The sequence below is a fragment of the Microbulbifer mangrovi genome (genome assembly GCF_002009015.1).
Classification (GTDB): domain Bacteria; phylum Pseudomonadota; class Gammaproteobacteria; order Pseudomonadales; family Cellvibrionaceae; genus Microbulbifer; species Microbulbifer mangrovi.
Window position 1 is genome coordinate 1 of sequence record NZ_LZDE01000341.1, and the last position, 57,671, is coordinate 57,671.

48 protein-coding genes and 2 tRNA genes (1 of these 50 running past the window's edge) are annotated in these 57,671 nt (G+C 56.3%); 19 read left to right on the forward strand and 31 right to left on the reverse strand.

All coding sequences use genetic code 11. The features are described from left to right. The 4 genes from B4U49_RS19290 to B4U49_RS15810 form a co-directional block, all read left to right on the forward strand. Positions 1-304 (forward strand): hypothetical protein (locus B4U49_RS19290; RefSeq protein WP_204903061.1); only part of this gene is annotated, 304 nt, incomplete at its 5' end. Between the two features lie 132 nt (positions 305-436). Further along, a tRNA-Cys gene (locus tag B4U49_RS15800) sits at positions 437-510 on the forward strand. A gap of 72 nt (positions 511-582) precedes the next feature. Beyond that, positions 583-668, forward strand: a tRNA-Leu gene (locus B4U49_RS15805). 99 nt (positions 669-767) lie between these two features. Then, positions 768-2,135: a serine hydrolase domain-containing protein gene (locus B4U49_RS15810; RefSeq protein WP_078085576.1), complete on the forward strand. Its 1,368-nt coding sequence runs from the start codon at positions 768-770 to the stop codon at positions 2,133-2,135. 33 nt (positions 2,136-2,168) lie between these two features. On the opposite strand, the gene B4U49_RS15815 is transcribed toward B4U49_RS15810, so the two are convergent. The 13 genes from B4U49_RS15815 to B4U49_RS15875 form a co-directional block, all read right to left on the reverse strand. After that, positions 2,169-2,753 carry an HNH endonuclease family protein gene (locus tag B4U49_RS15815; RefSeq protein ID WP_239692665.1) on the reverse strand — a complete coding sequence of 195 codons (585 nt, stop codon included), beginning with the start codon at positions 2,751-2,753 and terminating at the stop codon, positions 2,169-2,171. A gap of 143 nt (positions 2,754-2,896) precedes the next feature. Further along, on the reverse strand, positions 2,897-3,463 hold the full coding sequence (gene pgsA / locus B4U49_RS15820; protein WP_078085578.1) for a CDP-diacylglycerol--glycerol-3-phosphate 3-phosphatidyltransferase: 567 nt from the start codon (positions 3,461-3,463) through the stop codon (positions 2,897-2,899). Positions 3,464-3,565: 102 nt separating this feature from the next. Then, on the reverse strand, positions 3,566-5,380 hold the full coding sequence (gene uvrC / locus B4U49_RS15825) for an excinuclease ABC subunit UvrC (RefSeq protein WP_078085579.1): 1,815 nt from the start codon (positions 5,378-5,380) through the stop codon (positions 3,566-3,568). A gap of 103 nt (positions 5,381-5,483) precedes the next feature. Next, the gene (locus B4U49_RS15830; RefSeq protein WP_078085580.1) at positions 5,484-6,128 is read right to left on the reverse strand and encodes a response regulator; all 645 of its coding nucleotides are present in this window, start codon (positions 6,126-6,128) and stop codon (positions 5,484-5,486) included. A 468-nt stretch (positions 6,129-6,596) separates the two neighbouring features. Then, complete coding sequence (murB, locus tag B4U49_RS15835) at positions 6,597-7,613, reverse strand: UDP-N-acetylmuramate dehydrogenase (RefSeq protein ID WP_078085581.1); 1,017 nt, start codon at positions 7,611-7,613, stop codon at positions 6,597-6,599. Positions 7,614-7,682: 69 nt separating this feature from the next. Next, on the reverse strand, positions 7,683-8,456 hold the full coding sequence (gene kdsB, locus B4U49_RS15840) for a 3-deoxy-manno-octulosonate cytidylyltransferase (protein ID WP_078085582.1): 774 nt from the start codon (positions 8,454-8,456) through the stop codon (positions 7,683-7,685). Further along, the gene (lpxK, locus tag B4U49_RS15845; RefSeq protein ID WP_078085583.1) at positions 8,453-9,484 is read right to left on the reverse strand and encodes a tetraacyldisaccharide 4'-kinase; all 1,032 of its coding nucleotides are present in this window, start codon (positions 9,482-9,484) and stop codon (positions 8,453-8,455) included. The genes kdsB and lpxK overlap by 4 nt, the downstream gene beginning before the upstream one ends. A 38-nt stretch (positions 9,485-9,522) precedes the next feature. Continuing rightward, positions 9,523-11,361, reverse strand: a complete 1,839-nt coding sequence (gene msbA, locus B4U49_RS15850) for a lipid A export permease/ATP-binding protein MsbA (protein WP_078085584.1) — start codon at positions 11,359-11,361, stop codon at positions 9,523-9,525. 111 nt (positions 11,362-11,472) lie between these two features. Next, positions 11,473-11,892 (reverse strand): ExbD/TolR family protein, encoded by a 420-nt coding sequence (locus B4U49_RS15855; RefSeq protein WP_078085585.1) that lies wholly within the window; start codon positions 11,890-11,892, stop codon positions 11,473-11,475. A 29-nt stretch (positions 11,893-11,921) separates the two neighbouring features. Continuing rightward, on the reverse strand, positions 11,922-12,545 hold the full coding sequence (locus B4U49_RS15860; protein ID WP_078085586.1) for a MotA/TolQ/ExbB proton channel family protein: 624 nt from the start codon (positions 12,543-12,545) through the stop codon (positions 11,922-11,924). A gap of 297 nt (positions 12,546-12,842) precedes the next feature. Beyond that, positions 12,843-13,619, reverse strand: a complete 777-nt coding sequence (locus tag B4U49_RS15865; protein WP_078085587.1) for a sigma-70 family RNA polymerase sigma factor — start codon at positions 13,617-13,619, stop codon at positions 12,843-12,845. Positions 13,620-13,694: 75 nt separating this feature from the next. Further along, positions 13,695-14,528 (reverse strand): hypothetical protein, encoded by an 834-nt coding sequence (locus tag B4U49_RS15870; RefSeq protein WP_078085588.1) that lies wholly within the window; start codon positions 14,526-14,528, stop codon positions 13,695-13,697. A gap of 168 nt (positions 14,529-14,696) precedes the next feature. Beyond that, positions 14,697-17,306, reverse strand: a complete 2,610-nt coding sequence (locus B4U49_RS15875; RefSeq protein WP_078085589.1) for a DNA internalization-related competence protein ComEC/Rec2 — start codon at positions 17,304-17,306, stop codon at positions 14,697-14,699. 283 nt (positions 17,307-17,589) lie between these two features. Here B4U49_RS15875 and B4U49_RS15880 point away from each other — a divergent pair, with 283 nt between their 5' ends. Together B4U49_RS15880 and pepN are read left to right on the forward strand one after the other, a co-directional pair. Beyond that, positions 17,590-18,522: a porin gene (locus B4U49_RS15880; protein ID WP_078085590.1), complete on the forward strand. Its 933-nt coding sequence runs from the start codon at positions 17,590-17,592 to the stop codon at positions 18,520-18,522. Between the two features lie 392 nt (positions 18,523-18,914). Next, positions 18,915-21,599, forward strand: coding sequence for an aminopeptidase N (gene pepN / locus B4U49_RS15885; RefSeq protein WP_078085591.1), 2,685 nt, complete (start codon positions 18,915-18,917; stop codon positions 21,597-21,599). A 102-nt stretch (positions 21,600-21,701) separates the two neighbouring features. Here the strand turns inward: pepN and B4U49_RS15890 are convergent, their stop codons facing one another. Beyond that, positions 21,702-22,052: a hypothetical protein gene (locus tag B4U49_RS15890; RefSeq protein WP_078085592.1), complete on the reverse strand. Its 351-nt coding sequence runs from the start codon at positions 22,050-22,052 to the stop codon at positions 21,702-21,704. Positions 22,053-22,350: 298 nt separating this feature from the next. Between B4U49_RS15890 and B4U49_RS15895 the strand changes: the two genes are divergently transcribed. Both B4U49_RS15895 and B4U49_RS15900 read left to right on the forward strand, forming a co-directional pair. After that, on the forward strand, positions 22,351-25,296 hold the full coding sequence (locus B4U49_RS15895) for a M16 family metallopeptidase (RefSeq protein ID WP_078085593.1): 2,946 nt from the start codon (positions 22,351-22,353) through the stop codon (positions 25,294-25,296). A gap of 271 nt (positions 25,297-25,567) precedes the next feature. After that, positions 25,568-27,037: a hypothetical protein gene (locus tag B4U49_RS15900; protein WP_078085594.1), complete on the forward strand. Its 1,470-nt coding sequence runs from the start codon at positions 25,568-25,570 to the stop codon at positions 27,035-27,037. Positions 27,038-27,061: 24 nt separating this feature from the next. Here B4U49_RS15900 and B4U49_RS15905 read toward each other — a convergent pair whose 3' ends face one another. After that, positions 27,062-29,263, reverse strand: coding sequence for an OsmC domain/YcaO domain-containing protein (locus B4U49_RS15905; RefSeq protein WP_078085595.1), 2,202 nt, complete (start codon positions 29,261-29,263; stop codon positions 27,062-27,064). A gap of 246 nt (positions 29,264-29,509) precedes the next feature. Between B4U49_RS15905 and B4U49_RS15910 the strand changes: the two genes are divergently transcribed. Further along, complete coding sequence (locus B4U49_RS15910; RefSeq protein ID WP_078085596.1) at positions 29,510-29,938, forward strand: hypothetical protein; 429 nt, start codon at positions 29,510-29,512, stop codon at positions 29,936-29,938. 101 nt (positions 29,939-30,039) lie between these two features. Here B4U49_RS15910 and B4U49_RS15915 read toward each other — a convergent pair whose 3' ends face one another. The 4 genes from B4U49_RS15915 to B4U49_RS15930 form a co-directional block, all read right to left on the reverse strand. Next, entirely contained in the window at positions 30,040-31,227 is a 1,188-nt protein-coding gene (locus B4U49_RS15915; RefSeq protein ID WP_078085597.1) for an acyltransferase family protein, read from the reverse strand. A gap of 209 nt (positions 31,228-31,436) precedes the next feature. Beyond that, the gene (locus tag B4U49_RS15920; protein ID WP_078085598.1) at positions 31,437-32,519 is read right to left on the reverse strand and encodes a lipocalin-like domain-containing protein; all 1,083 of its coding nucleotides are present in this window, start codon (positions 32,517-32,519) and stop codon (positions 31,437-31,439) included. Between the two features lie 6 nt (positions 32,520-32,525). Beyond that, the gene (locus B4U49_RS15925; RefSeq protein WP_078085599.1) at positions 32,526-34,976 is read right to left on the reverse strand and encodes an FtsX-like permease family protein; all 2,451 of its coding nucleotides are present in this window, start codon (positions 34,974-34,976) and stop codon (positions 32,526-32,528) included. Beyond that, complete coding sequence (locus B4U49_RS15930; protein WP_078085600.1) at positions 34,952-35,638, reverse strand: ABC transporter ATP-binding protein; 687 nt, start codon at positions 35,636-35,638, stop codon at positions 34,952-34,954. Before B4U49_RS15930 ends, B4U49_RS15925 begins: the two co-directional genes overlap by 25 nt. Before the next feature lie 180 nt (positions 35,639-35,818). Here B4U49_RS15930 and B4U49_RS15935 point away from each other — a divergent pair, with 180 nt between their 5' ends. Both B4U49_RS15935 and B4U49_RS19570 read left to right on the forward strand, forming a co-directional pair. Further along, the gene (locus B4U49_RS15935; protein ID WP_143735704.1) at positions 35,819-36,637 is read left to right on the forward strand and encodes a hypothetical protein; all 819 of its coding nucleotides are present in this window, start codon (positions 35,819-35,821) and stop codon (positions 36,635-36,637) included. Positions 36,638-36,660: 23 nt separating this feature from the next. Beyond that, entirely contained in the window at positions 36,661-36,846 is a 186-nt protein-coding gene (locus tag B4U49_RS19570) for a lipase family protein (RefSeq protein WP_158078642.1), read from the forward strand. Between the two features lie 294 nt (positions 36,847-37,140). Here the strand turns inward: B4U49_RS19570 and dbpA are convergent, their stop codons facing one another. The 3 genes from dbpA to B4U49_RS15950 all read right to left on the reverse strand — a co-directional run bounded on the left by dbpA (position 37,141) and on the right by B4U49_RS15950 (position 40,981). Next, positions 37,141-38,544: an ATP-dependent RNA helicase DbpA gene (dbpA, locus tag B4U49_RS15940; protein ID WP_078085602.1), complete on the reverse strand. Its 1,404-nt coding sequence runs from the start codon at positions 38,542-38,544 to the stop codon at positions 37,141-37,143. Between the two features lie 194 nt (positions 38,545-38,738). After that, entirely contained in the window at positions 38,739-40,211 is a 1,473-nt protein-coding gene (locus B4U49_RS15945; protein ID WP_204903062.1) for a dipeptidase, read from the reverse strand. 185 nt (positions 40,212-40,396) lie between these two features. Continuing rightward, entirely contained in the window at positions 40,397-40,981 is a 585-nt protein-coding gene (locus B4U49_RS15950) for a tRNA-uridine aminocarboxypropyltransferase (RefSeq protein ID WP_078085603.1), read from the reverse strand. A gap of 5 nt (positions 40,982-40,986) precedes the next feature. Between B4U49_RS15950 and B4U49_RS15955 the strand changes: the two genes are divergently transcribed. After that, positions 40,987-41,445, forward strand: coding sequence for a GNAT family N-acetyltransferase (locus tag B4U49_RS15955; RefSeq protein WP_078085604.1), 459 nt, complete (start codon positions 40,987-40,989; stop codon positions 41,443-41,445). Here the strand turns inward: B4U49_RS15955 and B4U49_RS15960 are convergent. Beyond that, positions 41,421-42,926 (reverse strand): bifunctional 2-methylcitrate dehydratase/aconitate hydratase, encoded by a 1,506-nt coding sequence (locus B4U49_RS15960; protein WP_078085605.1) that lies wholly within the window; start codon positions 42,924-42,926, stop codon positions 41,421-41,423. The genes B4U49_RS15955 and B4U49_RS15960 overlap by 25 nt on opposite strands. A 155-nt stretch (positions 42,927-43,081) precedes the next feature. On the opposite strand from B4U49_RS15960, the gene B4U49_RS15965 reads away from it, so the two are divergent. From B4U49_RS15965 to B4U49_RS15980, 4 genes are all read left to right on the forward strand, one after another. Next, a complete protein-coding gene (locus B4U49_RS15965) occupies positions 43,082-43,516 on the forward strand; it encodes an OsmC family protein (RefSeq protein WP_078085606.1) in 435 nt (144 codons plus the stop codon). A 122-nt stretch (positions 43,517-43,638) separates the two neighbouring features. Then, entirely contained in the window at positions 43,639-44,130 is a 492-nt protein-coding gene (locus B4U49_RS15970) for a DUF4234 domain-containing protein (protein ID WP_078085607.1), read from the forward strand. A gap of 200 nt (positions 44,131-44,330) precedes the next feature. Continuing rightward, a complete protein-coding gene (locus B4U49_RS15975; protein ID WP_078085608.1) occupies positions 44,331-45,284 on the forward strand; it encodes an MlaD family protein in 954 nt (317 codons plus the stop codon). After that, on the forward strand, positions 45,281-45,931 hold the full coding sequence (locus B4U49_RS15980; protein WP_078085609.1) for an ABC-type transport auxiliary lipoprotein family protein: 651 nt from the start codon (positions 45,281-45,283) through the stop codon (positions 45,929-45,931). Before B4U49_RS15975 ends, B4U49_RS15980 begins: the two co-directional genes overlap by 4 nt. Here the strand turns inward: B4U49_RS15980 and B4U49_RS15985 are convergent. Continuing rightward, complete coding sequence (locus B4U49_RS15985) at positions 45,928-46,512, reverse strand: cytochrome b (RefSeq protein ID WP_239692666.1); 585 nt, start codon at positions 46,510-46,512, stop codon at positions 45,928-45,930. The genes B4U49_RS15980 and B4U49_RS15985 overlap by 4 nt on opposite strands. A 30-nt stretch (positions 46,513-46,542) precedes the next feature. After that, positions 46,543-47,373, reverse strand: coding sequence for a DUF2306 domain-containing protein (locus B4U49_RS15990; RefSeq protein ID WP_078085611.1), 831 nt, complete (start codon positions 47,371-47,373; stop codon positions 46,543-46,545). A 175-nt stretch (positions 47,374-47,548) separates the two neighbouring features. Between B4U49_RS15990 and B4U49_RS15995 the strand changes: the two genes are divergently transcribed. Genes B4U49_RS15995 through B4U49_RS16005 form a run of 3 tightly spaced genes read left to right on the forward strand, consistent with a single transcriptional unit; the run spans position 47,549 to position 49,912 of the window. Then, positions 47,549-48,808 (forward strand): sensor histidine kinase, encoded by a 1,260-nt coding sequence (locus B4U49_RS15995; protein ID WP_239692667.1) that lies wholly within the window; start codon positions 47,549-47,551, stop codon positions 48,806-48,808. Next, positions 48,805-49,497, forward strand: coding sequence for a response regulator (locus B4U49_RS16000; RefSeq protein WP_078085612.1), 693 nt, complete (start codon positions 48,805-48,807; stop codon positions 49,495-49,497). The genes B4U49_RS15995 and B4U49_RS16000 overlap by 4 nt, the downstream gene beginning before the upstream one ends. Then, complete coding sequence (locus tag B4U49_RS16005; protein ID WP_078085613.1) at positions 49,484-49,912, forward strand: hypothetical protein; 429 nt, start codon at positions 49,484-49,486, stop codon at positions 49,910-49,912. Before B4U49_RS16000 ends, B4U49_RS16005 begins: the two co-directional genes overlap by 14 nt. Positions 49,913-50,019: 107 nt before the next feature. Here the strand turns inward: B4U49_RS16005 and B4U49_RS16010 are convergent, their stop codons facing one another. The 6 genes from B4U49_RS16010 to B4U49_RS16035 all read right to left on the reverse strand — a co-directional run. Further along, positions 50,020-51,045, reverse strand: coding sequence for a DUF1214 domain-containing protein (locus B4U49_RS16010; protein WP_204903063.1), 1,026 nt, complete (start codon positions 51,043-51,045; stop codon positions 50,020-50,022). A 149-nt stretch (positions 51,046-51,194) separates the two neighbouring features. Then, positions 51,195-52,130 carry a M14 family metallopeptidase gene (locus B4U49_RS16015; protein ID WP_078085614.1) on the reverse strand — a complete coding sequence of 312 codons (936 nt, stop codon included), beginning with the start codon at positions 52,128-52,130 and terminating at the stop codon, positions 51,195-51,197. 138 nt (positions 52,131-52,268) lie between these two features. Next, complete coding sequence (locus B4U49_RS16020; RefSeq protein ID WP_204903064.1) at positions 52,269-52,850, reverse strand: hypothetical protein; 582 nt, start codon at positions 52,848-52,850, stop codon at positions 52,269-52,271. Between the two features lie 61 nt (positions 52,851-52,911). Beyond that, positions 52,912-54,306 (reverse strand): selenium-binding family protein, encoded by a 1,395-nt coding sequence (locus B4U49_RS16025; protein ID WP_078085615.1) that lies wholly within the window; start codon positions 54,304-54,306, stop codon positions 52,912-52,914. 185 nt (positions 54,307-54,491) lie between these two features. Next, positions 54,492-56,882, reverse strand: coding sequence for a DNA polymerase II (locus B4U49_RS16030; protein WP_078085616.1), 2,391 nt, complete (start codon positions 56,880-56,882; stop codon positions 54,492-54,494). Between the two features lie 142 nt (positions 56,883-57,024). Next, positions 57,025-57,671 carry the 3' portion of a sensor histidine kinase gene (locus tag B4U49_RS16035; protein ID WP_078085617.1) on the reverse strand. It continues 607 nt past the right edge of the window, so the window shows 647 of its 1,254 coding nt (coding positions 608-1,254); its start codon lies beyond the right edge, outside the window — the gene reads right to left on this strand; it ends in the stop codon at positions 57,025-57,027.

Sequence of the window (57,671 nt, forward strand, 5' to 3'; positions counted from 1 at the left end):
AGCGTCAGGGCCAAGACCATTAGGAGTGAAACTTGGAGGATTTCATCCTTACAACACACTGGATGCCCGTATGGAGGAAGGCATCCGGCCGGCACTACTAAACACGACGTGGGGGGAGATGTGTGCAAGCCAGCTACATTCAGTATTGGCTAGACCCCGGGTTTTGCCAGCTGGATTCCCGAAAACTTTAGAACATTTGGCAATAGAAAATTTTGAGAAATTGCCTTCAGTTATTAAGCCGGGTAATCGGCTGATTTGTGGTCAAATTCCCACCTTCTCGCAACTCATCTACACTTCCGCTTGACTAATCCCCGACAACCCATAGAATAGCGCCCTCTTACACGCCCAGCGGCACGTAAGTATCAGAAAATGCTAGGATTTTTGGATTGTATCCGCTAGAATCCGCGGCGTTTTCATCGCTCAAATGCGATATTCAGGCTAGGTGGCAGAGTGGTCATGCAGCGGACTGCAACTCCGTGTACGCCGGTTCGATTCCGACCCTAGCCTCCATATTCTCCTGGCGAGCTCAGCAGAGCTGGCCAATCTCACTGGCACCACAGGGTGCCAGGTGAACACCTCCTGGCCCGGGTGGTGGAATTGGTAGACACAAGGGATTTAAAATCCCTCGGCTTCTGGCCGTGCGGGTTCAAGTCCCGCCCCGGGCACCACCTCCCTTTCTTTCCTAAACTTCCCCAAGATTAACAGATCATCTTTGTCGCACCTGCTTTCCGCCATTTGCGCGAGCACCCCATTGGGATGGATACCGGATGGATAGCGCCACCCTTATTGCAATCGCTTTATCCAGCCTTGTCGCACTACTGCTGGTCTACCGCTACTTGCGCACCAAGCCTTTGCCCTCACCGCGAGAGTCGCTGCACCTGCTTGCCAGCATGAGTGCGAAGCTCGCCTGCTCGGCACACCATATTTCCAGATTCAGCGATGAGAAAATCCACAGGGACCTGCGCAACTACTCCCCCCTGTTTTCACTGGTTCGCGTGAGCCACACAGGTACAATAACGAAAGCGCAGTGTGGAAAGTTTGCATACGCGCAGGCACAGTTCGATCCAATTCTGGGGGCGCAGCTGGTTCCCCCTACCCATCAACGCGACCAGGCAATGCGTTGCACCCTGCGCTCTCCAGCACCAAACCCGAATTACCGCACAAAACTCCGAGATCAGATCAGCACGCACCCTCCCCTTCAGAAGCTGGTTGAACGACAACTGCAAGAGGACGTGCGTAGGGGCCTGGACACCCGCGCACTTGTGGTAGTGCAAGGGGATAGTGTGATCGCGGAAGCCTACGAAGACGGCATCACAGCAAATACAAAACTTCTCGGCTGGTCGATGACGAAGAGTGTTACCGCAATGCTAATTGGCAGGATGGAAACACTGGGACTGGCAGATGCTCGGGAGCACAACCTTTTCCCGGGGTGGAGTCGCGATGCGCGCCGCCACATCGGCCTGGAAAATTTACTGCAAATGTGTGACGGGCTGGCATTTGATGAGCGGTACCACCCCGCAACCGACGTCTCCCGCATGCTGTTTGGCGATCAACCTGCATCGCGCTATGCGCTGCAGCGCCCGCTTGAATGCACTCCGGGCGCACGCTTTTCTTACTCTTCAGGATCGACCAACCTGCTCGCCCGCTGGATGCACAAACGGCTGGGAGGCACAGAAAAGTTGCAGGCGTTCCTACTGAGTGAATTTATCCGCCCTATGGGGTTGCGCAGCCTCCTGCTGGAGACTGACGGCGATGGGGTCTTTGTCGGCAGCTCCTATGGCTACGCGGATGGCAGGGACTGGGCACGACTCGGAACCCTGCTGCTAAACAATGGGATCCTTCGGGGAAAGCGTGTACTGGATCGCGGATGGATACACCGCGCGACCGCGCCCAACACCAGCCTCAATGACAGCCGCTACGGTTACCAGCTATGGCTGAATCGCGGCAGAGAGGAAGAAGCACCACTACTGCATCCAACGCTTCCGGTGGATAGCTACTTTATGCTGGGAAATCGGGAGCAAAAGCTGATGGTATGCCCGAGCCAACACGCTGTCATTGTGCGCCTTGGCTGGTCAGCATCGCCCTACCCGGTGGAATCGCGCTTCGGTGAACTCCTGGACGCCCTCCCCGATTGATCTGCGCAGGAACTCCACCTTATCCCATGATCATCAACCATGACGACTTTCAAGCAGCGCAAGAAAAATCCGCCCCTCTTCCTCACTGGACTCAAGACCGTACTTTTCCACTACCGCCAGAAAGCGCTGGATATAGTGGCGGCGCACCGGGCCATAGGGCGGCATCCACTCGTCCGGCCCGCGGTGCCCCTTGCTCTGGTTGCGACCATCATCCACCAGCCATAGGTTCTCCGGGTCCTCTGCAAACTGACGTTTTTTCTCGCGACTCCAGCTCGCAGCGCCGTGGTCATGGGCCCACTTCAGCGGCACGATATGCTCAACGTCCAGATCAGATGCCTTTTCAAAAAAGCCGCCGGTATATGGATCCATCCAGAGACCAAACGCGACCCGGCAATTGTCTCGCGCGGTAAATATCACCGGGGAGAGTGAGTATCGGATCAACAGTTCGTGGCGGGTATCCTGGCAGTCCCGGTCGCTGTCCGACCACCTGGGCAGCCATTCGCGCCGATCGTAATCCTGCGCATAGCTCAGAGATGAAAGTGCGCCCAGCGAAATCGCGACGAACAGTGAATAAGAAAATTTACCGGGCTGGAAAAATCTGGTTAGCCGTAAACGCACCGCGAAACGCTCCATTGTCGTGTTATTACTCGAATGGAACGATCGTACAGAATATTTTTCGGCGCGAAAATCACCGGATGCCAGGATTGCGGAACCGGTTCTAAATCAGGGAAGGAAGGCGGCAACATTGCCGCCAGGAAGCGTCAGCTCTTACCGGTTTCATCGCCGGTCAATGCCGGCCATGCAGCGCGCAGGTACACCACCATGGTCCAGAGCGTCAGCGCTGCAGCTACGTAGAGCAGGATGTAGCCAATGGTCTCCATCACCGGAAACTCACGCACATCAAACGCCAGCAATACGATGATGGCCGCCATCTGGGCAGTGGTTTTGATTTTACCGATATAGTTGACGGCCACGCTGCTGCGCAGCCCCAGCTCAGCCATCCACTCCCGCAGCGCCGATACGGCGATCTCGCGGCCGATAATGATCGCTGCTGCAATCGTAAAAAAGAGGTAATCGTGGAGGTCAACCAACAGCACCAGTGCGGTTGCCACCATCAACTTGTCCGCTACGGGATCGAGGAAGGCGCCGAAAGGCGTACTCTGATTGAGCTTGCGGGCAATGTAGCCATCCAGCCAGTCGGTGGCGGCAGCGATAGAGAAAATAAGGGCTGAGGCGATATAGCTCCACTTGTAAGGAAGGTAAAATACCAGCACAAACACGGGGATCAGCGCAACGCGCAACAGGGTCAATTGGTTAGCGAGAGTCATGCTGGTCCTTCTTCAGTCGCTGAACACACATCGTCGGCAGTGCGTAACTTAGCAATCTGGAATACAAAAATAAACGCCATCAGGCGAATCCTTCGCCGCCGACTATTCATTGTGCAGGGTCGAGTATATATCCTGGGCGAGTTTGCGGCTTACTCCCTCCACACTGGCGAGCTCGTTGACGGATGCACGCAGGATCTCCTGTAACCCACCAAAATGATGCAACAGCGCCCGTCGCCTGGCTGGGCCAACTCCCGGGATGCCCTCCAGCGGGGATTCACGACGCTTCTTATCGCGCCGCTGCCGGTGACCGGTAATGGCGAAGCGATGGGCCTCATCCCGCACCTGCTGAATCAGGTGCAGCGCCGGCGAATCGGATTCCAATACCAGCTCTCGCCCCTCCGCCACAATGTGTAGAGTCTCGAACCCCGCTTTGCGCGTGGTGCCTTTGGCAACGCCAATGATCTGTACACCGGTGATACTCAGCTCATTAAGGGTATCTACCGCCTGAGCCACCTGCCCTTCGCCGCCGTCAATCAGGAGAATGTTAGGGAAACGCCCCTCACCGCTGGACAAACGGGTGTAACGGCGCTTGAGAGCCTGTCCCATTGCCGCGTAATCATCGCCCGCGGTAATTCCTTCGATATTGAAGCGGCGATAATCCGATTTGACCGGGCCTCCGGTATCAAAAACCACACAGGAGGCGACAGTGGCCTCACCACTGGAATGACTGATATCAAAACACTCCAGTCTCTCCGGTAGCTCTCCCAGCCGGAGTACCTCCTGAAGGTTTTCGAAGCGATCCTGCAACTTCTGCTGGGAAGCAGTACGACTCTGCAGATTCTGGCGTGCCGCCTGCTGGGCCATCTCCACCCAGGTAGCACGGTTCCCACGCAGACGGTTGACCACCTGGATATCCTTGCCAGCCTGCTCGGTGAGCGCCTGCTGTAGCGCCTCAATGTCCTCAAGAGGCTCGGACACAAGTATCTGGCGCGGCAGCTCACGGTTGTTACCCAGGTAGAACTGGGGGATAAAGGCGGAAAGCAGCGCGGCATCGTCCAACCCCAGCTTTTCACTGGGATAGTAACTGCGACTACCGAGAATGCGCCCCTGCCGGATAAACAGGACGTGTACACAGCAGAGGCCGCCAGACGTCGCCACACCGAGGACATCCACATCAGCGCCACCGCTTTCCGCCACCTGATCTGATTGCAGGCGGCGCAAGGCGACAATCTGGTCACGCAAACGTGCCGCCTTTTCAAACTCCAGCGCCACAGAAGCGCGCTCCATTTCCTCTGCCAGTTCGCGGACAATGCTGTCGCTTTTACCCGCCAGGAACATCTGCGCGTGGCGTACATCCGCCTGGTAGTCTTCCGCACTGATAAAGTCTACGCAAGGCGCGGTGCACCGCTCAATCTGGTATTGCAAACACGGCCGCGATCGATTGGCGAAAACACTGTCTTCGCAGGAACGAATTCGAAATGTTTTCTGCAGGAAGTTGAGACTGTCTCGCACTGATGAGGCATTGGGGAATGGGCCGAAATAATCGCCTTTCTTTCGCTTGGCCCCTCGATGGAATGCAATACGGGGGAAAGTATCCTTGCTGGACAAAAAAATATATGGATAGCCCTTGTCATCCTTCAACATGACATTGTAGGGCGGCCGCTGGGATTTGATCAGGCTTTGCTCTAACACCAGAGCTTCGGTTTCACTGCGAGTGACCGTAACCTCGATATCCGCGATCTTTTCCACTAACGCCATGGTTTTAGCGGTGAGACCACTGGCCCGAAAATAACTGCCCAAACGATTGCGCAGATTCTTCGCTTTACCGACGTACAGCACCTTACCCTGGGCGTCAAACATCTGGTACACCCCGGGCTTGCGGGTCACCGTTGTGAGAAAACGCTTGCTGTCGAACATAGCCGCTTCTTGAGCCAACAACAAAACAGGGGCCAAATGGCCCCTGCTTCTTAACTTATGTATAGAGGAAAACGGATTTTACACGGATAAAGGCTTGCGCGCCCTAAACCGCTTCTTCCGGATCCAGCACATTATGCTTCACGGCGAGCAGCGTCAGCTCTACATCGGAGTGCAGGCCCAGCTTCTCGAAAATCCGATAGCGATAGGTGTTCACGGTTTTCGGACTAACGGACAGTGTCTCGGCAATTTCCGACACTTTGTTGCCGTTGACAATCATCACCGCGGTCTGGAGCTCCCTCTCGGACAGATCCTCGAACGGAGAAGAACCACCGCTCACACTACGCAACGCCAGTTTGGTTGCCATGGAACTGCTGATGTAAGTTTCACCAGCGACCACAGAGTGAATTGCGCGCACCATTTCCTCGAGATCGGCCCCCTTGGTGACATAACCCATAGCACCGGCCTGAATCAGGCGGCTGGGAAAAAGATCATCGTCCAGCGCGCTGACGGCGATGACTTTGGCGTGAGGAAATCGGGAAATGAGCTTACGGGTGGCTTCCAGGCCACCCATGCCGGGCATTCTCACGTCCATGAGAATGACATCGACCTCAGCTTCCCGTACAAAAGCGATAGCTTCTTCGCCACTCTTGGCTTGACCTACCACCTGGACATCATCGACGTCACCCAGCATGCGCGATATTCCCATGCGCACCAAATCGTGATCGTCTACCACTAAGACTTTTATCAATTTAGCCCCAACCACGGATTTTCAGCTGACCTTGTGCAAGAATTTCCTATTAAACCTCCCCTGCACAAAATCACGTTTTTTGTTATTGCTCAGCGGGTTATACCCGCAAAGATCCATCCACAGAGCCCTGAGTCAACATACCAGACAAATGTCACGGTGCAAAGTGAGAGAGCACCCAGCATCCACAGATAAAAGGCGACGACTTTCCGGTTATTTCAGGTCAATATAACGGAAAGATTGCGGTCAATGGTGATTCATACCGCATGCTTTTAAGGCGAATTTCCGGCAACTGAAATAACTGTGGACACTGCCACTATTGGGTTAATGATCGCTACAAAATTCGCCGGAAAAATAATGGCACTCATTATCATTTATGCCGCATTAGGGGAAAAAATGTTCTAACCAGCTTGAGCTGCGAGAGGCGCAAAGGTGCCCTCTCAAGACCATGAATGACCCTCTCTGACTAACTTACGGGTAGAAGCGCGGCTCTGGTTCCAGAGTCACCCCAAATTTCTTTTGGATATCACTGGCGATTTCGCGGGCCAGGTTCACCACCTCACTGCCACATCGATGTCCCGGATTCACCAGCACCAACGCTTGTCGGTCGTGGACCCCTACCCCGTCTTTAACGTAACCACGCCAGCCGGCCTGATCAATAAGCCAGCCGGCCGCCAACTTCCAGTGACTGCCGGATTCAAATGCCACCAGCCCAGGATGTGCAGCTTTGAGGGCGGTATACAGCGACTCATCCACTACCGGGTTTTTAAAAAAGCTACCCGCATTGGGTATTTCGACAGGGTTCGGGAGCTTGCTATTACGGATATCAATAACTGCATTGGCTACGACGGCAGGGGTCAGCTCATCCAGAGGGTGTCCGTGGTCGGCAAAGTACTGCTGTAATGCCGGGTAAGAGACGTGCGGCTGCCAGATTCGGGGCAGTTTCAGTACCACTTCACAGATAAGGTAACGGTCCTTTGCGGCCCCCTTGAAGATACTGTCCCGGTAACCGAACTGACAGTCCTCAGCGGAAAAGCTGACGAGATTTCCGCTAGCAATTTCCATCGCCGTCAATTGCTCGAACGTATCTTTGAGCTCGACACCGTAAGCACCGATATTCTGGATTGGTGTCGCACCGATATTTCCCGGAATCAGTGCCAGATTTTCTAGCCCACCATACCCCAGTTCGACACTGCGCATGACCAGCTGATGCCAGTTCTCACCCGCAGCGGCATGAATACGAACCCCATCGTCGAGCGGATCGAATTCCAACCCGCGCATCCCCAGATGAACAGCGAGACCAGGAAAGTCACCAGTCAGAACGATATTACTGCCACCGCCAAGGGGAAGGATGGGAAGTTGTTTTGTGCGGGCAAACTCGAGCGCTTCGCGCAGCTCATCCAGCGTCGTTGCGGCGCAGAAATACCGTGCCCGCGCGGCAATGGTCATAGTGTTGAAAGGCTGTAGATCTACGTCTGACTGAATCATCTGATACCGCTCTATGTCCCGGCACTTTGAATTCGTGCACCGGGCCGCCCTACGCGGGCACATCACAAATTAGGCAAAAAGAGCGCGCATCCGCTCGAGGTCATGTTCGGTATCCACACCGCCAGGAACCTCTTCACAAGCATCATCCACATGGATTGCGTGGCCGTGATACAGGAAACGCAATTGCTCCAGCGCCTCAAACTTCTCGATCGGCGCCATGGGCCAACTGACAAAATGGTTCAACAGCCCTGCCCGGTAAGCATAGATGCCAATATGGCGCCGCGGCTGCAGGCCTTCCGGCAACGACTGCTGCTCGCGGGCAAATGCATCTCGCGGCCAGGGGATAGGAGCGCGGGAAAAATAACGTGCCAGCCCCGACTCTTCGGCAACCACCTTCACGATATTCGGATTGAGGAAGTCTTCTACCGATGAGATCGGCTCTGCCAGGGTCGCGACACCTGCGGCACTGTTGCGCGCCAGATTCGCGGCAACCTGATTGATCACCGCCGGTGGAATCAGGGGCTCATCCCCCTGCACGTTCACCAGAATCCGGTCTTCAGCCAGCTCCAGATTCGCCGCGACTTCCTGCAGGCGATCGGTTCCGGAAGCGTGGCTGGCACTGGTCATGCAAACCTTGCCGCCAAATCCCTGCACCACTTCTGCGACCCGCATGTCGTCAGTAGCCACAAACACCTGCTGCGCGGCGCTCTCACTGGCGCGTTCGTATACCCGTTGCACCATAGGTTTACCGGCGATATCCGCCAGCGGCTTGCCGGGCAGGCGGCTCGAGGCAAATCGCGCGGGGATAATGATATCGAACTCGAAGGGGATGGTATCGGTCATGCGGGCTCAAAACTCTGCAGGTGTTGATGAATTCGTTGATAAAAAAGATCCGGCAGCTGGGCCCGCGCCTCCATGGCCCACCAGTGACCCTGCCAGAAATCCCGGCATTTGACCGCATCTTTCATGGTCATGATCACGGGCGTCACTCCGTCTAACTGCAATTCCTGCTGGCAGAACTGGTGATGGTCCGGAAAGGCCATCTCCATCACGGTAAAACCGATATCCCGCAACGCGTTAAAAAACCGCTGGGGATTACCAATCGCCGCCACCCCGTGACACGGCCCTACTTCCGGGCCCGACTCAATTTTCAGGGTAGATGTCTGATCGAGATTGAACTGATGCCAGAGCGACGGCTGCAACTCCATGGTGAAGTCGCGTTCCTCACCCACCTGGGATTCCACCAGGGCATTGGGCTGACCGTTAACCACGACCATGTCCACACTGCGCAGTCGATCTGCGGATTCCCGAAGCGGGCCGCGGGGCAACAAATGCTCGTTGCCGAGACCGCGCTGACCATCCACGACACAGATTTCCATACTACGCCACAGACCATAGTGCTGGAGACCATCGTCAGAAAGGATTACGTCGCAGCCATGATCAGCAATCAGGGCAGTCGCTGCTTCCGCACGCTTGGGAGACACCATAACCGGCAGACCGGTCATCAGGTGCAGCATGAGCGGTTCGTCACCGGATTCCAGAGGGTGGGATTCGGCGGTGACATTGTAGGGATAGTGCTTGGCGCGACCGCCGTAACCGCGACTGATAATGCCGGGATTACGTCCCCGCTCTTTCAACCAACGGCCGAGCTCGGCGACCAGAGGCGTTTTGCCAGCGCCGCCAACGGTAATATTTCCTACCACGATTACCGGCACTGGTAACGGCTCTGGTTGATTACGTTGCTTGCGCCAGCGACTGCCGTGGCGGAACGCAAGCTCCAGCGGCGCCAGCAAAGGCAGCTGAGTACCGTTTTCTTCACCGCCCTCGGTGGCCGGATACCAGCGTTTGTTCAACCAGTCTTCAAGCGACATTGCGCGATGCGCTCCTATCCCCGTTTCGAATTTTTATCTCAGCCAATGGCTCCGCCGGACTGCTGCTGAAGTAACAGCGCGTATCGACCGCCGCGCTCCAGCAATTCACGGTGGGTGCCACTTTCGACAATACGCCCCTGATCCATGACCAGGATACAATCTGCATTTTCAATGGTACTCAGACGATGCGCGATCACAAATGTCGTACGATTTTTCATCACCTCAGCGAGCGCAGCCTGGATGTGACGCTCGGACGCGTTATCCAGGGCAGATGTCGCTTCATCCAGCACCAGCACCGGTGAATCCTTGAGCAGCGCCCGCGCAATAGCCAGTCGCTGACGCTGACCACCGGAAAGAATCTGGGCGTTATCCCCGAGCACCGTATTGAGGCCATCCGGCAACTCTTCGATAAAGTCGCGCGCGTGGGCCAGGTCTACCACACGCTCTACATCCGCTTCGGGCTTGCCCTCGAGCTCGCCGTAAGCGATGTTGCGATACACCGTATCGTTAAACAGCACGATATTCTGCGAGACCAGACTGATCTGCTCGCGCAACTCCGCAACCGGCACATCGGTAATATCCACCCCGTCCAACAGGATTCGCCCGGACGTAGGATCGTAAAATCGGGATAACAGACTGACCAGTGTGGTTTTGCCGGACCCGGACGCCCCCACCAGGGCAACCGTCTGTCCTGCGCGCACCGAGAAATCGATATCACTCAGTACTTCCGGGCCGTCTTCGGAATAGCGGAAACCGAGATGCTCGAAAGTCACTGCCCCGGTTACAGGGCTTGGCAGTTGCAGATCGCCGCCAGTGGGCTCCTTGGGTGCGTCAAACACCTCGAAAATGCTTTCCGCCGCGGCAATCCCTTTCTGAATCTCGGCATAGACCTCGGAGAGATTTCTGATTGGCTTCGCCAGCGAGGCCGCGGCGCCAATATAGGAAGCAAACACGCCAGCGGTCATGGATTCCACCATACCGGGCGCCAGGGCAAACCACACCAGCACCGCGGTAGCCAGCCCCACCAGGGTCTGGATCACCGACACGCTGGCATTGTCGGCCACCACCAGTTTCATAAACTGCTGACGGTTGGCATTGCTTGCAGCATTAAAACGAGCGTTTTCATAGGCTCGGCCTCCGTACATACGGACGACTTCGTAGCCGTTGATTGCTTCCTGAGTCACATGGGTCACATCGCCCATGGTGTTCTGGATCCGATGGCTAAGCTTGCGGAAACGGCGACCAACAATACTCACAATGCCCGCGATAATCGGCACAAACAGGAAAAATGTCAGGGTCAGCTGCCAGTTCACCAGCAACAGATAGGTCAGCAGACCAATGGCAGTAAAGGAGGAACGGATCAGGGTCCGCAGTGCCTTGGTAATGGAGTTGGTCACCTGCTCCACGTTGTAGGCGACCTTGGAAATCAGGAAGGCACCGGTGTAGCGATCGAAATAACTGCTGGGCAACTGGCCGATATGCTCGAACAGCTCGGTGCGCAACTGATGGATCACTGCCCGTGCCACATAAGAGAGGCCATAACTACCGACAAAATTCCCCACCGCGCGCAGCATAATGATCACCAGCATCGCGGACGGTACCAGCCAGCGGGCAGTCTCCTGAGGCATGATCCCGCCTGGGAAAAACCCGGCAACATACTTCGACAAAAATCCCCGTCCCTGCTCGATGCCGACGCCTACGGCATCCAGCAGCAGTTCGGTGACGGCAATCAGCACCACTTCCATACTGGAAAACAGCAGGAATCCGAGCACCGCGACAACAAACAGCGGCCACTGTGGTACAGCGTAAGAAAGCAGGCGGCGATAGGTTCTGCCGCCGTCACGGGGCTTGAGCACCGGCTGGGGGGATTTATCCATAAATATCTTGGCAGCGTGTTCTCCGCAACAGACCACCCGCGGCTGCGTACCAGCTGCGGGGACATTGTGAATACGGCATGCGTCGTATCCAGCGGTTCAACACTTTATAGATTACTGTTCGTCCGGCTGCCGGGTGGTGATGCTGAGATGAACAAATCCCAGCTGGCCCGCGGCATCCATGGCACGAACCACCGCCTGATGTTGCGCGGTGGCGTCTGCGGTAATGATCAGCGGGCGATTGTACTCGCCACCGGACACTTCCGACAGTGCAGATTTGAGAGTGGCGAGTTTCTTGTTGATCAGTGCCCGGCCATCAACGGAATAAGAGCCGTCAGCATTGATCAGCACCTCTATGGTAGAGGGTGGACTCTCTGCCTGGGGGCCCGAGGCCTCCGGCAAGTTGAGCTCTAGATGACTCTCTTTGGTAAAGGTGGTGGAAACCATAAAAAAGATCAGCAGCAGAAACACCACATCAATCAATGGCGTGAGGTTCACCCCATCCTGCTCTGTACTCTGGCGACGGAATTGCATCAAGCGCTCCTGAATCTGTGATTGAGCGCTCAGGCCGCTGCTTCGATACGGCGGTCACTGTGCAGGGCGTCGACCAGTTTGACGGCCTCCTGCTCCATGGTCACCACGATGGAGTCCACGCGGCGCTGGAAGTAACGATGCGCCATCAACGCCGGGATCGCCACGCTCAGGCCCGCTGCGGTGGTGATCAGCGCCTGGGAGATACCCCCGGCCAGTACACCCGCATTGCCCGTGCCTTCCAACATGATGGCGGTAAATACCTGGATCATGCCCACCACGGTACCCAGCAGACCAATCAACGGCGCCACAGCGGCAATGGTGCCCAGCACATTCAGGAAACGCTCCAGCTCGTGCACCACCTGGCTGGCAGCCTCTTCAATACTGTCTTTCATGACCTCACGGCCATGTTTCGAATTGGCGAGACCCGCGGCAAAAATACGCCCCAGCTGGCTGGAATCGCGCAATGCCTTGATCTTTTCCGTGGTCAATTGGTTGTTCTTGAGCGAGCTCCAGACCTCACCCAGCAGCGCACGGGGGGCGATTTTTCGCTCGTTGAGCGTCCACAAACGCTCGATGAAAATCGCGATAACAGCTACGGAACAGAGCAGGATAGGCAGCATCAACCAGCCGCCGGACTTGATAATCTCTAACACTTTTTATACGCCCCAGACTGCGGAAGGGTTTTGTTATGGGTTCTAGCTAAGTCGGAGACTCTACCACAGCTCTCCCGGTTGGCTAAGTGCTTGAGCAATATGAATTTTATCTCTGTGAACGAAGTTCCACACCACCCTGATCCGGCACACTTCCAGACAGTCAAGCCGACCCCAGGGGGATCCGGCTAAACAGTCACTCCATGCGATACCGGTATTGCAACAAAAAAACCGCCCGAAGGCGGTTTTTTTGCGGAGCCCTCATCGTGAGAGCCCCTGTCGATTGCGGCTGACTTCCGCTTAACGTCCCGGACGATCGGGGCGCTGCGGCTTTTCAGGACGCTCGGCCTTTTCCGGACGAACCGGTCTTTCCGGACGATCCAGCTTGGCAACGCGCTCCGCCTTTTCGACCTTGGCCACCTTCTCGGCGCGCGCCAGTTCGCGCTCTGCACGAGCCTCGGAGCGCGCTGCGGCACGCTCGTCACGAGCGGCCATTTTTTCGGTCATATCCGGACGGTTGGAACGAATACCGCTCACTACTTCACCAAGATTGACACCCAGCTCGCGGGCAATCTGGCCCCAGCCCATACCGTCTACCTGGCGCATGCGCAGGATTTCGTTCAGGGATTCGTGGGCTGTCATGCCCTCCTCGCCCTCGAGCGCTTCAGCAGCAGACATACCGGCCAGCTGTTCGGCCAGCGCCATGGTGATCAGCACGTTGCCGTAACCCATGCCGTTGCCTGGCTCGCCGCCATCTTCTACTTCAGGGGCATCGACTTCCGTTCCGTCGGTTTCGGTGGTGTCCGTATCGGTATCGACAACCACTTCCTCACCTTCCGGAAGCGGCTCTACGTACTGGATGCTACCGTCGCGCAGTCCTGCCACCACACTGGAGGATTCCTCCCCGAAAAACTCACTGAAATAGCCGGCAATCCGCTCACCGGGAACCGTTTCCGCTATTTCAACGACTTCGGTGGTATCCGTCTCTGGCATGTCTTCGTCGGCCCAAACCAGTGGCACGCTGACCAGGCCAGCCAGGGCTGCAGCCATCGCAGTAGACTTGAATGGAATCTTCATCGCTGTTTTCTCCTGAGTGTTTCTGGATCCCGCCGTTTCAACAGCAAAGCGGAATCGCAGAGGGAAAAGTATTAATCAGTTAGCTGGTCGATAGTTGACCTGAATGCCAAAACCCTGGTCGGGGCTGCCGTCCGCCAGTCCGACGTAGCCGTAGAGCATGCCGCTCCACTGTGCACTGAGCTTGTGGCTGTAGTAGCCGAAAATTTCGGTCTGCGGATCGTTGCCCGCAACGGCAGCCTGCTGGTAATCGAGAGATGCGCCGATACTGGAGACCTCATCCAGCCGATAACCGCTGCCCACGGAGGCGTACCAGACATTACGCAGCTCAACTTCAGGCAGATCGCCCTTGAATTTCTTGGCCAGGGTGACGAATGGCGTGAAGTTGTCCACCACAGTGAACACTTCTGTCTGCAGGGTGAAATCGGCTTCGCCAGTGCCAAGGCCTTTCGCCTCATCGGCCAGTGGCACCTTGTACTTTGCCGACAGATCTACAAAGTAACGCTGTGCGACGGGCTCCAGGCTGTAGGTGCCGGTCAGCCAGAGGTCACCGAGGCCAGACTCACTGGTAATTACCGTATCTGTCTCGCCACCCGGGTTATTACCGTTGCCATTACCCTGCCCGTTACCATTTCCCGGGCCGACGACGAAACCACCGTCACCACCGGGCACAACCCCGCCGGGACCTTCAATCTGCGTCCACGGCAGTGAAGCCTTGAACGTCCAGCTGGTATTGGGTGAATAGCTGACGGTAAACGGGGTCGAAACAATATCGGTTTCCTGACTGTTACCGTAGTCACCGCTGCTGATATCGGTACCCAGGGAATATTTCCACTGCTCCGCCGGGAGGCCCGTGGAAGTAGCTAAGCCGGCAGCGAACACAACCGCGCCAGCAATCGGTTTAATCTTCATGCAAATAACCAGTACATCATCTTGCTGAATCTGGCCTGCACGGTAACACCACGCCCCACCTTAAAACTGCGACTGAGCTCTCATCCTGCTACCAATTGGTACGCCGATGAACACAACATGGAACCGCGCGCCTCCCGGTTGCACGGCGGTGCACATAGGCTATGTGCCTCAGCGCACGCTGGCCCCTTCGCCCGTGCACGCAGTAACCCCAGAGCGCCAGAATCTGGGCGTATTTCTCGCACAGCGTACCTGCGGCTGAGAACTTCCAGTACTCCAGGCTACTGTAATCGCCCCCGTAATGGCGGTATTGAACAGGGTGGCGCCAGCTTTGCGGTATCGCGACACCACATCGGGATGCGGATGGCCGAAGTGGTGGCGGTAACCTGCACTGAACACCACCCTGCCGGGACGTGCCCACTGAATAAGGGCATTAGAGGAGGAAGTTCGCGATCCGTGGTGGGGTGCGACCAACAGGTCAACCGGGGTAAAGTCGGGATAGGCTGCTCTTAGCTTGTACTCCACACTACTCGAGATATCGCCAGTCAGCAGGATCCGCACTCCCCGCCAGACAAGTAATGCCACACAGCTGTGGTCATTCTCTTCGCCATCCACTCTGTCCGAGTCTGGCCACAGCCACTGCACTGTCAGCTCATCAAGGCTATCTTCGCGTCCGGCATGGCAATGAAACTGGGGAACGGTTCTCAGCGGCACTTCGGGAGTACCGCGGTTGCTCCCCGCGAGCCGCTCTCCGAGCCACCCGGGAGCAACAAGGGCACCGATTTCCAATTGCCCGAGCACGCCGCTCACCCCGCCAGCATGGTCGCGATCACCGTGACTGACCGCCAGTAAATCGAGCTCCGCCCCGTATTCCGCCATCAGGTATGGCGCCACAATACTGCTTCCTGCATTCCAGCCACGACCGCTGCCTGCTCCCGTATCAAACAGCATCCGGTGATCCTCGGTGGCCGCGACCACGGAGAGCCCCTGCCCCACATCCAGTACGGTGACATTGAGAAATGCCTGTGCCTCTCTCTGCCAGCCTCCGGGCAACAGCCCCGCAAAAACGACAGGGACAAGACACCAACCCAGTCCACGGGCGGGAAATCCACGCGGTAACAGCAGTACAAAACAAGAAATGATCGCGAAAGCGAGAACTGCGGCCGAGGGGAGCTGTAGCGACTGCCACCCCGGTAGGCGACTATCTGCGTAGGCTAGAAACTCTAGCAGCCATGTCAGCTGGTTATCCGCGAGCCCCCAGAGAAAGTTACCTACCGGCCCGGGGAATACCGCTCCGAGGAATACCAGCGGAAGAATAAGGAAGCCTACCCACGGAATCGCCACCAGATTCAGCAGCAAACCACTGGCACTGACCCCGGAAAAAATGAGAATTGAGGGCAGCAACAGACCAATTAGAATGGCCCACTGGCTCCGCAATGCACCAACACAGGCAACCCCGAATCTGCGCATGCCGCGACTCGTGAAGTTACTTGTCCAGGCGGCACCTGCGAGCTCTTCCTCGCGGACCCCCTCGCCTTGCCCTCCCCGCCCGCGAAAACGCAATAACAAAGCACCCACGGCAATAAAAGACAGCCAGAAACCCGCGTCGAGCACGGCCAATGGCTGTAACAACAGGACCGATGCCAAAGCGAGCCCGAATGCCAGACCACTCCCGAACCGTCTGCGATGTACCAGCGCGGCGATCACTACAAACGTCATGATCAGCGCCCGCTGGGCGGACAGCGGTGCGCCGCTTAACAGGGTATATGCCAACGCCGCTAGCAAAGCGGCTCCGCCCGCCCAAACCAGTGGGCTCCCCCTTCCTAGCAAGCCAAAGAAGCGGCCGAGCAGCCCGCCGGCCAGCAGGAATATCCCGGATACCATACCCACATGCAGGCCAGAGATCGCGAGCAAATGCGCAGTACCGGTTCTGCGCAGTAAGTCCCGGGTAGGCGTATCCACCCCACCCTTATCTCCCAGCAACAAGGCGCGTATCAGCGCCTGGTGCCGCAGTACGGGGCTCCCTGGTGATCCCCCAGTTATCCGATCCCGGACATATTCGCGTAACACATCAATGCCATCTCCGGCAGCGATAAATTGGGGCTCCTCATCCCCGTCGCGCACGTATCCACTAGCGTAGATCCCCCGCTGTAACAGCCAGGCTTCATAGTCAAAGGTGTGGGGATTGAGACTTCCGCGGGGCTGCTTAAGGCGGACAACCAGTGCCCAGCGGCTACCTGCAGTGAGGTTTGGGGCCAATTTGGGATCAATGCGATACCAGCTCAGGCGCAAACGCTGCCCGAGCAACTCGGTATTTTCGGCGTCGATAACCCGCGCGTTAAAACGGGCATCTTTGTGGCCAGTCGAAGGGACGAAGCTAGATCCGAAGCGAGAGACCGCAGGCGAGGACTGCGGCAGGGCGTTTAACTCGATGGTGACGCGATGATCGGTTCCATGGAGGGCTTCTGGCAGACGCTTGGTCAAAGCGTGATGGTTACTGTAGAGCGCCCAGCCGACCCCAAAGGCAATAGGTAAAGCCACCGACCAGGTTACCCAGCGTGCAGTACCGCTGACCGGGCGAGCCAATACCAGCAGGAGAGCCGCCAGCCCGATGACGCCCATCATCAGTACGCCCGCGCTATCCGCATTGCCCGGCAGCTCGGGCCATAGCGCCACCTGGCCAATACCTACTGCCAGCAACCAGACACCAGATACTAGCGACGGCGTCCTCGGCAGGGTCACTTCGCCCACCCCATAACTGCCTTCCTTAGCTATTCGCATTTATTTCGCGCTGAAAATGACTATTGCCAACTGCGCAGGAATTCCTTTCCACAACGCCGATTAGATAGGACCAACTCATCAAGCTCAAGTCACACGGCTCGGCAACATAGCCCGCTCGACACATGCCTTAACTGTCATTCCCGACGTTAAAACCCCGCCCCTGAAACCGTCAGGTCATAAAACGTTAAGAAAATATTCACGTTTCACATGGTTGTAACAAAAGAGCCGCAAAATGCGCGGCATCTAAACAACTGCTCTCACTTATTACATTCAGAGATCAACCATGAAAAAGACTGCAATCACCCTCGCACTGGCGGCAGCGTTCCCCACTTTTGCAAATGCGGAAGCACTGACCTTTTACGGCAAGGCGAACACTTCATTCCAGTCCAATGACGAAGGCGAAGGCGCTACAACGGATGTAAAAAGTAACGCGTCCCGTGTCGGTGTTAAAGGCGACCTGCCGCTGGATAGTGGCATCAAGGGCATCTACAAAATGGAGTATCAGGTAAATATTGATGGCGAGGGTGACACTTTCACCCAGCGCAATATTTACGCTGGACTGGAAGGCGGATTTGGCCAGGTGATCGGCGGCAAGTTCGATACCCCGCTGAAAATCACTCAGAAGAAAGTCGACCTGTTTAATGACCTCGAGGGTGATATCAAAAGCATTATCACCAAGAGCGACAATCGCGAATCCAACAACCTGCAGTACACCACACCCTCTTTCGCAGGCTTTAAGGTTGCCGCCGCCTATATCAGCAACAAGGAAGCAGAAATCTTCGACGACGAAGGCAACCAAATCGATACTCGCGATAATGGTACCTCCGTATCACTCGCCTACGACAAGAATGGTGTATATCTGGCATACGCTTTCGACCAGAGTGTTGAGGCGAATGACTGGCAAGTGAATCGCCTGGTTGCCCAGTACAACTTTGGCAACCTGCAAGTCGGCGGCCTGTTCGAAGAACAGGAAAAGGCAGACAATACCAAGCAGGATGGCTGGATGACGTCCGTGGCCTACAAGATCAACCAGTGGACCGCAAAGGCGCAATACGGCCAGTCTGACATTGTCAAAACCGATGGTGAAACCTTCAGCCTCGGCCTGGACTACAAACTGTCCAAAGCCGCCAAGGTATTTACCTTCTACACCGATGAAACTGCAGCGAACGACTACGAGCGCAGCTACTTCGGCATCGGTACTGAATTCAAGTTCTAAGCCGAATACAAATCAAACAAGGGCGCAACCTGGGTTGTGCCCTTGTTATTTCTACTTATTCGCAGTAATCCTGTCTTTCCCCTCACCTTGCCGTTTCCAAGTCCGCCGGCTTTCGGACCGGCTCCCCCTCGAGATGCAACTATCCCATCTGCATGCCCCACGATGGCGCAGAATTAATAAGTGCTGAGAGCGCAATCCGCAGAAGCAAACCCCACCAGAAGGAAACGTCCAGCAGCTTTCACTGGCCCGCGATGAACCGTTCCTATCGCGGGACAAGCTGGCGGGCGCTGTCCTCGCGTGGCGTGCTATAAGAATGAACTTTCCGCGCTGTGCGCAGAAACCTTTCCTTAGGAATTCGAATTCCAAGTAGCTCTAAGAACAATGGGGTACCCATGACCAAAACCGGAAAATTCGCCCTGGGTGTGCTGTGCAGCAGCATTCTCGCAGCCTGCAGCCTGGAGCCAAACCAGCTGCAATCTACCAGCACCGCCCACGCGCTTGCCAAACCGGCCGTTGCCCGCAGCAATGCACCCGGCCTGTCAGAGCAGTATGCCAAGCTGCGTAAGCAACAAATTGCCCAGGTGGATTACAAGCTGTCCGTCACCATCGACAAATCCGGCGATGCGTTTTCCGGTCGTGTCATCGCTGACACCCAGTTCCGTCGTAACCTGCTGCAGCCACTCACCATCGACTTCGCCGGCGGCGAGGTGGAAAGTGTTCAGGTAGACGGCAAAACCGTGCCTTTCGCCTACAACGGTCAGTTCATCAACATCGAACCCGCCCACCTGAAAGGCCGCAAACACGCGATTGCCGTGGACTACAAGCATGCCTACTCCACCAACGGTTCCGGCCTGCACCGCTTCGTTGATCCGGTAGACGGCGAGGTGTACATGTACACCGACTTCGAACCCTATGACGCCAATCGCCTGTTCCCGCACTTCGATCAGCCCAATCTGAAAGCGCACTACACCCTGGATGTGACCGCGCCGAAAGACTGGAGCGTGATTTCCTCCGTGCGTGAAAGCAAGGTGCAACAAGCTGGTGAGATGAATCACTGGGTGTTCCCGCAATCGAAAAGATTCTCCTCCTACATTTTTTCCCTGCACGCCGGTCCCTTCACCGTATGGGAAGATGACGCGGATGGTATCCCTCTGCGCCTGTTCGCACGCAAGACCCTTGCGGAATACGTGAAGCCGGATGACTGGTTCACCTTTACCAAGCAGTCTTTCGAATTTTTCCAGAAGTACTTTGAAGTGGATTACCCCTTTGTGAAGTACGACCAGGTAATCGTGCCCGACTTCAACGCCGGCGCCATGGAAAACGTAGCGGCAGTTACCTTCAACGAGGCCTATGTTTCCCGCGGTGAAAAAACCCAAGCCCAGCGTATGCGCCTGGCCAACGTAATCGCACACGAGATGGCACATATGTGGTTCGGTGACCTGGTTACCATGAACTGGTGGGACGACCTGTGGCTGAACGAAAGCTTCGCCACCTACATGGCAAACCTGTCTCTGGCGGAGAACAGTGAGTTCGACAATACCTGGGAAAACTTCTACCAGGGTACCAAGCAGTGGGCCTACGGCTCTGATCAGCTGCCGACCACTCACGCAATCCAGCTGCCGGTCAAAAACACCGATGAAGCCTTCGCCAACTTTGACGGCATTACCTACGGCAAGGGTGGCTCCATCCTCAAGCAGCTGCCTTACTATCTGGGCAAGGAAGCGTTCCGCAAGGGTGTGTCCAATTACCTGAAGGACCTCTCCTACAAAAACTCCACGCTCGACGACTTTATGGGTCATCTGGGTAAGGCAGCGGGCAAAGATCTGGATGCCTGGCAACAACAATGGCTGTACCAGGCCGGCCTGAATACCATCCAGGCGAACTTCCAGTGTGAAGACGGCAAGATTGCCAGCCTGACCATCAGCCAGTCTGCACCGGCCGAATACCCGACCCTGCGCGAGCAGCGCACTCAGGTCGGCCTGTACAACATGGACGGCGGCAAGATGGTATTGAGCAAGGCCATCCCGGTAACCTACTCCGGTGCCAGCACTGCGGTAACTGCCGCGAATGGCGAAGCCTGCCCACAGATCGTTTACCCGAATGAAGGGGACTGGGCATTTGCCAAGGTGAATCTGGACAAGGTTTCCGTGGACAATATGTCCAAGCACATCAACGACATCGAGAGCCCGTTCACACGCCTGATGATGTGGCAAAGCCTGTTCGACTCTGTTACGGATGCGAAATTGCCACTGGATCAGTATGTAAGCTTCGCGATCAACAATGCCGGTAGCGAGCAGAATATCAACGTGATCCGCCTGGTTTCCGGCCATCTTGGCACCGCGTACGCTTATCTGAACCAGGTTGACATGGATAATGCCAAGCGCACCGAGCTGCAGCTGGCGATCGAAACCTTCGCCTGGCAGCAACTGCAGAGCGCACCCGCGGCCAGCGATGCACAGAAGACCTGGTTTGGCATCTATACCGGTATAGCGCACACCGATAAGGCGCTGGCAAATGCCCGCAACCTGCTGCGCGGTGAGCTGGTTATTGAAGGGCTGACACTGGACCCGGACATGCGCTGGAACCTAATCGCTCTACTGAACCGCCATCTCTACGGCGACTACGCTCAGGTGATCAAGTCTGAACTGGAACAAGACAGCTCCGACCGGTCCCAGCTGAACGCGATCGCGGCAGAAGCGATTCGTCCGCAACAGGAAGCGAAAACCCAGTGGCTGAACAACCTGCTGGACAACCGCGATGCGTTCAAACTGGCCCAACTGAAATACGCCGCCAGCGCGCTCTTCCCTACCGAACAGCGCGGCCTCTACGAGGCCAACGTTGAGCGCATTGTGGGGGCACTGGATGAGGTCAATGCGAGCGATGCTTCCGAGTTTGTCGGCACCTATACCCGCCTGTTCCCGCTGAACTGCAGCGAGAAAGGCGTCAAGCAGGTGAGCGACATTCTGGACAGCGGAAAACAACTGAACCCGCTGCTTGAAAAAGCGCTGAAAAACCGCCGCTACAAAAACCAGCAATGCCTGAATATGGCAGCTGCCATCGACAACTCGGCGGGGTAATCCCCTGAGCACAACCAGACTGAAACAAAAAGGGCCCATCGGGGCCCTTTTTCGCGAAGAGTGTAGTTACTGGATTAGCGCGAAGGCCGATGAGCGGCCAAGTCAGTTGTCTCCGACAACCTTCACTTTCTCCCGTAAGCCGTCGTCACCGCGCACACAGACACAAACGCTCTCCTTCTCCGAGCACACGCGCTGGTAGGTACCCTTGCAATGTGAAGGTACGTTTACCACTTGCTCCTCGACTTCGTCGCCAGCAGCGATGGCGCGTTTAACCAGCTCCTTATCCATCTCGAAGCCAGCCTTCATGAACTCGTTATTTTTTTTTGGTTTTTCCGCACCGGCTTTATATTTCTCTACGAATTCGTGTGTCTGCTTATCCAGCACAGCACCAACCAAAGTGCATCCCGAAAGCATCAGCGGTAGCAATATCAAGCAAAGTAAACGGGGCGTCATGAGAAATCTCTTTTAAGCCGTAAAGGTTGGACCGAGCTTTCAGATTGTACGGCCTTACGTAGTGTGCTCATTTTGTGACACATTCACGCTACCCTCAATATCTTTGAGACTAAATACCCGACACGCACCGCAGAACCCGACGAAATTGCTTTCACAGCGCCAGTTACTCAGACTGACTCGCGGCCAACTGGTTACATTACCTATCCCCTACACTACTGAGCACTTCATTTTCCCCTAAACACCCCGTGTGACTGTGATAGCATCGACGGGTCTCTAATAAAAAGGAACTTCAACCACCATGCAACGCACTAAAATCGCCATGATTTTTGCTGCTGCGCTGCTCGCAGCCTGTAGCAAGGGGCCGGAGGAATCGGCCAAACAACCGACACAGGATAATGTGTCCTCCGAGGCGCAAACTGCCCTCCCCGCCGGTATCACCGAAGTCGAGACCTTCGACGGCAACGGCGCCGAAATTGCCATCCCCTATACCAAATACAAACTCGCGAATGGTCTTACCGTCGTCCTCCACGAAGACGATTCCGATCCGCTAGTACACGTGGACGTGACCTATCACGTGGGTTCCAACCGTGAAGACCCAGGCCGCTCCGGTTTTGCCCACTTCTTCGAGCATATGATGTTCCAGGGCTCGGTCAACGTGGGCGATGAAGAGCACTTCCGCATCATTCAGGAAGCCGGCGGCACCCTGAATGGCACCACCAATACCGACCGCACCAACTATTACGAAACCGTCCCTGCCAACCAGCTGGAAACCGTGCTGTGGCTGGAAGCCGATCGAATGGGCGTGTTCCTGGATGCGGTGACCGAAGAAAAATTCGAAGTCCAGCGTGAGACGGTGAAAAACGAGCGCGGCCAGCGCGTGGACAACCGTCCCTACGGACGCGCCCTCGAGACCATGTACGCCACTACCTATGCCGACGGCCACCCCTATTCCTGGCCCGTTATCGGCTGGATGGAAGACCTTAACCGCGCAGACCTCACAGACCTGAAACGCTTCTTCCTGCGCTGGTACGGCCCAAACAACGCGGTACTGACCATCGGCGGCGACATCGACAAGGCCAAGACCCTCGAATGGGTAGCCAAGTATTTCGGCCCGATCCCCGCCGGCCCCGAGGTAAAGAACCTCGCCAAACAGCCGGCCACACTGGATAAGGATCGCTATGTAACCCTGGAGGACAATATCCATCTCCCGGCACTGGCGATGATGATTCCCACCGTGTACCGCGGCCACGAAGACGAGCCGGCACTGGATGCCGCCGCTGAAATCCTCGGCCACGGCCAGGACTCCATGCTCTACCAGAGACTGGTTCAGACTGGTCGCGCCGTTCAAGCCAGCGTCTCCCATTCCTGTAAGGAACTCGCCTGTGAGATGTGGTTTATCGTGATCCAGAATCCCGCGTCCGGCGAATCCCTCGCGGAAATGGAACAAGCCGTGCGCGACACCCTCGTCGAGTTCGCCGAACGCGGTGTTAGCAAAGATGACCTGGTGAAATTCAAGGCGGGCTATGAGTCCGGCCGCGTGTTCGGCCTGCAATCGGTTTCCGGCAAGGTCTCCACGCTGGCAGCGTTCGAAACCTTCACCGGCAGCCCCAAGGGTATCGATGACGAAATCAACGCCTATCTGTCGGTAGAAACCGGTGACGTCACTCGCGTATTTGATCAGTACATCGCCGCCAAGCCTGCCGTACTGTTGAGCGTAGTGCCCAACGGCAAGCCTGAACTGGCCGCCGCAGAACAGAACTACGAGTGGCAGCGCACCATCCCGGAGAGCTACGGCGACGATGACGAAGCCCTCGCCCTGCGCCCGGTGCAGGATAGCTTCGATCGTAGTGTGCAACCCACCCCGGGCGTAAACCCGCAGGTGGAGCTACCGACCATTCAGGACGGCAAGCTGAAAAATGGCGTGCGCATGCTGGCTGTACAGAATGAGGAAACCCCAACGGTTACCGTGCAAGCGGTATTCGGTGTGGGACAACGCGATGAACCGCGCGGCAAGGCCGGTCTGACCTCGCTGATGACCTCACTGATGGGCGAGGCCACTACCGAGCGCAGCGCGGCCGAATTTACGGAAGAGCTCAAGCGTCTGGGTGCCTCCATCAGTATCAATGCCGGTGATTACGACACCACCGTATCCCTCAATGTGCTGGCCAAGCATCTGGATAAAGCGATTCCGTTGATGATGGAGCGCATCCTGAAGCCCGCCTTTAGCGAAGAGGACTTCGCCCGCATCAAGCAGCAGACCATCGAAGGCCTGCAGCAGGCACGCAAGACCCCGCAAGGACTTGCTACCCGAGCAGTGGGTGCAGTGATGCGCGGTCCGGAACATCCGTTGAGCTTCCCCACGGGCGGCCTGCCTGGCACCGTGGCTGAGATCACCCTGGAAGACGTCACAAGCTATTACAAAGCCCACTTCCCTGCCCACTTCGGTGGTGTAACCGTGAGCACCAGCCTGCCACACGACACCATCGTCAAGGCGCTGGATGGCCTGGCCCAGCTCAAGGTTACCCAGCCGGTTCGCCCGGCCATTACGTTCCAGAAGCCGGAAATCAGCGGACGGACCGTGTATCTGGTCAACAAAGAAGGCGCGGCACAATCCAGCCTGCGGATGAGCCAGCACGCCCTGCCCTACGATGCACTGGGCGATTACTACCTGGCGTACCTGGGCAACTTCCCGCTGGGCGGCAATTTCAATAGCCGTATCAACCTGAATCTGCGTGAGGACAAGGGCTACACCTATGGTGCCCGCACCTACCTTCTGGGCGAGCCTGAGGAAGGCAGCTATATGTTCAGCTCGGAGGTGAAGAAAGACGCAACTGCAGACGCGTTGAGTGAAGTTCTAAAAGAGATGGACGCCTACGACAGCGAAGGCATGACCGAGACCGAGTTCAACTACCTGCGCTCCGCTATCGGTCAGCAGGAAGCACGCAGCTACGAAACACCCTCGGCCAAACTGGGCCTGCTGAATCGTATCCTGCGCTACGACCTGCCGCTGGACTACCGCTCACAACAGGGCACTATCCTGCAGGAGACAGACCGCAAAACCCTGAACAACGCCATCACCAATCTGCTCGAGCCTAAAAATATGGCCATTGTGGTGGTCGGCGATGCCGCCAGCATCCGCGAAGATGTGGAAGCGCTGGGCATGCCGATTGTCGAGCTGAATGAAGATGGCTATGTCATTAAAGCCGAGGAAGCAGAGACCGCGCCGGATGCCGCGAGCCTCTAATCCCGGGTTGATGTGATTTTAAAAGGCGGCTTCGGCCGCCTTTTTTATGCCACCAAATTGCGCTACTACCCCAAGCCTCATCCAAGTGGCACGGGAACCAACACCGGCATAGCACCAAGGGTCCTAGACTTACTTTGGCAGGATGTGATTTCGAACGGAGCTTCGCAGTATGAAAGTACCTTCGAGACGGTGTGCATTTCTTATTTGCACTCTGTTGATGTCGAGCTACGGCGTCTGTGCTGAGCTTGTCCTCAGAAACCAGCCCTGGCTCATGCCTTTCGATATCAATCACCCCGCCTACCCGGCAGATCCCGATAATTACCAGACCCCACCGGTACGTCAGCAGGACACTTACGATTTTGCCTGGCAATCGTTTATTGCACTGAACTGGCCCTGGAAACAAGGCGGCCCCGGAGGGCAACCAGATACCCACGGAAAGCTCGCCGGTCTCGCGAACAACAAAACTCCCCACCCCATCGTTGTGTGGGAGTCCTACATGAGCCCGGAGACAGCATTTACACCACCCAAATACTGGCCTGTCGAATGGGGTAATCCCGAGTTCAGCGCCCTCCAACGCCTGTCATCCCCTCCCTGCTATTCCGATAGCTACGTGTACGGACGCCCGTTTGCGCCGGGAATCAATCAGCCGTACACAAATTCGAATGTACCCACCGGTCCGCTGGTGGATCAAAACAAAGAGTTTGTGCGCGTAGAGGTGACCCTCAGCCAGCCGTACTTTCGCTACATCAAACAATTCAAATACTACGATGCCGATAACCAGGTGATTGCAGTCAACAACTTTATCGACCACGCCAACGAGTATGGAGAAGCTCCGCCGCCTGCCATGGGCTTGAGTGACAACAGCGACAACTTCCAGCCGCTACCCACGGGCCTGGAGTACTACATACGGGACCTGCCCCTGTATGCCCGCCAGGGTATTACTGAAGTAAAAGCTGCATGGAAAGTATTGAAAACAGAAGGGCCAGACGCGGATATCCCCGGGCGTTACTTCCGGCGTATGCTGCAGTTCCCGCAGCCGGATGGCAGCCTGAGTGAACCCACATTAATGGGACTGGTGGGCTTTCATATTCACAGGGTGACGCCCTTTGGGCATTTGCCGTCAACCTTTGAACACGTAGACAATGTACGCGTAGAGAAACGTTTCAACGATCCGCTGCCCAGCCCGATACACCCCGCATTCAATCCCGGTATGTCCGGCAGCTATCCACTCAAAAACGTGCCGGAGTATCCCAATGGATATGAGGTGGGAGGCAAGTCGGGTGAAGCGGGTTTGATACCGGCAACCTTCAAGCTCGGCGATCCGCTGCCGCTCAAGTCGGCTATCAAACAGGTAAATGTTTCTCGCGTAACGCCAATTCCACGGGATGTGCAGATTACCAACAAAAAGTACCAGTGGCTGCTACGCGATTCGGTGTGGTCTTATTACCAGTTAATCGGTACCCAGAACAAAAACCTGGAAGTACCGAACCGGCACCTCGGCCCCGGGATTCCCGGTGCCCAACATTCCAGCGTGCAGAACCTGGTCAATACCACGCTGGAAACCTACACACAAAAAGGATTCAGCTGCGCGCGCTGCCACCTCAACGCCTTCCCACACGGAGTCACGTCCTACCCACCGTATGAGAAGCGTTTTGAGGCGCTACACGTGATGAGTTTCCTGCTCCTCAATGCAAAATCCGGCCAGCAGGAAAACCCGCAGATGGGGTGCTCAATGCCCTGAGCGCGGCCGCTAGCGAACCGCCAATCAGGCGCCCTGAGCGCGCGCGGCACGGGCCGCATGCAATTTTTTGTAGCTGTCGATCAGACGCAAGTGCTTGTCCAGTCCTTCAAGCTGCATATTGGTGGGAGTGAGGCCATGGAAACGTACAGAACCCGTCACTGATCCGATCACGGCCTGCATGACATCTTCGCCATACATACGTCTGAGGTTGTAGGTGAAATCTTCCAGCTCAAGTTCATCGTCCAGAGCTATTTCCAGTACAGCCTGTACCGCACGGTAGAAGAGCCCCCGCTCCACGGTATTGTCGTTGTACTGCAGGAAGGCTTCGACCAGCTCCAGTGCTTCTTCATGGCGCTGCAAGGCAAGATATACCAGCAGCTTTAGCTCGAGTACGGTCAATTGGCCCCAAACGGTGTTCTCATCGAACTCCACACCGATCAACGTGATGATGGTTTCATAGTTATCGATCTGACTTTCTTCCAGGCGCTCCACCAGATCTTCCAGCTGCGCCTCGTCCAGGCGATGCAGATTGAGAATATCCTCGCGGTAGTCCAGCGCCTTATTGGTGTTATCCCAGATCAGATCCTCTACCGGGTACACCTCGGAATAACCGGGCACGAGAATCCGGCAGGCCGGTGCACCCAGTTCCTCAAAGGTTGCTACATACACTTCCTTGCCCAGCTCTTCGAGAATCTTGAACAGGCGCGCAGCTTCCGTGTCATTGGTGTCCGCGTGATTGCCAGAGAAATCCCACTCTACAAATTCATAATCGGATTTGGCGCTGAAGAAACGCCAGGAAACCACACCGGTGGAGTCGATAAAGTGCTCGACAAAGTTCTGCGGCTCAGTAACTTCCAGGCTGTTGAAGGTGGGTGGCGGTACGTCGTTCAGCCCTTCAAAACTACGGCCCTGCATCAGCTCAGTGAGGCTCCGTTCCAGAGCCACGTGGAAACTCGGGTGCGCGCCGAAAGAAGCAAATACACCACCGGTGCGCGGATTCATCAGGGTCACACACATCACCGGGAACTGACCGCCAAGGGATGCGTCCTTCACCAGGATCGGGAAACCCTGCTGCTCAAGTGCCTCGATGCCCTCGATGATGTCCGGGTACTGTTCCAGGACTTCGCGGGGCACGTCCGGTAGCGCAATTTCCTGCTCCAGGATCTCCCGCTTCACAGCACGCTCAAAAATCTCAGACAGGCATTGCACCTCGGCCTCCGCCAGGGTGTTGCCCGCACTCATGCCGTTACTGAGGAACAGGTTCTCGATCAGGTTGGAGGGAAAGTACACCACCTCTCCATCGGACTGGCGCACAAAAGGCAAGGAGCAGATGCCACGGTCGATACGACCAGAGTTGGTATCAATCAGGTTGGAGCCGCCAAGTTCCCCATCCGGGTTGTAAATCGCCAAGGTGTAGTCATCCAGAATGCCCTGCGGCAGTCCATCGCCCTCTTCCAGCTCAAACCACTTCTCGTTTGGATGGTGTACGAACTCGGCATTCGCGATTTCTTCTCCAAAGAACTGGTCGTTATAAAAGAAGTTGCAGTTGAGGCGCTCAATGAATTCACCCAGAGCGGAGCACAGCGCGCTTTCCTTGGTGGCTCCCTTACCGTTGGTAAAGCACATCGGAGAGGCCGCATCGCGGATATGCAGCGACCACACATGCGGCACGATATTGCGCCAGGACGAAATTTCTATCTTCATCCCCAGGTCGGCGAGGATCTTTGTCATGTTGGCAATGGTCTGCTCCAGCGGCAGGTCCTTGCCCTCGATCATGGTCTGGTGTTCGGCATCCGGCTCCACCATCAACAATGCCTGGGCATCCTCCGCCAGGTTCTCCACCGTCTCGATCTGGAAGTCCGGTCCGGTCTGGATCACCTTCTTCACGGTACAGCGGTCAATGGAGCGCAGAATTCCCTGCCGGTCCTTCTCCGAGATATCTTCCGGCAGCTCCACCTGAATCTTGAAGATCTGGTTGTAGCGGTTCTCCGGATCCACGATATTGTTCTGCGACAGGCGGATATTGTGGGTGGGTATATCCCTCGCCAGACAGTAGACCCGCACAAAATACGCCGCGCACAGGGCAGATGACGCCAGAAAATAATCAAATGGACTCGGTGCCGATCCATCCCCCTTGTAGCGGATGGGCTGATCGGTGATGACCGTAAAGTCGTCAAACTTGGCTTCAAGACGCAGGTTTTCGAGGAAGTTGACGTTGATTTCCATGGGGGAACTACCGGGATTTGAGAATTTGACCGCCTAAAGAGGCTGAGGCGCGGCATTATCCAGAATTTAGGGTAGCTCGTCTCGCTTTAACTGAGCGTGTTTCCCCGGCGATGCCGGACTGTCCTGACACTAGATCACAATCATTAGCGCCCTAGCGTTCCAACTACTGTGATCTGGGACAAAGTACAGCGAGAGCACAGGCTTATACTCTGCGCATTTCGCCCACCCCATAATCGAGAGGTACTTATGAAATTTCAATGGGTCACTTTTGCCGTTCTGGCAGCCGCGCTCAGCATGCCTTCACACGCTAAAAGCAACTCCGGCTTCGGGCTCGGCCTCGCCTACGACCTGGGGGTTGGTGTAACCGCACAGTTCCGCGGCACCTCGGTATTTGTGAACAGCGACGCACTGGCGCTGGACGTGCGTATTCACAATTTCAGCAACGACCTGGGTACCGTACATGCGTATATCGACGCAGGCGGATTCTACGAAGACGGAGGGCGCTACAGGGATAACGACCAAGCCGGCGTCCGTTTACCGGTGGGCCTGAGCTTCGGTATTGCACCCAGCCTGCAGGCCTATGTCCAGGCGGTCCCGAATTTCGCCTTTAGCGATAACGAAAACAAAGAGGGCTTTGGTGTCGACGGCGCGCTTGGCGTTCGCCTGCGCTTCTAGCAATACCCAAATTTCCGGTTGACCCAAAATAGCCATTGCAACACTAACTGCTGCAATGGCTCCTACCACAAATACACTTCTGCTACAGGTTCGTCAGTCATTTAGGCCTGGGAGACGGCTCGATTTCGAATGAAGGGAAGTCCGTTAGTCATTGACATCAACTTTGGTTTTAGCTTTAGCGCATTTTTTTCCACGTAATGCCATGACAGGTATGCGATTCCGAATACGATCGCAGTAGCTAAAACTGTGTGACCATATGGATTTAGCTGCGGGAACGATATCGCAACAATCTGCTGAACAGGCCAAGCATATATATAAACCCCGTAAGATATGTCTCCCAGCTTCGCATCAAGATCAATATGCTTAATTACGTATGCAAAGTAAAAAATCAGGTACGCAAAAAATGGCGGAGCAACGTATAAGTACCAATCTTTTCCAAACGAATAGGCCAACATCACCAGAGAAAAAACAGCGAGCTTCCCATTTACCGGCACTTTGTCGCGATTAATATAGAAAAATACGCCTACCAGGAAAAACAGCCCGGGACGCCCCCACTTTGCGTTGCCCCCTAATAGCGGAACATCTCCAAAGTGGAAGTAACTGAAAGCCAGAACTGCGGCGATAGTGGGATTGGCGATAGCTTTTCTGCCAAGCAAGCCGAAAAAACCGATAAAAGCGAGTAGAAAATAGCAATACACTTCCACGTTCAGAGTCCACAAGGAACCGTTGATAGCTTCCCTGCGATTATCTTCAAACACACCAGGAAGATTCCATTCCATTGGAAAAAATGCAAATGCATTTTTTACATACTCCCAAGTTTTCGGATTCGAAAAATAATCACCTAAAGACAGCGATGTAAGCACTGTACCGAGGGCGAAAACAGAGAGAAGCACACAAAGTGCGAGTCCGGGTACAACTCGAAGGAATCTTGATATGACGTAATCTTTGCACCCCCGGTTAAGCAAGCTAGCGCAAACAAGAAACCCGCTAATTACAAAAAAGCCGTGGACTGCGAAGCTCCCAATCCATTCGGAGCCTTTAAAAATCGCATTTACGGGGTTTTTCAAGCCATGAGTAGGCTGAATGGCAAAGCTATGTCCAAATAAAACCAGCCAGGCAAATATAAGTCTGATTAGAGTGAAATTGTTTTGCCGGTTTCCGTCGAAATCACTAAGTGTTTTATTTTCAGATATAATGCTCATAAACAGCCCAAGCCCGCCCTCCGCAATGACACAGAGCAGTCCGTAGATTTTATTGCGCGACTTGTAGCTCAGGTCTCCGACCTTCAATGAAACCCGCAATTAGAAATAACGCATTTTATCCAGGCGATGCGTAACATCAGCAAATGTAATCGTGATGAGAGAACAGAGGATAGTAGCGAAAATTCTTTTTAAATCAAACATATGGCAACCACCTCAAAGAGTAATACTACAAAAGGAGGTCAACTGTTGATCACTCGCTGACCTTAACACTCCAGTCCGGCGCTCTTAGGGTTCGATCATGTGCCGCTACCGTCATCTTCGTAGCCGGTCATTTCGAGATAGCCCTCACCGGTGTGGCTACCCCCGACCAATACAGGGCCCTCCCAGTAACGCAGTGTCCCCGGATTCCAGTAATCACCGGGCCAGGATCTGACCAGCAGGTTTAGCTGTACTGATGGTACTTTGACCCCCCACGCGACCGGCACTTCGCCAAAGCGGCTCTTCCTCAGCTGAACTGGATGCATACTGAACTCTTCAGCATCCAGGGCGCGCGACGTGCCATCCGCGGCAACCAGAGTAGCCGAGTAAAAATCCTCTAGACCTCGCACGCGAAACAGCATCAGGTGGCGCCCATCGTCGAGGTGCAGGGCCATCCAGTCCCAGCCTTCCTGTTCAGGTTTGAGATACTGGCTGCTCCACTCGCGGTCGAACCAGCCCTGCCCTGTGACTGCGTACACGGAGTCACCGATCTGAATTTCACCTTCGGTGACCTGCAGCGGATAGCTGAAATACATGGATCCACCACCGGCCGAGGATTTCGCACTGAAGCCACCATCACCGTTGAGCACCACCGGGCGCTGCGGCTGAATCTTGAGGCGATAACGAAAGTCACCCTCATCAACCACAAGCTGCCAGGTTTCGGCATCCAGGCTTTCTAACTCCCAGTGATCAATCCAGGCCTTGAATGGAGATACTTCCACCCCGGCCTGCGCCGTTCCGCCGCGGGCGGCGCGATCTGCGAAGTGGTGCTCTTGTGGGCGGCTGAGGGCTGCGTGCGCGAGCCAGATCTCATTCCGCTTCCAGCCCGGAGCCTTTTCCTGAAAAGGCCCCGGACGGATACCGCTGCGGAACAGGGTCCATTGCACGCCGAAGCGTTCGCCTTCGGCGCTTTGCAGGTTGGCCGTCAAGTACCACCATTCGAGACGGTACTCAGGATGTGGCCCCATATCTTCCGGCAGCTTGACGGTCATCCCCGGCTCCGCCTGACGGAAACCTTCCGGGGGATCACTAAGTGCGCCGAGCGACGACTCGGGAGCGGGCTCTTTTGCGCAACCGGCGAGCAGCAGAAAAACCAGCAGTATGCGACCGGGCCCCTTCATTTTTCTCTACTCATGCTTGAGTGTCTCCAACCGCACCGGGTTTCCAACCAGCACGCCCACGAGCGCGCCGATCAGCAGACATACCAGCCATACCTGCAACCAGAATCCCGGATAAAAATACAATGGCAGCGCCCAACCAAAAGCGGCGGGATTCACTCTTGCTACCAGTACCCAGCCAAGGAATATACCAAGCGGTATTGCAAATAAGGCGAGTAAACCGGTCACCAGCATACTGTGCGCAATCATGCGACGACGCAGTTGCTTTTGTTGCACACCATAAACATGGAGCAAGGTGTAACTCCCCTGCCGCATACGGAAAATAACCAGGCCCATCAGCGTCAGCGCGGTGCCCGCCAATCCCAGGGTCAACCCGTTTAGCAATTGTGTCATGTGGAAGGTGCGCGCGAAGGCGGCGTTGGCTGCCTGCTTCAACCCAGCTTGATCTCGCAGGCGGCTGCCCGCCATCCACGCATTTTTTTCCGGCCATTCACGCCAGCGAATTTTCCGGGTATCGCTCGCTCCCAATACAAACGTGGAGTACCGATTGGGCAGCGAGTCCGGCACCAGTGTCAGTGACAACATCAATTCGCCGTCCGGTCGACCGTAATCCGCGTATATCCCAAGCACCTCTCGAACGTGTAGCTCGGCCCCAATACGGAAACGAATGTGGTCGCCGACTGCCAGTGACTGCCGCCTTGACAGTTGCTCGTTGATCAGCACGCCGCGTGCTGGGAGTTCTGACCAGAGGTAGGGCACCGCATCTTTAAATGGCCAGTCCTGCAGTAACGGCGAGGCCGGGTCGATTGCCAGCACATCCACCGGCAATGCATCCACTGATCCGCCCTGCTGCAGCAAGGCGCGACCACGTACCATCGGTAAAACCATGGTCACGCCGTGCAGTTGCTCGAGTCGAGCACTCCACTCAGATGTAGTAACGGGCTGCCCCGGGTCCAGATAGAGATCCCCCTGTAGACGCTGGTCGAGCCACCGGGCAAAGGTGGATTCGAAGCCGTTGACCATTGCCTGCACACCGATAGCCGTGGCGATCGCAAACGCCAGTGCCGTAAGCGGCAGGCTCAACAAGCGGCAGAGCGCGCGCATCTCGGAACAGGACCACTCCAACAGCGGCTGCGTATTGTGGCCTTGCGCATAGTGGCATTCTGCGCGCGCAAACAGGTGATTGAGCACGTCCGGCAACAGCAAACCAACGCCGAGCAGACACCCCGTCGCGGAGACGAACACTAGCCACAGCGTGTCTGTCGCTAGCAACACCAGCAATGAAACTGCAAAAAAAAGTAATAGAGCGCCCAGCCATCGCCAGCGGCCTCGTGATCCACTGCTCGCCCCTGCCCCGCTACTCAGGGGGCCATGTCTCGGCTCCTGCCGCAGCATCAGTAAATCTAGACAGGCCCAGCTCACCACCACGGCCAGAATCAACACCATACCCAGCCAGGTTTCCGCCGTTGCTGCACTCTTCCCCAGAGTGTCCACGTTGAAAAGCCCACTCAACGTACCCTGGAATCCATCCGCCATTGCCGAAGCCAGGCGCTCCCCCAACCACACACCCAAAGTGCCACCAATCAGCGCCACCAGAAGTACTTCTGCGATCAAAGCCACACGTAACATTGACCTGGGAACACCCACTCGCACCAGTATCTCCAGACTGCGACGGCGCTGCTCCAGCGCAAAGCGATACACACTACGCACCAGTAACGCCGCAACCAAAAGCGCCAGCGCACCCAGCGCGTCGAGACTCAACAGGAAGGCGTTCACCAATGGATCCGGCTGCACACCGTAATCCTCCACCTGCCCAAGGTAGCCCTCGGGGAGTGGCAACTGATTCGTTTGGGTGCCCATCGCCGGCAACAGAATCTGTAACCTGCTGTTACTGGGGACGAGTGACGCCACTTCCGAGGCGACGGCGATATCCGTCAATAATTGCCCCCGGGGCAACCCGTCGACTTCGCCAAGCTCGAAACGGAGCGAGTCTGACAGTGATAGCTGGCGCCAGCGCGCAATATCCCGCGCACTGCCGAGCAGTAACGGACGATCTAGTGCGGACAGTAATTGACCGACAATCGGCAGTTCACGATCCGCCGCTTCTTCGTCAGGTGATTGACGGTATTGCCGCAGGCACGCGGCAGAGAAAGGGTCGATTCCAATCACAGCTGGCGCATCGTTGGCGGCAACGCGCACTTCCAGACGCGGCGATACACAAAGTCCCGACCGGCGCAGGCGTACAAAATCGTCCACCGCCAGCGGCTCCCCATCGGTACGCACGACACTCAACAACGGCTCCAGAGCCGTCGTGGATTTCGCCACCGCATTTTCCGCCGATCCCGTCAGCGAGCGCACCCCGCTCCACAGCATGGCGGCACAGAGCAGGATCAATAGCAGTCCCAGCAGCTGTCCCGGATGGCGGCGGTAATGGCTCAGGAAGACGCCGGCGAGACCCATGGGCTCAGGGCTCCTTCCTGAAGTTCGAGGATTCGATCGCAACGCTGGGCAAGCTCCGGATTGTGGGTGACGATCAGTGCCCCCAGCTTGCGCTCACGAATGGCGTCAAAAAAAAGCGGTACCACCCGTTCGGCAGTTGCATAATCAAGGCTCCCGGTAGGCTCATCGGCAAGGATCAGATCCGGTTGCATGGCAAACGCACACGCCAGCGCGGCGCGCTGTCGCTGGCCACCAGAGAGTTGATCAGGGTAACGGTGTGCGGTTTCGGCAATGCCCAGCTGTTCCAGCAACGTGTCTCCGTCGTGCGTTTGCAGACCCGCAAGCCCGGCGCGAAACGCTATATTGCGGGAGACAGTGAGCGTGGGAATCAAATTGCCATCCTGAAACAGTGTGGCAATGCGCGTGCGGCGTAGCTCAGCCCACTGGGCCTCTGTCAGCTGCGTGCTATCGCGCCCGAATACCTCGAGTAAGCCGTTATCAGGGACCAGCAGGCCATTGAGGAGATTCAGCAATGTGCTCTTGCCCGAACCCGAGGGCCCGATAACAGCCACAGACTCGCCCCGCTGTAACTCCAGAGAAACGCCTTGCAGCACGTTGATATGCTCACGACTGTTGTCATAGGAACAGCAAAGCCCTTGGGCCCGGATGAGAATGTCACTCATAGATTGGACGAACGAATGAATAGTGGACTTTAGTTTAACCCAGCCATTTACCTGGCTATCTATTGCGAAATACCAAGTATCAAAACACGTCGATTAGCCCTTAAGAGCTATATTTTCGAGCACAAATAGTAAATTTTTCCGCCATTTATACATTTCAAGAATTATATTTGCACTCACAGTGTGAAAAATAATAAAGTCTTGGCGCGCTACACATCACACCTAAAACAAACAATACGTCACATTTTCCTCGAACTGTTCGCACTCCCAGCTTGGGCGCGCCCGAAAATTCGAGGTTTCGACCATGGGGATGACGCCATCATGTTTAAACAGTTATTGATCGTTACTTTAATTACCACGCTTTCTGGCTGTACCTACCTGCGTGAAAAAACAATGCCTGAAGATAGGGACCTGCTGAGTGGCCCCGGCAGCCTATTTGATGAAAATAAATCTGTAGAGACATTATTGCAGAAGTATCAGTATCTGGACGCCAACGGAGACTACACGCCGATTCAAGAAGGTACTGTACTAAATAGCGATCAAGAGTTGCATCGTCGAAATTCCCTGCAAGACGAGCTGATCGCGCTTTCCAATGAACGCTGCAATCACTATAAGCGTGTGCTCATGTCCTCCAAGAACCAGGCCAGTGTATTTTGGGGCGGCACCAGTCTCTTGATGTCTGGTGCTGGTGCAATCGTCTCCCATGGCGCTACTGCCAATGCATTCTCGGGTGTTGCCGCCGCAGCGACGGGTATTAATTCGGAGTACGATAAAGCGTATTTCAATGAATTGAGTATTAATGTCATCGTGTCAGGTATCGACAAGAAACGCAGTGCAATGTTGGCGAATATTAGAAAAGAACGAGACGAAGGGCTGGTCAAATACTCAGCGCAACGTGCCATATCAGAGGTCATTGAATACCACGGCGCCTGCAGCGCAATCTCAGGCCTTTCTGCTGCCGATACTTCATTACAAAAGAGTGATGGCGCAGATCTGCTATAAAAACTGAATTCATTCCGCATACTGTGGAAATCCGAAAGGACGGACAGAAGTACGACACGATAGTCTTTACTGGCCACTCCCTTGGCGGTGGCCTGGCTCAGTATTCGCAGAGGTTTTTCAAGAATTCAAAGTCTATCGTTTTTGATCCATCTCCAAATAGATGGGTGACTATTCTCGCTATTTTCGAAGGAACCAAAGTATCCATTTAACGCAACGCGTGTATACGAAAAGGGGAAATTCTTGAACTGCCAAGAAAGGGCATCGATCCTGACCTTAGCTTCGATTGGTCGCCCGGAAAGAAGGGAAAATCTACAATCTGGTTAGATTTTTATGATGACGGCCCGCAAAAAGGCCACAGTATCCGTGACCTTGCCATGAGTTTAACAAAAGTTTCTGCAATAGCTGGTAGCAATACTGCCTCCAGGCACCTGAACACAATCCATACGTCGAGAGTAGAAGCGAATCTAAATCGATAGCGGATATATCACAGGTAATGCTCCGACTTAGACGCCGACGATGCGTGAACGGAATTTGCGTCCCTTGAGTTTTCCGTTGGCTAGCTTGTTCAGCGCCTTCTTCGCCACCGGGCGCTCCACGGCAACAAAGGTGGAAAAATCGAACAGCTGGATCTTGCCGATCTGCTTGCCATCGATACCGCCTTCGCCAGTGAGCGCGCCGACCACATCGCCGGCGCGTACTTTCTGTTTTTTACCGCCATCAATCTGCAGGGTAGACATGACAGGCCGAGTAGGACTGAATCCGCGGGGCAGTTCCGGCACTTCCTGCAGGGTGATTTTCTGCTGCATCAGCTCTTCCAGCCGCTCCAGCTTGTAGATCTCTTTCTTGCTGACCAGAGATAGCGCCACACCCTTCTGCCCTGCCCGCCCGGTACGTCCCACGCGGTGCACATGCACTTCCGGATCGCGGGAGAGATGGTAATTCACCACCACAGGTAGTTCTTCGATATCCAGTCCACGTGCGGCCACATCGGTTGCCACCAGGATGGACGCGCTGCCGTTAGCAAACAGGGCCAGCGTGCGGTCGCGATCTTTCTGTTCCATATCACCGTGCAGGGCGAGCGCGGCAAAGCCTGCGCGCTTCAGCGTCTGCGCGGCTTCATCGGTTTCTTTTTTGGTATTGCAGAACACCAGAGCGGACGAAGCATCGTGATTGGCAAGCAGCTGATACAACGCTGCGGGCCGCGCTTCGTTATTTTCCACCCGGTAGTAATTCTGCTCGATGGAGCTCTTGGTATGTGTTGCAGCTACCTCAACTTTCACCGGATTACGCAGAACCCGGGTGGCCAAAGCATCAATGGTTTTGGGATAGGTGGCAGAGAACAGCAGCGTCTGCCGCTGCTGTGGCAGCTCGGCCAAGATCTGGTCCAGCACTGCCTGGAAGCCCATATCCAGCATGCGGTCGGCCTCGTCCAATACCAGCGTCTCCACGTTGCCCAGGTCGAGGTTACCCTTGCGCAGGTGGTCCTCAATACGGCCAGGGGTACCCACCACAATATGGGCACCGTGTTTGAGGGAGCCGATCTGAGGACCGAAGGGCATACCACCGCACAGTGTAAGGATCTTGATGTTGTGAATGGCGCGGGCCAGCTTGCGCAATTCCCGCGCCACCTGGTCCGCCAGCTCGCGGGTGGGACACAAGACCAGCGCCTGCACCCGAAACCGCTCAACCCGCAGCTTGTGCAGCAGGCCGAGACCAAACGCCACCGTCTTACCAGACCCTGTCTTGGCCTGGCCGATCACGTCCTCACCGGCGACAATCGCCGGCAGCGCCGCGGCCTGAATTTCGGTCAGACGCTCATACCCCAGGTCTTCCAGGTTCTTCAAAAGCGGTTTTTGCAGTGGCAGAGACTGGAATTCGCGAGGGTGATTGGATTCGGGAGTGGTCACAGAATAGGCTCAGTTGGGGAAAATAGCGGCGTATTGTAGGCAAGAACCGAGCTATTTCCCATCGGAAACCGCCACCAGGTCGTGCAGGTCCGCCAGCTCACAAGCTGGTTTATTCACTGGAACTTGTAACCAATAGAAAGGGACTGAATGTTCAGTCCCTTTCTATTCTGAGAGGTTAATCCTGCAGTAACCATCTACAGGTTAGCGATCTCGATCATCATCGCCGTGTACATTTTCAGATTCAGGCGCAGTTGATCCACGGTAATGAACTCGTGCTCTGAGTGGCCCGTGTAGGCCTTCCCCGGCATCGACGGCCCAAAGCTGACCGCGTTCGGCAACAACTTGGCATTGGTAGACCCGCCGATGGATACCGGGCCCGCATCTTCAATACCGGTGAAGTGACGAAACACCTCCAACAGTGGTTGCACATGCGGTGCATCGTCCGCGCGGTAAGGCTCGCCCAAGCTCACGCCCACATCGGCCATCTGGATACCCGTCTCTTTCTGCCAGCTGTCGATGGCGCTGTGGATCTGCTTGTCCAGTAGCTCAGCGGACTTGCCGGTGGGGCGGCGCAGGTTTAGGTAGCTGGTAACGCCCTTGTCATCGGCCTTCACCATGGTGAGAGCACCCGTCATTGGCCCCATAAAGTCATCGCTGTAGGCGATATCGCCAAACTGCTCGGCGACGATGCCGGTGCCAATCAGGTCGTTGATATAACGCACGGTGGCGCCGGCCGCATTGGCTGGCCAATCGTCGTTGCCCAGCGCATCTGCCAGGAAGGCAATGGCATTGACACCGTGTTCAGGCTCGGAGCTATGGGTTGCCGCACCGCGCGCGGTGATTTCCAGTACGTCACCCTTTTTCTCGAATTCGAACTTCACCTTCGGGTGAATCGCGGCGCGGGCTCGGATCGCCTCCTCCAGTGCGGGAGTCGGGTTGACAATGCTGGCATGGGCCTCATCCGGCACCTGGCTGCGGAAGTAGCCGCCGTGGAAATCGCTCAGGTAAGGCTTGTTCTTGTCCGCCAACGCAGAATCGGCAAAGGTCGCGCGGATTTCGCTCCAGCCTTTCTCAGCGGTCACCACCGGGTAACTAGCATCGATGGTGATGTTGTAGGCGGGCATATCGTAATCTTTCAAGAATGCCTTGAGCGGCTCCCAGTCCGATTCCTCGGCCATGTACACAATCAGCTCCACGCGCCGCTTCATCGGCACGCCTTTGTCCTTGATGGCCTTCATCGCATAGAGGGCGGTGGCAATCGGACCCTTGTCATCCTCACTGCCGCGGGCAATCAACTTGCCTGGCTCACTGCTACGGTCAAGTTCAAACGGGCTCTGCTTCCACTTGGCCGGATTGGCAGGCTGCACATCACCGTGGGTGACAATACCGATCTTCTCCTCCCCCTGCCCCATGGCGACAATCACCACATAGCCGCGGTCCTCACACTCGAGACCCAGTGCTTCGGCTTTGTCACACAGGGTACGCTTGAAGCCGGCGAATTCGGGATTCTTCTCCAGCGGCTGGTCTTCACGCGCTACGGTCTTGAACCGGACCAGCTCGGCGAGAGTGTCGGTCATTGTCGCTTCGTATTTTTTCACCGCGTAGTCCGCGGTCTTTTGCGCTGCGGGCGAGACATCCGCCGCTGCGGCAAGCGGGCATAGCAGCATCGAAGCCGCTATCCGTAAAATTTTGGAACGGAACTTCACAGGGCACTCCATAGTTCGGGGTTAAGTACTTTGGGTATAGAAATCGTAGAAAGGCGGGATTGTACCCTTGCTCAAGCGTCCAATCCCACCACACGCGACCCGGTGACGACTAGCTGCGACCTGGCGAAGTTCAGGTAGACTTTACGTTAGCGACTACAGGGAAAATTTTCCTGCTGAAGCGCTATCATCTTTTCAAACGGCCGCAAAATTGCCTGGAAATCGCAGTCCGGTTCCAACTGCTGCATCGCCATCATGATGCTCTCTATGGTCGACAAACTGTTTTCCATCGAGGAGTGCCGGATTTGATAACCGGACTGCAAGTCACCCTCAAAGCTGACCCGGGGTAGCTGCTGCAGCATCGGGTGCATGTGCAGAATTTTCTTGGACTTTTTCCAGGTTGCATCGATCACCACCAGCTGCTCCAGTGACGCCGCGAGTGTCGAGCCCGGCGCCACCTGCTCCACTTCCGGCAGCCAGGCGAGGGACGGGTATAGCAAGGCCGAATTGGGCTTTAACAACTGCGCCAAATCGTGGACTGCCAGCTGCTCGGCCACAATCAATTCACTATTATCCAGGCACAGCTGCGCCATGCGCCCGGTATTGAACGGGTGCTTCTGCTCCAGCGGGTGCTGTATGATCAACACCCGGATTCGATTGGGAATATAGACCAGCGCGCTGCAGTAGCAGACATTGAGTGGACGTTGGCAGGTAGGACAGACTTGGCGCGGCATAGATAATGGCAAGTGATGCTTTCGGGACAGATTCTCTCTCGGTGCAGTGGCTCTCGGATGCGGAGATGCCACTCGCCAACAAATTCTATCGTGCGCACAAGTTTCGCGGTAAGGCGAAGCGGCACGACCCCTGCGCTGTGGTCAGGGATGGACAGCATACCATCATCGCCTGCGGATGCCTGCGACAGCTGACAGATAGCCAGTTACTGGCGGGCGTAGCCGTGGCGCCGGAATGGCAGGGCCGCGGCGTTGCACGGTTGCTGCTGAAGAGCATGGCCGAAAAGTACGACACACAGACCTTTACCTTCCCCTACCGGCACTTGGTGCTGTTTTACGAGTCCCTCGGGTTTATAGATGTAGCCCCCGACGGGCAGCCTTCCGCCATTGCCGACCGCTTTCATACCTACCAGCAACAGGGGCGCGATATTATCGTGATGCGCTATCGGCCCGGTACAAGCTCGTGAGTTACGAACATATCCATAAATTCGTTAACCGGCGTGCTCTCAAGCAGCTTCTGATCCTTGCATAGAGCGAAAATTGCCGCACAGCGCCCGGACGGGAATCGTGTTGCCAGGTTGGTGCGGAATTTTTCCTCAAGCAACGGGATACCCTCCTGCCTGCGCCGCCTGTGCCCTATCGGGTATTCCACTTCCACCTTCTTCGTCGCAGTTCCATCGACAAAAAAGACCTGAACCGCATTGGCGATAGAGCGCTTGGTCGGATCCAGGTAATCGGCGGAGTATCGGACGTCTTCCATCACTTCGATTCTTTCCCGAAGCCGGTCTATTTCCGGGTGCGCACGATGGAAACTGTCTTCGTAGTGTTCGGCCTTCAGATCGCCGAAAAGCAGCGGAACCGCCGTCATGTACTGCAGGCAGTGGTCACGGTCGGCCGGGTTGGCTAGCGGACCAGATTTGGAAATGATACGAATGGCGGATTCATGCGTGGTGATCACGATACGGTCGATATCACCGATACGCCCGCTCAGCTGGGGATGCAGGATCACCGCAGCCTCGCAAGCGGTCTGGGCGTGGAATTCGGCAGGGAAAGAGAGTTTGAACAGGACGTTTTCCATCACATAGCTGCCGTAGCCTTGCGGGAACTTGAACTCGCGCTCGCGTGCTGGCTTCACTTCCTGATCAGCCACAGTCTTGCTGAACAGTACATCGTAGAACCCCCACTGCTCCGCGGTCAGCGCACCCGGTATACCCATCTCGCCGCGCATGGCGATATCCGCCAGGCGCACACCACGGCTGGTAGCATCGCCGGCGGCCCAGGATTTTCGCGAACCGGCATTGGGAGCATGGCGGTAGGTACGCAGTGCACTACCGTCCACCCATGCCTGTGACACGGCCGCCATTACTTGCTCGCGGCTGCCGCCTTTTAGCTTGGTGGCCACTGCCGCCGAGGCAACCCGTACCAGCAATACATGGTCCAGCCCTACCCGATTAAAACTGTTTTCCAGCGCCAACACACCCTGGATTTCATGGGCGCGAATCATGGTATCGAGCACCTGACGCATCGTGAAAGGTGGCCGGCCCTGCGCGACGTGTTTCTGCGACAAGTAATCGGTTACCGCGAGTATGGCACCGAGGTTGTCCGATGGGTGTCCCCACTCCGCTGCCAGCCAGGTGTCGTTGAAATCCAGCCAGCGTATACAGCAACCGATATCCCACGCAGCCGTGATTGGGTCGAGGCGTAAATCGGTGCCGGGCACACGGGCACCGTTCGGCACCACGGTGCCATCGACAATCGGCCCCAGGTGCTTGGTACATTCGGCAAACTGTAAGGCCAGCAGCCCGCAACCCAGCGTATCCATTAAGCAATTGCGGGCGGTATCAAAGGCCTCCTCGGAGGTGATGCGATAGTCCAACACATAGTCGGCAATATCCTGGATTACTTGATCGTAATCAGGGCGGACGTTTTCTGTGACGGTACCATTCATAGGCCGGTTCTCTTCAATCGCAGGTTGAAGGATAGCCATGTGGGATCAGATGTTCGCAGCGACAATTGCCCACGTGAAATATCGCGCAAACCGTAGTCGTGCAGAGACGATACGTCTAATCTGCATAAATTAATGACCTGATTAATGGAGGTTCCATGGAAGCGTTCCCGCACGAGTACAAGGTAGCCGCACGCGCCGCGAGCGAAGGTGAAGTCACACTGACAGCCGATGGGATCGAGCCCATCGTCTCGGCGGCACCCATCCAGTTCGATGGCCCAGGAGACCGCTGGTCCCCCGAGGATTTGCTGGTGGCTGCGGTGGCGGATTGCTTTATTCTGACGTTCCGCGCCATCGCCAAGCACTCGAAACTGGAGTGGGCATCATTGGAATGCAGCGCCACAGGCACTCTGGATAAGGATGGGCGCAAGACCTGCTTCACAGCGTTTACCATCAACGCCTGGCTGGAAGTGCCCGAAGGCACAGATATGGAAAAGGCACACAAACTGCTGGAGAAATCCGAGGAAAGCTGCCTCGTGACCAACTCCCTGAATGCTGAGGTTACACTCAAGGCGGAAGTCATAAACACGTAAAACTCGCACAATTCTTGTTCAACAAACAACCAACATTAAAAGCAATTCGAATTTTCGCGCCATATGGTAATCTTGCTGTGCGTATTTAAACGACAAAAATAAGAGCACAGGAGTTCTCAAACATGGAAAACAATCCATATAGCGCGCCGACTTCCGACCTGTCAGAGGCAACGGAAGATCTGATCTCAGGCAATTTTCAGCGTTTCAGTGCCTGGTGGGTATTTTTACTCTCCATCGTCACCCTGGGTATTTATCCCGTGTACTGGGTTTTCACCCGTGCCCAAACTGCTAACCGTATCCACGAAAAGCAGATCACAGCCGCCTGGCTCGTGGCGATGGTAGCCCTGTACGCGCTCACCTTTGCGGCAGAGTTCATTTTCCCTGAAATGGAAGGACTCTACCTGCTGGTTAACGTCGGGTATCTGGTGGCTTACCTCACCTGCCTGTTCAAGGTCAAAAACCGCTTACAGGATCTGATGAGCAAAAGCACTGGCTCCACCTATACCCTGGGCCCGGTTCTCACGTTCTTCTTCAACGCGATTTATCTGCAGTACAAGATCAACGAGTTTATTGACCTGAACCAGCCGTCCGCCGACCAGCAGACAGCTGCTTAAACAAAAAAGGGCGGTAATCCCCGCCCTTTTTATTGCCGGCGAACCGACGGCCATGTTCGTCGCTCATTCTAAACTGTCCGCATTCCCCCCGTATTCTCCCCACACCGCCCCCGCCGGGATAGCCAATTAGCCGCCGATAATTTGATCTAGACTTGGACTGGCCACAGTTCGGGCCGATCTCACCGTCGGAGGGGCCCTTTATGACTACCAGCACAGCGACCCGGGCACGATTGGTCTTCGCGACCATGGTACTCGCCGGCGTCATCGCAGGCGCGATCTGGTACTACCAGACGAGCGGTCGCTTTCAGACCTATCAGATTCTGACCGAAGACTCGGTGTCCGGGCTTATTGCCGGTGCACCCGTTGAGTTCCACGGCGTAGATGTCGGCAGAGTCACCAAGGTGGAACTTACCGGCCCCAGTTCCGTACGCATCCTACTGGATGTCGAAAAGGACGCTCCCGTGTCCAAAGCAACCGTTGCCACCATCACCGCACGTGGACTCGCTACCCGTGGGTTTACCGGCTATGTCTACGTGCTGCTGGAGAACACGGGTACCGACCAGGGTCCACTCACCGTCGCCCCCGGAGCGCGCTATCCGCGCATACCCAACACCCCTTCCCGCTCGGTCAACCTGGATACCGCGATCAGCCAGGTCAACCAGAACGTGCAATCGCTGACCGAATTACTGCAGTCCATGCTGGATGAAAACACCATCGCCGCCTTTCAGCAGGCGATCGGCAATCTGCAGCAGGTCACCCAGGTGCTTGCAGAGAACCAGCAGAGGCTCAGTGCCATCATCGCCAATACCGAGCACGCCAGTGGCCGACTAGGTCCGCTGCTGGATTCGAGCAGCGACACCGTCCATGCATTGCAGCAGGTCAGCGAAATGCTGGCAGCAAATGAGCAGCGTCTAAATGGCATAATCACCAACACCCAGCAGGCGAGTGTTCAACTCGGGCCGCTACTGGATGCGAGCAGTGATTCTGTCAATGCACTCCAGCTTCAGGTGCTGCCAGAGGCCTACCGGTCAATGGCCACCCTGAATCAGCTGACCAATTCCATGACGCGCCTGACCGACAAGATCAACCGCGATCCGTCCATTCTCCTGCGCGGCAGTACACCTCCGCCGCTTGGGCCAGGCGAAACCGAATGAGTGAAAGGGGGTATGCCAGCACACTGTCTCATACCAAAACAGCCGTCTGTCTTGTGGTGGTCGCTTCCGCAATTCTGATTTCCGGCTGCACACTATTTTCCCCGGTGGAAAGCGACGAGCGGGTGGCTGTAATCAACAAGGTTCCCCGTGAAATTCCCCTGCGACAAACACATCGGGCAACATTGCTCGTTTTACCCCCCAGCATTAACCCGGTATATGACACCATTCGCATGGCCTATCGCACGGAGCCGCATCAGGTGGGCTATTACCGTCACCACCAATGGGGTGCAACGCCAGCGCAAATGCTCCTTCCGTTGCTGGCGCGCACGCTGGAGAAAACGCAATACTTTGATGCGGTAGCCACACCGCCCTACTTCGGTCCACACAGCCATGCGCTGCAAATAGAGATTGTAGAGTTCATGCAGGACTTCACCGCCACACCGGCAACTCTCCATCTTTTACTGCGGGTTCAGCTTATTGACGGTAAATCAACCCGGATCATCGCAAGCAGAACCATATCGGTATACGAGCCCATGCTACATGTGTCGCCCAGCGCGGGCGTGGTAGCAGCCAACGATGCCGCCGCGAATGCTTTGCAGGAGACAGCGCAGTTTGTACTGGAACAAATGCCGCAAACCGCACATTAATCTTGAGTGCCGGGCAAAATTTTCTTCAGGGTGTTATCCCGCGAAATAAAGTGATGCCGCAATGCGGCACCGGCATGCAGCAGGATGAAACCAATCAGGGCATATCCGAGCCACTTGTGCACCTCGATCAATAGCTGATAGCGATACTCATTGTGCGGGATTAAATCGGGTAACCGAATACCGAAGAAATACACCGGAATACTCGCGGCCGAAGACATCAACCAGCCACTGATCGGCAAAGCAAACATAAACGCGTAAAAGCACAGATGGACAAAGCGCGCGGCGATCTTTTGCCAATCTGGCAGTTCGCTCACCAACGCAGGTAATGTGTTACCCACACGCCATGCCAGCCGCACCATAGCCAACCCCAGGGCCAATACGCCGTACTCCTTGTGGTACACGATCAGCGTCAGTTTTGTTTTGTCGAAACCGACATCGGGAAGCCCACTCATATACACACCAAGCACGATGAGCGCGATGAGCAATACCGCCATTAGCCAATGGAGCAAAATGGCGACTGCGCCATAATGCCGGTCCGTGTTCGTCAGCCTAGTCATTCGTCGCAACAGCCAGTCAGACACTATTCACACATAATAGTGTGCCTTGAAAGCTTACATCCGCGGCAACCACATACCCATGCTCGCGGCAAAGATACCGGTGGCCATAAACACCGTCAGCGGCACCAGGGTGCTCACGAAGGCAATCTGAGTGCGGTGCCCAGCTTCGCGCTTCTGACAATGGAAATACCACTGCAACATGGCCAGCGGAACCAGGTACTGACCAAGGCCGAGTGCATACACGAAAGGTCCGGTGAACGATTCCCAATCGATTCCCCAGCCACCGGTGAGCATCGCCCAACCCATCAGGACTACACGAAAGAACCACACCGCGCTGGCAACCATGAACAGGCGTAGGGCCCAGCGCCGGTGCTCTGCAATCCGACCGGCCAAGACGTTGTGCAACGCCATAAATGCAAACACCAGGATCAATACGCCGTCGATCGAAATGGTGATCTGAGACCACAGGTTACCAACGCTGTGACGCGTCCAGATCATGTACAGCCCGCCCACACTGCTAAGTACGGCAGCCAGCAGGTAGCTGCGGCCCAGCCAGCGGTGGAACATGGGAGCGTACCGGCGTACGGCAGGAACCAGCTGCAGCGGGCCGCCACCGATCACAATCGCAGCCAGCAGCACATGCGCTACCGCCGCCAGATTGCCCAGGGTATCGCCCTCGCGAAAACCCGCTGGCAGGTGATCAAGACCCTGCAGCCCATGCAGTCCCGACTGAGCAATCGGCGGGTAGAACACGGCGAGAATGTAGGCAAGGAATATCCCGTGGCCGATCGCCGCAATACTGAACCAGGTTGTTACGGACAGATTGACAGCCCGCCTTGTATCGAATGGACGAATTTGTGTTGAGCTGAGTACAGCGTCGTTCATGTTGTTTCTCCAGGCATTGGCTAAATGTGCCTGGCGAGAATGGTCCGTGTTTTCGGGCATCAGAACATCGGCCGCAGGCCGGATTCTCACCTCCCCCAAAAGGTGGAGACGGCACTGCGATCGCCTCCGCCGCAAGTCTCATGACAGCTGGCCACACCTGGTTTAGCATTCGGAAATGAAATTGCCGTCCTACAAAATGCAGGTTCCGAACTCGCTCAACGCCAGTACCGAGTTGCCCAGGCTTCCGGTCTGGCAGCCACTGCGCGGGCCATTCGAGCGCTGGCCCCAGCTGACCGATCTACTCATCGCCCTGCTCGCCTTTTTGCTGACGCTGCTGATGTGGTCTCGCCAGAATGCAAACGACGTACTGGCGTTGCACAGCCTGGGGGATGTCGGCGCCTTTCAATGCGCCTTCGTGGGCTGCTTCGCCCTGTTGTGGCGTCGCACCCACCCCTCTCAGGTACACGCCGTTGTGCTTGGCGCCACGCTGATACTGGAGCTGGGCTTGCCGGCAGAAGGTATCGTGGCCCTGGCGTTTTCGCTCTACAGCCTTGGCCGCTATGAAGCCAACGCCAGAATCAGTTTGATCGCGGTGCTGGCAACGCTGGCGTTTGTGGTGCTGGACGAGCGGTTACTGGTTCAGCTCACCGCCGGTGGTACGGTGGCTGTCGTACTCGCTTGGGCCCTGTGGCACACAGGCCGCAGGCTGCGCTTTCGCGGCGAACACCTTCGCTTGCTGCAAGAACGCGCCGAGTATCTGGAACGCGAGCGCACCGCGGAATCCGAGCGCGCTGTAGCCGCCGAGCGCACCCGGATCGCACGCGAGATGCATGACGTGGTGGCGCATCAGGTTAGCCTGATGACAGTCCAGGCCGGCGCTGCCAGGACCATCTGTCGCAACAATCCAGAGGCGGCCAGTGAAGCCATGGCGGCGGTGGAGGCTGCTGGTCGACACGCCCTGTCGGAAATGCGCCATTTACTGGGCGTGCTGCGCCCTGCCGATAGAGAAACGTCGCTCGCACCGCAACCAGATCTGGGAGACCTCCCTGCCCTGGTCGAAAAAGTCCGGCAAGTCGTGGCCAGGGTGGAGTTTGAAACCCGCGGTCAGGTCGAAGAGGTGCCCGCCAGAGTCGGCCTCGCCGCCTATCGCATCATCCAGGAATCATTGACCAACATCATCAAGCATGTCGGCGCCAAAGCCAGTGTGCAGGTGGGCGTGTGCGTTGCCTCTGATCATGTTGCGATCCGCGTGCAGGATGACGGGCACGGCGCCGACGAGCCGTCCATTGACGAACAACAAAGTGCCGGGCATGGCATCGCGGGTATGCGCGAACGGGCGGAACTGCTCGGCGGCCACCTGCGCGCCAGGGTAATCGAAGGCGGTGGCTTTGAAGTAACTGCACAACTGCCGACTACGGAAGGAAGAACCAGATGATACGAGTCATGGTGGTGGATGATCAGGCACTGGTAAGGCGTGGTTTTGCCCTGGTGCTGGATAACGAACCCGATATTCAGGTGGTGGCCGAGGCAGGCACCGGCCTTACGGCAATCGCGGCCGCACGCGAGCACCAGCCGGACATCATCCTGATGGACATCCGCATGCCGGAAATGGACGGGCTGGAAGCCACCGCGCGCATTTTGCAAACAGAGAAAAAAGCCGAGGCTGGTGACACTCCCTGCCGGGTCATCATCCTCACCACCTTCGATCCCGACGAATACGTATTCCGCGCCCTGCGGGCGGGAGCCAGCGGCTTTGTGCTGAAGGATATTCCACCGGAGGCGCTGGTGGAGGCAGTGCGTACTGTTGCGGATGGTGGTGCCATGCTCGCACCGGGTATTACCCAACGTCTGATCAGCCAGTTCGCACAGAAGTTAGGGACAGGACGCAATCTGGCCGAACGATTGGAGCGTTTAACCGCGCGCGAGCGCGAGGTGCTCGCCGCGATTGCTGATGGCAAGAGCAATGCCGAAATTGCCGAGGCCCTGTTTATTGGGCCGGCCACCGTCAAAACCCACGTATCCAGCGTGCTGTCCAAACTGGGATTGCGCGATCGGGCGCAGGCAGTTGTGTTCGCCTACGAATGTGGGCTGGCCAACGCCGGAGGGCGCGATGTCGGCTTCTAGCGCAATACAAAGTGTGCAGCACAATAGTCTGTACAGACTCGCCGCTGTTGGCGCCCTACTCCTGAGTATTTTCCTTGCCCTGGGCGCTTACGGCCATTTTGTCGCCGTCTGGTTGCAATTAGCGGGTGAAGATACTGCGTTATTGCGCCGCCTACTGCTGATGCTGCCCGGTGTGACCCTCGCCGGCACCGCCACGTTGAATATCCTCTTCAGCAAACCGCTCTGGCAAGCACGTGACTACGCACTGACCGCCACCCTGACAGGCAATCTCGCGGCCATGCTTTATTTGATCTACCTAATGATACAAGGTGTGCCCGACCACCCCATCGGTGTCTTCCTTGCATTGGAGATGTCGTTAGTCATCCTGCTGCTGGGTATACGGGCCGGGCTGGTATGGCCGGTAGAGGCCAACTGATCCCCAAGTTCCATGCCAGTAGGCCTCCTGCTGTCCGCGACATCGCATCGACCTACTTTCCGAGTTGCAAGCCTGCCCGGACATTCTGAGTGTACACTGCTGACTCGTTAACTACCTTTCTGCACCTCAACCACATCGGGCAGAGAATAGGCCCCATCAAGCACCGACTTCCCCGGGCGATATATACGAAACAGAAAATTCCAGCCATCACTGGTATCGACACGGTTGGCGAAATCTCCACAGGCCTCTTCAGAGCCGAAATATGCTGTGAAAGAGCCATCGTCATTCAACTTGGTATTAGCTTCATTTAAAACGTTGTTTTCGCTTTTCATGAATCCGTCTTTACCGTAAACGGTAATAGACCAAAAGCCGTCGTTATCGGGCACTTGATAGTTAGCGGAATAACACTTATCGGCACTTGCAGTTGCTGGCTGATAATTCAAATATATCGCTTCGGATTCCGGGAGAAGACCCCAGGCTGCTGCAGCAGCGAAGTGCCGGGTTTTCTCATTCACGTCTCCGCGCTTGCCCATCATTCCGGCCCAGCTATCGAACTTCTTACTACCGGCTTCATATTCGCTGCGCAAAGCGTCGAGCGAATTCCGATCCCATTGAAACCCGGGAAACTCACCACCGGTTTTAGAGGTCACCTTGAACTGGTCTTGCAGACTATTGACCAAGGCAACGTCTAGCTCACTTGTGGGATCTTTTAACTGAATACGGATAATGACGTACAAAAAGCGGGTATCGCCCTTCACCGTATGCGTGCCGGGATCGTGGATGATATCTACCACGTAGTGATCATTGTCGATGATATATACGGAAGCATAACGATCATCCGGCAGTTCCGGGAAGTTGATGGTGATTCCATCCTTGGCATCGAACACACCACCAGAATAGAGCACATCCCGGTTCATACGGATAACTGTCTGGTTATCGAGCGGTGTCGGCTTACGGAAATGAAAAAACTTGTTGGTCCCGCCGGCATTCTCAATCATCGCGGCATACATATTGTCGGTTTCCGCGCGGATGAAGGTATCAGCTGTTACTCTTTTTGCATCTTCCGACTGCACCTGAACAGCAGCTAAAGCAAACAACATCAAGCCGGCAAATGTCAGTATTCTCACACGCATCAAACGTTCCCTTATAAGTACGGCACACCAGCTAACAGTCTAGTGATGTACGGATGCGTTCGATGACAGCTGCTTATAACTATTCGCTCGGAAACACCGCACCCCTAAAAAAGGATAGTTATGGCCAAATGGCTAGCTGACGCCAGCCGCTACCCAGCGGCTGATTGAGCGGCCATCGCGTAATCGATGGCCGCACAAACTGCAACCGCTTGCGCGGTGTTGCACTGTTCCGGCGTGGCACGGGGGCTGTCAGGGTAGACTTCGGTGGTGGTTTTGTACGTAGCGCTGGTAATGCTGGCGCACAGGCCCAACTTTTTAAGCGGATACTCGATAACCCCCCGGGCGACTACCGGTGAGCCGATGATTTCGTTGTTGTCATCGGCCGGGGCGATATGGGTAACCTTCTCTACCGCGGCGATCACCGCCTGCTGAAATTCGGGCTGCGGGTTCTCGCTGTCGTCCACCAGGTAGAAGCCATCGGGAATGCCACCCGGGGCAAACGGCTTACCATCGCGGGCGGCCAGTGCGGGGCGGAATTCGGTTTCGTCGGTATCGGTGGTCTCGTGCAGGTCGATATGCATCACTACCTGATCGCGTACGGGTGCCACCAGTCTCATCAGCGCCGCGGACTCTTCCGCCGGGCTGTTGTCGTAGAAGGAGCGGTTCGGGTCGATGGCGTTCGGGTTCCAGCGGTGGATGCGCTCGTAACCCCAGGGACTTACGCAGGGTGCCACCAACAAGTTGACGCGACCGGCGTACTCCGCAGCATGCTGATCCACAAACTGCAGCGCACCGTGTACGCCGCTGGTCTCGTAGCCATGTACCCCGCCCGTCACCAGCACCACCGGCAGATCGTCATTCCAGTCACGGCTACGGATCGCCAGCAGCGGAAAGTGCTCATTGCCGTATTCCAGACGGCCATACTCCTCAACGTCAAAGCGATCACGCAAGCGCTCGATCTTATTTACCACTTCAGATTCGTAGCTGCGATGACGGGTCTGTCGCGACAGCCATTCGGCGCGTTCCGCGCCGCCCCAGGGCGTGCCGGGGGTACCGATTGGATAGAAGTCGAGGGAAGTCGTCATAGCGCTTGTTCTCCGATGATGAGCGGGGGAGGCATTCTACACCGCGAACAGGCCCAGCTGGCCATCCACCAGCGCGTCAAAATCCAAGTCTATGAAAGGCAATATGGTCACGGCCGCTGGGTCGGCCGCTCGCCCAGATCAATGCGCGAGTGCGATATACAGAGCAATCGCTCCTACCACTAGCAGCGCGATGGCCCAGATCAAATCGAAGTTGATCCACTGTTGCCGCAGCACCGCGAGCCCCAGTTTGCGGTAGACGATCCAGGCAACGGCGCCCATGACCAGTAGCATCGCCAGTGAGTGTAATACGACCGCCAGCACAAGGTTACCGCTGCCGGACACAGCCATGTGATGGCCTGAATGGGCACCGCCGTGAGCGTCGGCCAGGCCCAGCAGCGCCGGCACCAGCATCAGGCCGGCACCGTGCGCGCTGGCCATCAGAAAAGACCAGAAAAACAGGTCGCGATTGCCGACTTTCATGCCCACCCAGCGCGGATGCCGGTAGTAATTGGCGAGTTTGTAAAAACCGAACGTCAGTAGCAGCACCGCGGTCAGCCAGCGCAGTGCGGAAAGCGAGATCCATTGCAGCCCGGCAAACACCAGCACAACCACGGCGGCGATTGCCGCGGCGTGGCCCACAGCAATCGGCAGCAATGAAACCCAGATGACCTTTTCGCTATGCTGCTGCAGCCCCCGCGACAGCGCAAACAGCCAACCCATACCAGGGTTCAGCCCGTGAAAGGCGCCCAGCGCGATAACGGCCAGCCAAGGTGCAACTGCCTCAGGAAGGGTAACAGTAGGAATCTGTAGAAGCGTCACCACCCTCAAGCCTCACCTGGTGCACGCGGGTAGTGCCGAAATCGATAAAGAAATCCGGGTCCAGACGCATACCGCCATCGGGATCCGTGTTCACTTTCACCATCCAGCCAGTCATCCCCTCCGGATAAAACTGGTCGTCCCAGCTGCTGTAGAGCGAATTGGTGAAATACACCCGGCGCCCGTCGCGGCTGATTTCCACCATTTGCGGTGCACCGAGTAATGGCCAACTTTTTTTCGGGTGTCCCTTTTTCGCCACGATGCCACCGATCTCTACCTTGCCGGTCAATTTCGGGTTAAACGGATCCGATACATCGTACTGGTGCAGTTCGCCGATCCCCCAGCAGGCCACATAGAGAAAGCGATCGTCGAGGGACAGGTCGATATCCGACACCAGTGGCGGCACCGCCTTGAAAGGTTTCAGCGCCGGCGGCAGATCCGCCTCGTCAGCGGGCACCGGCGGAATGGTGATGACCTTTTTCATCTGCCACTCGTCGTTTTCCCGGTACCAGGTCCACACAGACGCGGACAGGTCCTCGGTACTGACCACAACACCGGCAAAACCATAGTGTTTGGTGGGATCGTGGGCCGGGCGCAGCTCCAGCAGCATCTGATGCTCTGCACCGATATCGACGGACTGTTTCAGTTTTCGTTTACGCAGATCCCAAAAATGAATGCGGTGCCCATACTTGTTCGCCAGCAGGTCTTCCGGAACCAGGCCATTTTCAAATTGTGACGGCTTGGCCCACTCGCTACTGATCAGCACATCTTCCGCCAGATGCCACCAGAAATCGTAAGCCAGTTTCTGGTCGCCGCGATCCAGCTCCCAGGGGCCGACCACCTCAAAACTGAAGTGATCCAAAAGAAAGATACCGCCGGGGCCGTCGTCGCCATTGGCAGACCCCATGGCAGAAACGTAGATGGCGTCGGGGCCACAGTGCACCGTGTGTGGCCGACTGTAACCGGACTTGGCCATCACCGTTTCCGGTTCCAACGTTTTCACAATCTGCGGCTGGCGCGGATCCGGTTTGGTATCGATGATATAGATCCGAGAACTGCGCAGCCCCGGCACCACCAGGTAGCGACGCTCCAGATGGGGATGGGGCGCATAAGGGCACAGTGCTGAACTGCACGCATTCCAGCCAAAGTGATGCAGTTCATCACCAATATTGGGCAGCTCCAACGTGTGCACAACCTGACTGTAAGTATCAGACCCCGGTTCCAGGTCCACGACGCAGATGGCATCCGGCTTACCACCTCCGGTATTCAGTGCGGCGACATAGGCATGACGTTCTGGTGGCGCCTGCATGGCCATTTTTGCCGAAGGGTAAAAAGACGGATCCGGTTTCCACAAAGCCATTGCTTCACTCCCGTTTTTAGCTCGCCGCTAACTGTCGAATCGCTGGCAGTATAGTGAGCAATCGTTCGGGGATAACTTAACTCCGGCTTAAGAAAACCAGACATGCGCCGAAATTCGCCTTCAGAAAAATGATACGACGAACAGCGCTCTCTGGCGGAATTCTGTGGCGGCTTAGATACCGATATTTAGTCTATAGCGCCGAATAGGCCCAACTGCCCATCCACCAGGCTGTCAAAATCCAGGTCGATGAAAGGCAATATGGCATCGGCCACCGGCTTGAGCTGTTTGTCGATATAGTGCTGGTAATCGATTGGTGACTGGCGGTAGTCCACTGGCTCGGGGCCGTTGAGGGTGATCACGTAGTGAATCCAGCCCTTGTTCTGATATTTGGGTGATAGCCCCTGCTGGCGGCGGTGCTCGTCGGCCAACCGCGCCGCGCGCACCTGGGGCGGTACGTTTTTTACGTATTGCTCCAGCTTGCGCCGGAGCCGCTTGCGGTACACCAGCTGCTCGTCCATCTCCCCTGCCCGGGTTTTCTCCACCGTCTCGCGGATATAGTCGGATGGATCTTCACCCTTAAACACCATCCCGTAGAGTTGGGGCTGGAATTGCTTGGCCAGGGGCGTCCAGTCGCTGCGCACGGTTTCCAGGCCCTTGAATACCAGCTTTTCCTCATCCCCGTTCACCACCAGGCCCGCATAGCGTTTCTTGGAGCCGGCCTCCGAGCCGCGAATGGTGGGCATTAGAAAACGCTGGTAGTGGGTTTCGAATTCCAGCTCCAGTTCGCACTCCAAAGCCAGCTCTTCTTTGAGCTTATTCTGCCAGCGCGTATTGATCTCACTGGCCAGATCCTTGCCGATCGCATCAGCCTCTTCCGGGCTGGGTCGGCCGCTCAGCCAGACAAAGGTGGAATCGGTATCGCCGTAGATGACCTGGTGTTTCCCTTCATCAATCTCCTCAATCCAGCGGGCCGTCTGTTGCATGATCTCGTGACCGCGCAGGGTGATGGAGCTGGCCAGGCGCGTGTCGTAAAAACGGCAGCCGCCACTTCCGAGCACCCCGTAGAAGGAGTTCATGATGATCTTGATGGCCTGGGAGCGGGCGGCATCCTGCTCCTGCTTGGCGATATCCCGCTGGGCCCAGAGATTGGTAATGATGTCCGGCAGGAAATGCTTGTCGCGGGAGAAGCGCGCGCCGCGAAAACCGGGGATGCTGTTTTCATCCGCCCTGCCCTCGGTCGTGTCCTCTTCCGATCCCTCAACCAGTCCCTCGATCAATCCCATAGGATCGATCTTGAAGGTGCGGATAATGCTGGGATACAGGCTCTTGAAATCCAGCACCAGTACGTTGTCGTACAGGCCCGGCCGGGAGTCCATGACATAGCCGCCGGGGCTGGCCAGACCGCCGTCGGCCGGCAGGTTGGGCGCCACATAGCGGCTGCGGTGCAGTTTGGGCAGGTAGAGATTGGTAAAAGCCGCCACCGAGCCGCCACTGCGGTCAAGCTCCAGGCCGGTGAGCTGGGCCCGCAGGCGCAGATAATCCAACAAGCGGGTGTGCTGGAATATGCCCCAGACCAGGCGGCAGTCTTCCAGGTTGTAGGCGGCAAGCTTGGGTTTGTTATGACGGAAGTCGTGTTCAATCGCCGCCAGGCGGTTGTCCACGTCTTCGGTGTCCTTGCCCCTGCCCAGCAGGGTCTGGGCCACGAACTCAAGGCTAAAACTTTCAAAGTTGTAGGTGGCACTCTTCAGTCCGTCGATACCATCCAGCACCACCCGGCCCGGCAGCGTCACGAAGCCCTGGTTGCCTTCCCGGCCATCCCGCCAGCGGGCATCGGTGCCACCGCGCCCCAGCTTCAGGCGCAGGCCATGGCGCCCAGCCCGCTTCAGTAGCAGCCGAAAATCAAAGTCCACCACGGCCCAGCCGATGATGATGTCCGGGTCCAGGCTTTGAATCCTGGCCTCCAGCGCCCGGAGCAAAGCCCGCTCATCATCCACCCAGTGGATGGCGGTGTCGGCACTCTCCCGTTTGCCCACCATCAACACCTCTTCCACGCCATGCCCGTAGAGGCCAACCGAATACAGCTCGCCCTGGCCGGAGCACTCCACGTCCAAGGAAACCACCGTGAAACCCGGCTGTACCTCGGCGCCCTTGAGGCGCACGTTGCGATATTCCGTATAGCCGTCTCTGGCCCGGGCCACCCCTTCAAAGTAGAGGCCACCCCGGACAAAGCGCTCCATCAGGTAACGGTCGTGGAGTCGAAAATCCCCTTCAAATACCTCGATGCCGCGAGTTTGCAACAGGGTCTGGGCCCGGCGGTGGGCGTCGATGGTGGGGAAATACAGCATCGCCGCTTCCTCGCGGCCAAAGGTCTGGAAGCCAAGCTGATGCCAATCGAAAGGCACGCCGGCCAGCGCCTCGGTCACCTGGGGGCGGTCTGCCACCCTCACCATAAAGACCGGGCGCTCGCCTTCAATAACCAACTTGACCGGGCCCTCGGGCGTGGCCAGCCAGTAGTGGATGCAGGTGCTGCCGCGCTGGTCAAAGCTGTGGCGGGTGAGGAGGAATCCTTGAGGCAAAAGACTGTACTGCGTTGAGGCTTGAGTTGGTGATGGGCGCCATTCTACTGGATAAATACACAGATATCAGTAATTGCGAGAGCTGGCTCTGGCGATCAGTATAAGCCGAAAGGAGACGGGAAAAACGTAGAGAAAGTAGCCATCACCAAGAAAGGCGGGCGGCTACACGCGTCTCATCGGCGTGCAATGAAAACAACCAACCATTGCGTTCACACAGCCGTTGGACGATACCCAGACCCAGACCATACCCGTTGGGTGAGGACGCTTCGGCCGGTGTTTGCCGTTCCTCCGCTTCACTACTCACCTGGTTGGTGACAAAAAGCACGCGTTCTTTGATGTGAATCGTGATCGGTCCCTGCCCGTCCAGCGTGTGCTCGAACGCATTTCGCACCAGGTTATTGACCGCGATAGAAAAAGCCTGTGAATGTCCACAGGCTATGGGTTTTGAAAGATCAGCGATTTCAGCATTGTTTAAGTCGATTTCGACATCGACACACTTGCCGTTCAACAGATGGCGCTGCTGTTCTATCGCTTGGCTGACCAGCGGCATGACTAAAAACTGCTCATTATACTGCCCACCGTCGGTTTCGCGAGCGAGGCACAGGAACGTTTCAATCGTGGACTTCATTTCGAAGGTCGCACGCCTCACTCGGTCCACCACCTTCCTATCGGTCGCAGACAGATCGCTCTCTTCCAATAGCTCAAGCGCGCCCATGATCACTGTGATCGGCGTGCGCAACTCATGACTGGCGGAACCGGTAAAGTATCGCTCCCGCTCAACAAATGCGC

Excerpts from the sequence above, each read along its gene's own strand:
- B4U49_RS15865 (WP_078085587.1), bottom strand. The coding sequence starts at position 13,619 with ATGAAGATTCCATTCAAGTCTACTGCGATGGCTGCAGCCCTGGCTGGC.
- B4U49_RS15965 (WP_078085606.1), top strand. The coding sequence starts at position 43,082 with ATGGAAGCGTTCCCGCACGAGTACAAGGTAGCCGCACGCGCCGCGAGC.
- B4U49_RS16020 (WP_204903064.1), bottom strand. The coding sequence starts at position 52,850 with ATGGGTTGGCTGTTTGCGCTGTCGCGGGGGCTGCAGCAGCATAGCGAA.
- B4U49_RS15995 (WP_239692667.1), top strand. The coding sequence starts at position 47,549 with ATGAAATTGCCGTCCTACAAAATGCAGGTTCCGAACTCGCTCAACGCC.
- B4U49_RS15875 (WP_078085589.1), bottom strand. The coding sequence starts at position 17,306 with ATGCGAATAGCTAAGGAAGGCAGTTATGGGGTGGGCGAAGTGACCCTG.
- B4U49_RS15920 (WP_078085598.1), bottom strand. The coding sequence starts at position 32,519 with ATGAAGGGGCCCGGTCGCATACTGCTGGTTTTTCTGCTGCTCGCCGGT.
- lpxK (WP_078085583.1), bottom strand. The coding sequence starts at position 9,484 with ATGTCGCTTGAAGACTGGTTGAACAAACGCTGGTATCCGGCCACCGAG.
- msbA (WP_078085584.1), bottom strand. The coding sequence starts at position 11,361 with ATGGATAAATCCCCCCAGCCGGTGCTCAAGCCCCGTGACGGCGGCAGA.
- B4U49_RS15950 (WP_078085603.1), bottom strand. The coding sequence starts at position 40,981 with ATGCCGCGCCAAGTCTGTCCTACCTGCCAACGTCCACTCAATGTCTGC.
- B4U49_RS15930 (WP_078085600.1), bottom strand. The coding sequence starts at position 35,638 with ATGAGTGACATTCTCATCCGGGCCCAAGGGCTTTGCTGTTCCTATGAC.
- B4U49_RS15910 (WP_078085596.1), top strand. The coding sequence starts at position 29,510 with ATGAAATTTCAATGGGTCACTTTTGCCGTTCTGGCAGCCGCGCTCAGC.
- B4U49_RS15960 (WP_078085605.1), bottom strand. The coding sequence starts at position 42,926 with ATGAATGGTACCGTCACAGAAAACGTCCGCCCTGATTACGATCAAGTA.
- B4U49_RS15855 (WP_078085585.1), bottom strand. The coding sequence starts at position 11,892 with ATGCAATTCCGTCGCCAGAGTACAGAGCAGGATGGGGTGAACCTCACG.
- B4U49_RS16015 (WP_078085614.1), bottom strand. The coding sequence starts at position 52,130 with ATGACGACTTCCCTCGACTTCTATCCAATCGGTACCCCCGGCACGCCC.
- B4U49_RS15975 (WP_078085608.1), top strand. The coding sequence starts at position 44,331 with ATGACTACCAGCACAGCGACCCGGGCACGATTGGTCTTCGCGACCATG.
- B4U49_RS16000 (WP_078085612.1), top strand. The coding sequence starts at position 48,805 with ATGATACGAGTCATGGTGGTGGATGATCAGGCACTGGTAAGGCGTGGT.
- B4U49_RS16005 (WP_078085613.1), top strand. The coding sequence starts at position 49,484 with ATGTCGGCTTCTAGCGCAATACAAAGTGTGCAGCACAATAGTCTGTAC.
- B4U49_RS16010 (WP_204903063.1), bottom strand. The coding sequence starts at position 51,045 with ATGCGTGTGAGAATACTGACATTTGCCGGCTTGATGTTGTTTGCTTTA.
- B4U49_RS15955 (WP_078085604.1), top strand. The coding sequence starts at position 40,987 with ATGGCAAGTGATGCTTTCGGGACAGATTCTCTCTCGGTGCAGTGGCTC.
- B4U49_RS16025 (WP_078085615.1), bottom strand. The coding sequence starts at position 54,306 with ATGGCTTTGTGGAAACCGGATCCGTCTTTTTACCCTTCGGCAAAAATG.
- B4U49_RS15890 (WP_078085592.1), bottom strand. The coding sequence starts at position 22,052 with ATGACGCCCCGTTTACTTTGCTTGATATTGCTACCGCTGATGCTTTCG.
- B4U49_RS15880 (WP_078085590.1), top strand. The coding sequence starts at position 17,590 with ATGAAAAAGACTGCAATCACCCTCGCACTGGCGGCAGCGTTCCCCACT.
- B4U49_RS15900 (WP_078085594.1), top strand. The coding sequence starts at position 25,568 with ATGCCTTTCGATATCAATCACCCCGCCTACCCGGCAGATCCCGATAAT.
- kdsB (WP_078085582.1), bottom strand. The coding sequence starts at position 8,456 with ATGACCGATACCATCCCCTTCGAGTTCGATATCATTATCCCCGCGCGA.
- pgsA (WP_078085578.1), bottom strand. The coding sequence starts at position 3,463 with ATGACTCTCGCTAACCAATTGACCCTGTTGCGCGTTGCGCTGATCCCC.
- B4U49_RS15990 (WP_078085611.1), bottom strand. The coding sequence starts at position 47,373 with ATGAACGACGCTGTACTCAGCTCAACACAAATTCGTCCATTCGATACA.
- B4U49_RS15945 (WP_204903062.1), bottom strand. The coding sequence starts at position 40,211 with ATGCTGCTATGCCCGCTTGCCGCAGCGGCGGATGTCTCGCCCGCAGCG.
- murB (WP_078085581.1), bottom strand. The coding sequence starts at position 7,613 with ATGATTCAGTCAGACGTAGATCTACAGCCTTTCAACACTATGACCATT.
- B4U49_RS15905 (WP_078085595.1), bottom strand. The coding sequence starts at position 29,263 with ATGGAAATCAACGTCAACTTCCTCGAAAACCTGCGTCTTGAAGCCAAG.
- B4U49_RS15925 (WP_078085599.1), bottom strand. The coding sequence starts at position 34,976 with ATGGGTCTCGCCGGCGTCTTCCTGAGCCATTACCGCCGCCATCCGGGA.
- B4U49_RS15870 (WP_078085588.1), bottom strand. The coding sequence starts at position 14,528 with ATGAAGATTAAACCGATTGCTGGCGCGGTTGTGTTCGCTGCCGGCTTA.
- B4U49_RS15810 (WP_078085576.1), top strand. The coding sequence starts at position 768 with ATGGATAGCGCCACCCTTATTGCAATCGCTTTATCCAGCCTTGTCGCA.
- B4U49_RS15970 (WP_078085607.1), top strand. The coding sequence starts at position 43,639 with ATGGAAAACAATCCATATAGCGCGCCGACTTCCGACCTGTCAGAGGCA.
- B4U49_RS15980 (WP_078085609.1), top strand. The coding sequence starts at position 45,281 with ATGAGTGAAAGGGGGTATGCCAGCACACTGTCTCATACCAAAACAGCC.
- uvrC (WP_078085579.1), bottom strand. The coding sequence starts at position 5,380 with ATGTTCGACAGCAAGCGTTTTCTCACAACGGTGACCCGCAAGCCCGGG.
- B4U49_RS15895 (WP_078085593.1), top strand. The coding sequence starts at position 22,351 with ATGCAACGCACTAAAATCGCCATGATTTTTGCTGCTGCGCTGCTCGCA.
- pepN (WP_078085591.1), top strand. The coding sequence starts at position 18,915 with ATGACCAAAACCGGAAAATTCGCCCTGGGTGTGCTGTGCAGCAGCATT.